Raw genomic sequence first — 57,671 nt, forward strand, 5'->3', positions numbered from 1 at the left:
GATTGGGTACAGGTTCAACAGCTTATTATGCCATCTGCCGAATCGGTGAGCGGGTACGCGATGGATTGAACATTCAAGCGGTTGCCACTTCAGAGGCTTCGGACAAACTTGCCCGTGAATGGGGGATTCCCATCGTACCATTTGACCAGATTGGGCGTCTGGATCTGACCATTGATGGCGCTGATGAAGTAGATCCCGAATTTAACCTGATTAAAGGGGGGGGCGGGGCTCTTTTGCGTGAGAAAATCGTGGCAGCCAATAGTGACAAATTGATTATTGTGGCGGATGGCAGCAAAGCTGTGCAAAAGTTGGGGAAATTCCCGCTTCCAGTTGAGGTGGTTCCATTTGCTTCTGAGTGGACCTTCCAGGCGCTCGAAAAATTGGGGTGTCAACCACAGTGGCGGATGGATGGACAGCAACGTTATCTGACAGACAACGGAAACCTGATAGCAGATTGCCACTTGGAGGCGATTGATCACGCTGCGGATCTTAATGTTCAATTGAACATGTTACCAGGTGTTGTTGATAACGGACTATTTGTGGATATGGCTAGTACAGTCATTCTTGCCAATGCGGACGGAAGTATCGAAGAGCTTCATCGTTCTTAATATGGAAGAGGGTGCTTTTCATCGTATGAAAGAACTGCCAATCGTTGATGGTGAACTTGTACTCAGGTGTGTGGAGAAACAGGATCTGAAAGAACTCTATGAATTGATCTACAGTGATGACGTACCTGAATGGAAGCAATGGGATGCACCCTATTACCCACTTAAACACGAAAGTTATGAAAGTTTTGAACAAGGTATGCTCAAACGTATGGACGTAGATCCAGGCGATTCCAAACCCGTATCAATCCGTATCATTGAATCCGACAGACAAATTGTGGGTACAATCAGCTATTACATAGAAGATGAGTTATCCATGTGGCTGGAAATGGGGATTGTAATATACAGATCTGTTCAGTGGGGACGTGGGGTTGGCACACGTTCACTTGTCATGTGGTCAAGTCATTTGTTCGAACAGCTGCCTTTGGTTCGGGTTGGATTGACTACTTGGTCTGGTAATGAACGAATGATGCGTGCGGCTGTGAAAGCCGGATTTCAGGTGGAGGGGCGAATGCGGAAGTGTCGTATCGTTCGTGGGCAGTACTATGATTCAATTCGTATGGGGATGCTCCGTGAGGAGTGGGAGCAGAAGCTGGCCCCCCATACGAGCCGAAATGTAAACAACTGATGGAGGATTATTGAAATGCTGAACACGGAGGACAACCGGGAACTGTCTTTACAATTATTCGTGGTTCTTGTTCGGGCCTACAATTCTGTGACCTCACGTTCCAATCGGGACATCCAGAGTCACGGACTGAATACGACAGAATTTGGTGTGCTTGATTTGTTATATCATAAGGGACCGCAGGCATTGCAAAAGATTGGTGAAAAGGTCTTGATGTCCAGTGGTAATATTACGTACGTTGTAGATAAGTTGCAAAATAAAAATCTGCTGTTTCGTCGACCATCCAAGGAAGATCGGCGTGTCATTTACGCTGAGTTAACCGAGGAAGGAAGAGAATTGTTCACACAGATATTTCCTCAACATCATCAGGTCATCATTGATGCTTTGGAAGGACTTGATCCTTCTGAGAAAGTGGATGCGATTAAGATGTTGAAGAAGCTGGGACTGGCTGCAGAAGGGAAAACTGACTTGCGTTCATAACGCAGGTCAGTTTTTTTGTGGAACTCGAAAAGTACAGGCATATACTGGCTGACTGACTTGCAAGGCTCTCCATAATATAGGAAGATTGTTCTATACATCCATCGTGTGTAAAAAATGATTATCGAAAGTTCATGTATAATGGAACAGAACAATTAAGAGCGGAATGGATGGATTGGAATAAGTAGAAGAACCTATCCCGATTGCAAGTTAGCTAACATTGATCTCATTCTGGATTAGCCACGAATGAAGATTGAGTGTGATGCGGGTATGAGGAGGGGGGCATCTATGAGTCATCAAGAAGCAGGAGAACGATTGCTCCAAGAATCTGCAAACTTAGCTGATAAAATAACGGAGAAACAGTATCTCAGACAGCCTGATTTACTTGAGCGATTTGGCGAGAATGGAAAAATGCGAACCAAACAGGATTCGGAGTATAGCTTGAACTATTTGGCAGAAAGTGCGCTCGTACAGAGTCCAGGTCTGTTTACTCATTATATTGCCTGGCTGAAAGTTCTACTTGAGGGTTATAAGGTATCACCAGAAGACCTTATTATTAATCTCAATCTGATCAAAGAGACATTGGAAGAAGAATTTGACCATCCGTCAAAGGCACTTCTGCTCGAGTATCTGGAGATGGGAATATATAGAGCAACACACATGGAGTCACAGGCGGGTTACATCAACGAATCCATGCCATATGCAGATGCCGCGCAATCGTACTTACAGTGTTTGCTGGAGAATAAACGGACAGAAGCCTTCGAGATCATTGAAGCCCAGTTAGAAGCTGGGGTGACGATTCGTGATATTTATCGATATATCTTTCAGCCCACCCAATATGAAATTGGACGATTGTGGCAATGCCATCGTATCAGTGTGGGGCAAGAACACTTTTGTACGGCAGCGACCCAGTCATTCATTTCACGTCTTTATTCCCGCTGGTTGATTCATACAGGTCAGGATAAAAAACTAGTGGCTACCTGTGTAGGCAGTGAACAACATGAGATCGGACTGCGTATGCTCACAGATGTGTTCGAGATGGAAGGTTGGGATACGCACTATCTGGGAGCCAATGTTCCCAATGGAAGTGTAATAGAGGCTATAGTGCGGCATCAGGGCGATGTTGTTGCGATTTCAGTTACGATGACGTATCACCTTCATCTGGCCAAAGAGTTGATTCATCTGATCCGTCATCATCCGGCAACGGCACATGTGAAGATTATGGTTGGGGGATATCCCTTCAATATTGATCAGGAGTTGTGGAAAACGATAGGAGCTGACGGTTATGCTCCAGGAGCCGATGAAGCGGTAGCGGTTGCAGAACAATTACTGGCTCAGCCAGCTGCATGTAATCATCTTGATATGGTTAGGGATTAGGAGAGGGATGATGTGATGTCTAATGAGAGCGGAGAGATACAGAGGCTACGCAGAACGATTGAGCAGTTATCGGATCAGATGATCAGGAGTAAAGAGCAAGAGGAACGGACACTCTCGGAATTCTCGGATATGAATAATGAACTGGTGACACTCCAGCGTCTGCTTGCGAAGAACAATAAAAGTCTTGAAGCTGCACGTCAGCAAGCAGTAGATGCGGGTGATTCAAAAAACGCATTTATTGCAGGCATCAGTCATGATTTTCGCACGCCATTAAATGGAATATTGGGGATGGCTGAGATGCTTAAGTTGTCCCCCTTGTCTGAAGAACAGGAGAATTCCGTTTCCGTTATACAGGATGCTGCCAAACTGCTGCTTAAGCTAATTCAGGATCTTCTGGATCTGTCCAAACTTGAGGCGGGTCAGATGCGACTTGAACTGGGAGAAGTGGATCTGCAAGAGACGATAAACTATATTATTCGTTTGCTCGAACCCCAAGTCAGAAAGAACGGAAATCAGTTATCGATAGACTGTGACCCCAGAATCTCTACTCTTCTTGTAGGGGATTCAACGAGAATCACACAGATACTGATCAATCTAATTCAGAATGCGAACAAATTCACATCAGAAGGTACGGTGCGGATAAGAGTCACCCTTATGAAAGATGATGAGATTACACAAATGATTCGCTTTGAAGTCGAAGATACGGGGATTGGTATCTCGGAAGAAGATCAGAACCAGTTATTTCAACCCTACATGCAGACTGAACGAGGACGCTCAAGTGAATATGGAGGAACGGGCCTTGGATTATCGATCTGCAGGTCGCTCGTTACACTGATGGAAGGTCAGATTGGAGTAGACAGTCAGGAGGGTGAAGGATCAACATTTTGGTTCGAACTTACACTTGGTAAGAAAGACGGTAACCAGTCCACTAACCCGTCCGTTGCTTCCACTCAAGAGCATCAGGGGCAGAATATGGATGATGAAGCTCCTTCTGTATCTGTATTGCTGGCCGATGATAATGTCATCAACCGGCAGCTTGTTATATTGCAGCTCAAAAAACTGGGAATAACCCAAGTGGACGCTGTAGTGAATGGGGAAGAGGCAATAGCTGCTTTTCTCAGCAAAAAATACAGTTTGATTCTCATGGACTATATGATGCCATTAATGGACGGTTTGGAGGCAACACGCAAAATTCGCTCTATAGAAATGGATGAAATGCGCCATACCACACCCATTATTGCAATGACAGGTAATGTGATGCAGGAAGAGAAAGACAAGTGTATGGAAGTCGGGATGAATGACTTTATTGGCAAACCCTTCACGCTGGAAATTCTGAGTAAGATGATCCAGAAGTGGCAGCAATCCTCCGAACCAACCGAGGTACTAAATATGAGCATCGTACATGAGATTGCGGAATTAAACACCGATGGCGATCGTACACTCCTCGGTATATTGTTGGACATGTATCGTACCGAAACACCCGGAAAGATTGAGGTGCTGCGTAGACATATTGTGTCGGGCGACCATGTTGCTGCAACCGAGGTAGCCCATGATTTGAAATCAGGGAGTCTGAGTCTGGGGATTCGTTATTTATCAACTTTGTTTGCCCGGGTAGAGCAGTTCGCGAAGGAAGGTCAATCACGGAAAGCAGAACCTTTGCTGGATGCTTTGTTACCCGCCTATCAAGCAGCATGTGCATCACTGCAACAAATAAGTAAAGATTGAACATATCTTAATGAGGAAAGAGGGTAGGACTCGTTCATGTTATTCTACGTACTTGCAGCACTGGTACTGATCGTTCTTGCTCTTCTGTGGACAGGTGGGCTTTATTTTTTCAAAACGGCCATTCGCCGTACGCCAAAAACATTTTTGGTGGATAATCCGAATCTGATGCCTGAACCGGACAATGAAATCATTAGCAGTGCTTCTGACCTGAAGTGGCTGGATGCTCAGCCTACAGAAGAGATATCTCTTCAATCACATGATGGATTAAAACTGTATGGTACATGGCTCGGTTCCAATAAAGGGTCGGATCAGACGGTTATTCTGGCACATGGTTATTCGGGGAGAGGCAGAGAAATGGCTGGGTTTGCCCGGTTTTATGCGGAAAAGCACGGTTATAACGTACTCATGCCAGATGATCGGGGTCATGGCCGGAGCGAAGGTGATATCATCGGTTTTGGTTGGTTAGATCGGAAGGATTATGTCAAGTGGACCAACTGGGTGCTTGAAAAAGTGGGTACACAAGGGGAAATCCTATTGCACGGCATATCCATGGGAGGAGCAACCGTACTGATGACAGGTGGTGAAGCCCTGCCGACTCAGGTTAAAGCGATTATCTCTGATTGTGCGTATACATCCGTAGAAGAAGAACTGACGTTCCAGTTAAAGCAATTATACAAGCTTCCTGCATTTCCGTTTATACCTGTCACAAGTCTAATCTCCCGATGGAAAGCAGGGTATTCCTTTAGAGAGGCTTCGGCTCTCAAGCAGCTTGCCAAAGTTAACGTTCCCGTGTTATTCATCCACGGTGAGGCTGATACGTTTGTACCAACGGAAATGGTGTACAGGTTGTATGAAGCTTGCCCAACCGAAAAGGAATTGCTGACCGTCCCCCGTGCGGGCCATGGCACAGCGTTTCAAGTCGATCGCACTGGATATGAGGCGGCACTGGAATCCTTTATGAAGAAAAATCTGTCGCCTGCTTTTAATTGATTTTTTTGTGACAATCTGGGTATTAAGTAGAAGATGCAAATCATTTTCTAAACGATGGGGGTATCTTGATGGGAAACGAACAATTTGAGACTGCGCGAAAAGCAGAGGCAGGTTATCATTCCAACTTCTATCAGAATAATGAATTATTCGCCTCCGGTACCTGGATGTCGAGGCCCATGCCTATGGTGATGGATATGCTGGAACGTCTACTTGCTCACAAGGAGGAATTGCGTGTCCTCGATCTGGGATGCGGAGTGGGGAGGCATACGATACCGATTGCACAGCGTCTTGCTAAAACGAACAGTGAAGTCATCGGTGTGGATTTGCTGGATGAGGCAGTAGACGGACTTCGCAAGTATGCGAAAGAATATCAGGTTGATCATATCGTGCAGGCAGTGAAAGCAGATGTTGAACATTATGCTGTGGAACCAAACTATTTTGATTATATCGCTGCTTGTTCTTGTCTGGAGCATGTCTCCAATAAGCAAGCCTTCATGGAAGCGATAGACCGGTTACAGGCCGGAACTCGCACAGGTGGTATTCATTGTATTACCATGAGTACCAATGTGGAGGAAAAAGAAATCAATACAGGCAAGGAGATTGAACCATTAATTGAACTGAACTTGTCGACAGTTGAAGCGATCGCATTGCTGGAGGATGTCTACAAAGGATGGAATATTCTGCTTCAGGAACATGTTACACAGACGATTGAAGAGGAAAAGTATGATGAACCGACACAATTTCGTTGTGAACTGCTTCGTTTTGCTGTACAAAAGCAATGAATTCTCTGCCGGGACCTGACCATGGACCCGGCACTCTTAATGTGTGGTTTGAAGGGAGATCGTTAAGGATGAATACATATGTAATAGGGATCGATGGAGGAGGGAGCCACACGCGTGTGGCTGTCGCAGATCAGAACGGGAAGATTGTATCCTATGTGCAAAAGAATGGTTGCAACCGTTATCACGATACCAATGCTGAGCAAAATGTGCTGGAGGGTATCGCTGAAGCCATAACTCAGGCTGGACTCCAATCAGATCAGATCGCTGCCATTCAGGCCGGAATGGCAGGTCTGAATCGACCTGAAGATACAGTTTGGGCGGAGGCATTACTCGCTCGTACGGGGATTACAGGCAGGATCAGTGCGGTAAACGATACGCACATCGCACATACAGCGGCCTTCGACGGTGAGCCAGGTATTGTCGCTATTGGAGGAACAGGATCTCTGATCCTTGGCAGAACCGAACAGGGAGCTTGGCTCCGCAATGATCAGTTCGGTCATTATGCGCCGACAGCAGCACGTTTTCTGGCTTACGACACGGTTCATTCCATACTGGCTGGACGTTATGAGTTGCAGGATCAAGAATGGGTTGAGCAGGTTTTAACGTATTGGAATGTTGCCTCAATTCGAGAGCTCGCTGCGCTGGGGATAGCCGGTTTTGCCGAAAATAAACAGGCGACCAACCGAAAATTTGGTCAGATGGCGTCTATGGTGACTGAAGCTGCTACTCGCAATATTCCCCTCGCAGTTAGGGTGTGCGACTCGGCTGCCGATACGGCTGTTGTGGGAATCCTCATGCTGGCATCCTGTTTCGATCAGCCCACAGTGTCCATGACGCTTACCGGAAGCTGTCTGCGTTCACCATATATGGTGGAGGCTGTTCAGAAAGGACTGGATGCTGCCTATAGGCCCGAAGGGAAAAGAATTCAATACATAACCAGTAACTTGCTGGCAGTTGGGGGTGCGCTGCTGGATGCCTATCATTTGGCGCAGATCAACGTATCGGATAACATCTCAACTGTGCTTCAATCGGAGCTGAATCGGCACACGACTTGAACTTTTAGAGGCTAACGACTACAATACGATAACGGAAACAAGCAAGGTATAGGAGGAATCAAGGTGTTAATTAATCTGAAATCACGCATACAGGAACCGGAAGTACAGGAGCTGTTGTCCTACTCGGTCTTTCCTGATCCGGATCACTTGAACCGTGCGTTGCAACAATATGTAGAGAGAGACGAACTGCAAATGGCCGGTTACGAAGATGAGGGACAATTGATCGGTCTGATTGGATATGAGAAAACAGGAACAAGTGAGGTTACCATTCATCATATCTCGGTTTTACCTGAAAACCGCTTTAAAAATTATGGACGTGGTATGATCTCACAGCTGTTGGCAACATACAATCCAGATAGACTGATTGCGGAGACCGAGCTGGAAGCCGTCGAGTTTTATCGGAATACGGGGTTTGTGGTATATAGTCTGGGTGAATTATACCCAGGTGTGGAGCGATTCCGTTGTGTGCTCGAAAAAGAGGAAGATACAGACGAAGAGTAGCACAGAGGCCTTTTATTACTTTAGGAATATATGGATTATAATCATTACAGGATGTTGGATTTGGCAATGAGCTGAGTCGGACGTCCTGTTTTTTTGTCGTTTTCATCAAAAAAGCAGGAAAAAAGTATTGCTTTGTGAGATTGTTTCATTATAGAATAGTTTCACAGAAGAATAGTTCGTTAAGTGAACTATATAGATTCGGGAAAGGAGAATGAAGAATGACTACACCGGATGCAAAAAGTTTGGTGAACCGCTATTTGGATGCTTCCTTTATGGTCAATAAGCGGTTTGATACGCGGATACGCGAACAAGTGGGGCAGACCATAACGACCGATCAGTTCTGCGCACTTCGTCTGATTGAAGAGAAACCTTTCTGCACACCCTCTGATCTGGCAGAGCTTCTGTGCATAGGCAAGAGCAGCATTACTGCTTTGGTCAATAAGCTGGTGGATCGCGATTTGGTCCATCGGGCCGGGGATGAACGCGACCGCCGCGTTGTATATCTGACACTGACGGATACCGGACGACAGGTATACAGGGAAACAGAACAGGAAATACAGCAGATTCTGGAGCCGTATCTGGTTCATTTTAAACCGGAAGAGGTTCGGATTTTCATTGAATCTTTTGAGAAGCTTGCAGCTTTGCTAACGCATGAAGGAGGACAGGAGAACGAATGAGAACGATACTAAAAGCAAGATGGTGGTTAATGGGGCTATGGGTTGTTGTAGCTGCCGTGCTGATGTTTACCGCCCCTAACATGAGTGAACTGATTCGGGAAAAGGGACAGTTTTCGGTTCCGGAAGGGTACTCTTCCACCCAGGCAGCGGCGATTCTGAATGAAGCTGCAGCACAAAAGGGAGAGCAGCAAGGCAGCCAGATCGCCCTTGTATTCTATAATCCCGATGGGCTGGGTACCACGGGGAAACAAGAGGCAGAGAAGGCCGTTAAAAACTTGGAGGCCGACAAGGAGAAGTTGGGCATTCTGTCCATTCTGGAACCTTTCTCTCAGCCTGAATTGTCAGAGAAGATGATCTCAGCTGATGGCAAAACGATTCTAACATCGCTATCCATTGATCAGGGAGATCGTACGGTCAAGGAAATGCGGGAAGACCTGAATGAAGCATTGAAGTCCGTCAATGTGGAGCACTACATAACCGGTAAAGGTCTGATTGATGAGGACACCATTGAAAGTTCCCAAGAGGGACTTAAGAAATCGGAATATATTACAGTTGTCTTTATTTTACTCATTCTGTTCCTGGTCTTCCGTTCGTTTGTAGCTCCGTTTGTCCCGCTGCTGACGGTAGGGATCAGTTACATTGTATCGCAACAGATTGTTGCATTCCTGGTGGATGGGCTCGACTTCCCGATATCCACATTTACACAGATCTTTATGGTCGCCGTCATGTTCGGGATTGGTACGGATTACTGCATCCTGCTGATCAGTCGGTTCAAGGAAGAACTGGCTCATCATGAGAATACGTGGGATGCCATCATTGCTACCTATCGTACTGCCGGTAAAACGGTACTCTTCTCAGCACTAGCTGTGCTGGTTGGATTCATTGCGATTGGCTTTGCCCAGTTTATGTTGTACCGTTCTGCGGTTGCCGTAGCTGTAGGTATTGCTGTGATGATGCTTGCCTTGGTGACCATCGTGCCATTCTTCATGGCGGTGCTGGGCAAGAAGTTATTCTGGCCGTCGAAGGGTTCACTTGAACATGCCGAGAGCAAGATCTATGGTGCAGCTGGTCGCTTTTCACTTAAACGTCCATGGGCTGCGCTGCTCATCGTTGCAGCTGTCTGTGTGCCTCTTCTGGCAACCTACGATGGCAAACTGTCGTTCAACAGTCTCGATGAGATTGGTGAGAAATATGATTCCGTAAAAGCATTTAACATTATCTCTGACAGCTTTGGTCCGGGTGAATCGCTGCCAGGTCAGATCGTTATTCAGAACGATGAAGCGATGGATAATGCGAAGTATATGGCTGTTGCCGAGAAAATTAGCCGGGAAGTAGAGAAAGTAGCCGGAGTCGCTGGTGTCCGCAGTATGACACGACCTACGGGGGATGAGATTAAAGATTTTGAAGTTACACAGCAAGTGGGAACATTATCGGATGGACTGGGTGAAGGCAAGACGGGTCTGGACAAAATCCGTGATGGTCTGAGTGAGGCCAGCAGTCAGCTAAGTAAAAATGAACCACAGTTAAAAGAAGCTGCTGATGGAGCAGGTGAACTCACCAAAGGAACCTCCCAGTTGCAATCGGGTATCACGCAACTCAGTCAGGGACTTGGGCAGATTGAAAAAGGCATTCGAGATGGTTCGGCAGGTGCAGGGGATCTGAAAGCAGGGCTCCAGCAAGCCAAAACAAGTGCAGATCAACTTGCACAGGCGAACAATCAGTTGCTTGAAGCCTATCGTCAGGCGGGAGCAGGAGTCGCTGCACTGGGGGATGGAACCCGCGAACTGGAACAACAGCTGAACGGGGTTTCATCAGCTCTAACCAGTCTGTCCGAATCCTTCACAGCACTTGAAGAGCGTTATCCTGAATTGCAGCAAGATGCTGATTACCAGCGTATCAAAGGTACGATTGGTGAAACAGGTTCTGGCACAGCGCAGCTTGCTCAAGGTCTGGGTCAGATTAAGACCAAACTTGGGGAAGCCGCTGCTGGAATTAATCAGGCCAATGAAGGGTTTGCCTCCGCCGCAGCCGGACAAAAGGCGCTTGCCGATGGCCTGGGCCAGATTGTAACGGGAATCAGTCAGTTGCAATCCGGTCTCAAACAGGCTGCAGATGGTCAAGGCAAAGTGATTAGCGAAATTCCTTCCATCCAGGATGGACTTGGCCAGCTTCAGGGTGGTCAGGAGAAAATTCAGCAAGGTTTCTCGGATCTGAGTGGTCAGCTAACACAACTGACAGATGGACTGAACCAGAGTGTCGATGGTATTAAACAGGTATCCGGGGGACTGGATTCAGCGCAGGATTATCTGACACAACTGCAAAATTCACCAGATTCCGATCTGGCAGGCTGGTACGTTCCTGATGAAGCACTGAACAGCAAAGACTTCACACAGGTATTTGATACGTATCTGTCTGAAGATCGGAAAACGATGACGATTGATGTTATTTTCGCCGAAAATCCATATGGAACAGAAGCCATTGATCGTGTTCCTGACATTGAGGCAGCAGTACATCGCGCGGTACAGGGCAGTACGCTTGAAAAAGCAGACATCGCCATAGGTGGCGTTACCAGTACGTTTGCAGATCTACAGGAGATCTCGAATAACGACTATACACGTACTGTAATGTTGATGCTGGCAGGCACATTTATTATTCTGGTTGTGCTGCTTCGCTCGGTCATTATGCCATTGTATCTGATCGTTTCCTTATTACTGGCTTATTTCACATCGATGGCGTTAACCGAAGTGATCTTTGTTAATATCCTCGGGTTCGCAGGCATCAGCTGGGTTACTCCGTTCTTCGGATTTGTTATGCTGATTGCATTAGGTGTGGATTATAGCATCTTCCTGATGGACCGTTTCAATGAGAACAAAGGCATGAAAGTACAGGATGCCATGTTGTACGCGATGAAAAACATGGGAACCGTTATTCTATCTGCCGCGGTCATTCTGAGCGGTACATTTGCTGCCATGTATCCATCCGGTGTTCTCTCGATGATGCAGATTGCCACAGTAGTCCTTAGCGGATTGATCTTGTACTCTCTGCTGTTCCTGCCATTCTTCGTCCCAGTGATGGTGAAGATGTTTGGCCGGGCCAACTGGTGGCCGTTCCCGAACAAGGAACAATCAGATTCCGTTGATTCGGATCGGACCATAGGCATGTAATGCATTGCAATGAATCTGGCTCTGCCGCGTTATGCGGCAGGGCTTTTTTATTTTTTGCCTCTACAGGAAAGCTGCAACTTGTGCAAAAGAAAGGTGCATGCCTAAGGACACCGTCCCGCGCTTTGTCGTCCCACTCATCATAAGATATAGAGCAGTTCATTATTGTTCAGAGACATCACAGCAGAGAGGGGCGACGGGATGGTATATCGATATGTGGCTATAGGCGATTCATTAACGGTAGGTACAGGAGCGTTGCTGGGCACCGGCTTTGTTCCTTTATATCGGCGAATGGCGGAAATGAATGTTCGTACGTTTGTATCCATGGAAAATATGGGCGTGAATGGACTGACGTCGGGAGAAATGTTACAGATGATCTCTTCGCATCCCCGTGTACGGCAATCGCTCCGTGAAGCGGATATCATTACCATATCCATTGGCGGGAATGATCTGATTCGTACGTTTAAAGCAAGTAATGGCATTCCAAATGCCAGCAAAATGACACAGGTGCTCGGAGAAACCCGCAGTAATGTATCCCAGATCATGCGGCACATTCGGCAGTTAAAGGGCAACCATGAGTATATGGTCCGATCCATCGGATTGTACAACCCGTATCCACAAGCGACGGAAGCTGCGTACTGGGTGCGCCAATATAATTCGTTTTTGAATGGTGTGGGATCAGGCAACTATGCGTGTGCTCAGGTGTATGACAGGTTTGAAGGTCGTGAACGTGAACTGTTGTTCTGGGACAGAGTGCATCCCAATGCAAGAGGGTATCGTGTCATTGCAGAGCAGCTTAATCGGACGGGATATTACCCGTTCTCTTGATCACTTTGGAACAGAACTAGACCGAGCGATGGACTTCCTTTAAGATAAATAGAAGACAGTTCCATTTTGTGAGATAAAGGGGTTAATTTTTGGTGCAAAACATCGATTCCGGTTCCCTCCATCCTTCAGAGCAGCAGCGTATATCCGAAGTGTTGACCTTATATGGCTTTACATCGGATTGGAAAGGCGAGCGTGGAAAGGGTGGGATGAATAATTCTACTTACATGCTCCATGTAGACGGGACTAATTACGTCATGAGACAATATGAAACACATAATGATCCGATGAAAATCGCCTTTGAACACGAGGTGCTGGCAGCCCTCCAACGTTCGAACTTTAAGCTTGATACACCTTCACCTGTAAGGCGGTTATCTGGTGAGGGAGGTACATTCCTTCCTGTAAAAGATACCCTCACAGGTCATACCAAAATCGTGACTCTGTTTCATTATAGGGAAGGCATCAATCCCATCTGGCATACACCAGATCAATTGCTAGGGCTCGGTAAAGCGGCGGGGGCGCTGTCTTCTGTTATGGCTACGTTGGATATACTACTTGAACCTGTGTATCCACCATACTATCGAATTCAGGATGCGTATCCGCTCTGTTCACCAGAACGATTATTACAGCTATGCACATCGCCGCCGGAGCAATTGGCCGCATGTGCGAATGAAGTGAAGCAGTTGAGAGATGAGCTGCCAGATCTTTTTGAAGCTCTGCGTGGTATGGAACAGTTGCCGCATCAATTGGTTCATGGGGACGTGAATGCCTCGAATGTATTGGTAGATCAGCAGGATGGTGAAATCTGTGCCATTTTGGATTTTGAATTTGCGACATGGGATTTGCGGGTAATGGAGCTGGCTGTTCCGATGTCTGACCTCCTTACCATGGACAAGAGTGAAGATTGGATGTGGCAGGCACAGGAGGGACTGATCATGGGATTTCGTGAACAGGTCAGCCTGAAACCGGAAGAGTTGCTGGCCATACCTCGATTGATTTTGCTGCGTAGTCTGGATGTGGTCATGCATTTCATCAGTCGGATGTTTGAGGGTACAGATGAGCCGGAAGTGGCTGTGGAGCAGATTGTGAAACTCAAACAGCGGATTGACTGGATGCGTCTTCATGAAGAACGACTGCATGAGATATTGGTGTATTAAATATCGTTGTTAAGAATAAAGTGCACTGTTTCTGCTCATACGAGGGCAGAGATCAGTGCACTTTTATTGGTTAGAAAAGTGATGTATGAAGATTACAGCGTATAGCGAATGACATTACAATCCACGTTTGCGGAACCAACTGCGGACAGCCCAGCGGCGCTCCTGACGTTTTTTGTATTTGGGTAACGAACGATAAACGTTCAACGATTGCTCGTATGCCTGCTTCGCGTCTGCGTTGCGTCCGAGGGAACGGTGAACCGAGCCGAGCAGATAATAAGCTTCACTGGAAGAGGAATGAATCTCCTGAAACTGATGCACATAATCCAGCGCTTTGTCCTCATGCGTATCTTTGAACGCTCCAGCAAGGGTTAGGTACGGGCGTCCATACTTGACTCTGGGATTGATCTCGAGAGCTTGTAATATATGACGTTCTCCTTTTTCGATGTTACCCAGGTGAAGCTCAGTCGTCCCTAGTGCCTCCCAGTACTCAGCCGATTGTTCGTATGGGCGCTCCAGTTCAAGCAATAAGGCATGTGCCTCACTGTAACGCTTGCGCTCAATTAACAGGCGAGCCAGTTCAAGCTTGGAAGAAACTTCATTAGAACTCATCGCAAGTTGTTGCCGAAGCCGGGAGATGTTACGCATTCGCTTGAGAGGTTTCGTGAAGCTTGGGAACACCCCAACGTAACGACGATCCAGGAAATACAGTATAACGAGTAAAATGAGGATGGCAATGAACGGATTACCTACAATCCGCCATAGAAGTCCAAAGATAAGAAATTTAATAAGCACAGGTTCAACTCCATTTATGATGTAATCGCGTTTCGTACACTTAAAATATACTTCGACTGATCCAGCGGGTTAACTCCTCTGCGTTTGCGAGCATGATTCACATCCGCAGGACAATCCTGGTATCCGGCAAACGAAGTCGTAAGCACCCCGCGGCCGCTTGTCTCGGAACGCAGTTTCACCGGATAATCCATTGAGGTGGCAAGAGGCATAACTCCTTCAATAATACAACGTCCACTACCAATGACGGGGGCTTCGAAGGTTGCCCGCATATGTACCAGATCGCTAAGGGCCTTACCGCCGTATTCCTCCGGGACCGTCAGCCGGAACTGAAGAAGGGGTTCCAGCAACGTGGTACCTGTTCTCGACAATCCATCCATGATTCCCATAGGCGTGGCTACAACAAAATCCAGCGGATGTGTATGCCAGACATGATGTTCCCCTTCCACCAGCGTGATGCGCAGATCGGTTACTTCCCAACCGAGCATACCTTGAGACAAGGCTTCCGGAATTCGTCGTTCAACTTCATTCTGATAACGTAACAGCAGATCATCTGTCCTTACGGTTGAGGCATAGATCAGACCGCTTCCGCGAGGCAAAGGTTCAATCTTGAAGCGGAGGATGGCCCAGCAGGGCTTAGGCATCGTATAGGCGATGTAACCTTCTCCGGCTGTACGTGGTGTCTCCTTATAGATGACGGATGGTGGATCAAACACGACATCCAATCCGAAACGACTTAGCAACAGGCTGGATAAAATCTCAAGCTGAATGGTTCCCATGACCTTGAGATGCAGTTCACGTTCCTCCGGCAACCATTGCAGGTCGAGTAAGGGGTCTTCATCCGTCAACTCTTGCAATGCTGCAACAAGATCGGGGTAACGTGCCGGGTCCTTGCCATGTACTTGTACGGTCAGCAAAGGTACAGCCATCTGTGGCAGAGGAGGTACACCCTCAGGATTGCCGATAATGTCACCCACATGTGTGTCACTCAGTCCGTACAGCGCAGCAATCTGCCCCGCGTGAACGGCACCGGTATCCGCCCATTTCCGTCCATCCATGCGGCGAATCTGCGTCACTTTCTCTTCAAGCTCCCGCGTCGAATTATGGATGGTATCCCGATTGTGTAAGCTGCCAGCATACATACGGACGTAAGCCGTGCGACCCATCGTACGGTTACGTTCAATCTTGAATACAACACCCGATACGGGAGAATCCACTGGTTGTGCAGGTGGGGGCAGGAATGCAAGGACCATGTCCAGCAATGCCGTGACACCAATTCCTTTGCCGGAAGCGCCATAACACACAGGGAACATCTCACCCTGATGCACATACCGCAGGAATGCTTCATTCAGATCCCTTTGCGATAACGGAGTCTCCTGGATGTAGGCTTCCATGACCTCTTCGTCCAGCTCGGCAAGGATCTCGACCAGACCTGGAATGGAAGGTGTGCCATCTGACAGAGAATCTTGATTCGGGTTCCATAGGGAGTCGATGCCATGAAATGAATCTTCCTGGAGCCGATACGTTTGGATTTCGCATGCGAAAGGGGACAGGCTGGAACGAATCTGCTCCATTACCGCTGGGGCAGATGCGCCAACCCGATCCATTTTATTAATATAAATGATGGTTGGGATGCGAAGTGAACGAAGGGCATGCCAGATGGCTTCACTCTGGGACTGAATGCCTTCTACTGCCGACAGAATGAGAATAGCGCCATCCATTACCCGTAGCGTTCGCTCTACTTCGGAGCTGAAATCGATGTGACCAGGCGTATCAATGAGGTCAATGATGGTGTTCTTCCAGATCAGAGAGGTCATGGCTGCCTGAACGGATATGCCACGTTCTTTCTCAATGTCCAGGGAGTCTGTGGCTGTTGTTCCGTCATCTACACGTCCCGGACTACGGACGACACCACTCTCAAATAACATATGCTCGGTGGTGGTTGTTTTCCCCGCATCAACATGAGCGAAGATGCCAATATTCCTGCGATTTAATTCGTTTAACATGGAATGCTAAGCTCCTCTGACAACGGAATGCAATGTTTCCGACAAGTAATAATCCAGATTATCATACCACATCTTCCATATGGAAGAATATGTGGATATATATGATTAGACCCAGGAACCTACGTCCAGTCTGGTTCTATTTTAACGAGAACTGTTCATGGTTCTGCGGTAAGCTGCGGGCGTTGTACCGGTTAATTTTTTGAATTGACGGTAAAAATGAGGCAGGCTGTCGAACCCGCAAGCATCGGCAACGGCTGCCATCGTCTCATCACTTTGCACCAGATGCTCTTTCGCCATAATGACCCTTCGTGCTAATGCGTAATCCGTTAGAGTCATACCTGTGTATCGTTTGAAGGCACGACTGAAATGGGCAGGGGATACAGAGGCGTACTGCGCCAGTTCAGGGAGGGAAAGGCCATTCCGAAGGTTATCGTCAATATGAGAGATCGTAGAAGAGAGCCATGAGGGACCCGGAGCGGATTTACCCGGATTCGCAGGTCCCGCAGCTTCCAGACGTTCCAGAAAAATGAGCAACAGTTGCAACCTTAACAGGGCCGCATGTGCGCTTAGATGATGACCGAGCTGGATTTCGGTCTGAATATCATCAATGAGGGCGGCTACCTGTGATTGCTCCTTTGTGTTCAGATGCCTCTTATACACACGTTGTTTACGACAACGTTCAAACAGGCTTAGCAAAGAAGAAGCAGCACCTCCGGCGGTGGATGCCAGCAAGCCCGGGCTGAAGAACAATGCGGAAGATGTGACAGGATTTCCTGCATCCGGCAAGGCTCGGTGAACCGTGCTGCCCGGTATAATGAACAGATCTCCTTCTTGCATATTCTCAAGTCCAGTATCAATAAAGATGCTTCCCTGCCCCCGATATACATAGATAATTTCATGCCAGTCGTGAAGGTGATCTGGCAATTCGTTCTGAGGGGATTTGGTGTCGCTGTACACCAGGCGGAACGGAATACCGGATTCTGCTTGAATAGTCGTACGAACAGGTGAACGTTCCATAAAGACTCCTTTCCAGACGATCGTCTTCAACGAGATGTTATACCTGGTCATGAGAGAGTATATTTACCGCAATATAAGCAATTTAATTTCCTTTTATTGATGATACAATGAATTTAAAGCGTTTACAATAAAAGGGTGCAGAGCCTTTGAGCTGCATTCCGACAGTACAAATAATCGATGAGGTGAGTGTCCATGTCGGCGAGCACGAAACGGCCAAGGTTGAAGCTGAATTTACTGGGGAGCGATGGTCAGCGCAAGTGCAAGGAGATTATGGAGCGTCCCGTGAAGGTTTTGCAGATCGGAGAAGGTAATTTCTTGCGGGGATTTGCAGACTGGATGCTTCATGAGAGTGCCAGACAAGGCAAATTCCATGGAAGTGTAGCTGTTACCCAACCACGACCGGGAGGCAAGGCCAAGCTGGAGCAGATTCGCGATCAGGATGGGTTATATACAATGATTACGCGTGGTCTGTCCCAAGGAAAGCCGGTTGAGCGGACAGAGTTGATCTCTATTTTCTCACAGTGTATCAATCCGTATGAGGAATGGGATGCCTTTCTGAACTTGGCGGAACTGCCTTCACTTGAGTTCGTTATTTCCAATACAACCGAATCAGGATTGAAATATACGTATGCGGACTATATCGAGGGTGAACCGGTCCAATCATTTCCGGGGAAATTAACGGTTTTCCTGCATCAGCGATATTTGAAATTTGATGGTGATCCATCCAGAGGTTTGATTCATCTGCCATGCGAGCTGCTTGAAGGCAATGGTGATGTGCTGCGCAGTTGTGTCCTCCGTCATAGTGAGGATTATGGGTATTCGGATGGCTTCCGTTCATGGATCGAGAACCATAATCACTTCTTGAACAATCTGGTAGACCGAATTGTCACAGGTGCGCCGACCCAGGAGGAAGCCGATTCCCTGACAAATCGTTGGGGGTATGAGGACCAGTTGATTAATACGGCAGAGCCATATCATTTCTGGGCCATTCAGGGTGATGAATCCTTGGACAAAAAACTTCCTCTCAAGCAGGCAGGTCTTAATGTACATTGGGTGAAAGATCTGAAGCCTTTCCAGGTACGAAAGGTTCGTATTTTGAATGGGGCACATACCTTAATGTCATCCCTCGGCATTCTGCAAGGCAAGCAGCATGTGAGAGAAACGATGGAAGATCCACATTTTGGCACATGGATCAGGGAAGCTGTGCATCAGGAGATCGTGCCTGCTCTGGATATGCCCGATCATCAGCTGGACCAGTATGCAGAAGAAGTGTTCGAACGGTTCCTTAACCCGTATATTAATCACAAATTGCAAGATATTGCTTTGAATACGATCGGAAAATTCAAGGTGCGTGTGCTGCCAACACTTTTGTCTTACGAGCAAAATCAGGGAAGTTGGCCAGAACGTTTAATTCAAGGGTTTGCTGGATTATTGTGTCTCTATCGTCCGGTAAATACGCCAGAAGGTTACAAGGTACAACGACTGAATGGGGAGGATATTCTGCTGCGGGATGACCCGGATGTCCTGATTGCTTTGGCTTCACACTGGGACGGTTATGACACGCTGAACAGGGATCAGAACCAATTGGATGACCGGGTAGCGGCTGTGTTGTCAGATACCCTGATCTGGGGAGAAAATCTGGATGCAAGAGAAGGGCTGCGTGCAGCACTTGTTCGTGAAATCGGATTATTGGAAGGTGAAGGGAAATGAACACAACAAGTACAATCAATGACTGGATTGCCATTCAACCACAGGATGATGTCATTATAGCGCTTCGGGATTATGCCAAAGGAGAATGTATTACATTGCCAGACGGTGTTTCCTTTACATTGCTCGATGACGTGCCGAAGGGGCATAAGATTGCTGTGCATACCCTGGCACCGGGTGATGATGTGATGAAGTATGGTTTCTCCATCGGGATTGCCCAAGAGCAGATTGAGCAGGGAAGCTGGATTCATAGTCATAACCTGAAGACGGGTCTGCACGGATTGCTTGAATATGAGTATCAGCCGGGCGCGCAGGTTCAGACGGACATGCCTCCGGAACATCTGCGCTCATTTGATGGATATTTGCGCCCCAATGGTGACGCAGGTATTCGTAATGAGATCTGGATTGTGAATACGGTTGGATGTATCAATAAAGTGTGTGAAGCTTTGGCACGTATGGGTCAGTCCCAGTTTGGAAGCCGGGTAGATGGTGTATTTCACTTTCCGCATCCATTCGGGTGTTCACAGCTTGGTGATGATCTGAAGTATACACAACAGTTGCTGGCCTCCTTGGTGGAGCATCCGAATGCAGGAGGCGTGCTCGTCATCGGTCTGGGCTGTGAGAACAATCAGGTCGATGAATTCCGTGAGTGTATTGCTCCGGAATACCGAGGCAAAGTACGGTTTCTCAAAGCACAGGAAACGGATGACGAGCTTGAGGAAGGGCTTCGACTGATGGAAGAACTTGTGGAGATCGCTGAACATGAACAACGGCAGCCGCTTCCGCTCAGCAAACTCAAAATTGGTTTGAAGTGTGGTGGTTCCGATGGTTTATCTGGCATTACAGCCAATCCGCTGGTCGGTGCGGTTGCTGATATGCTGGTTGCTGCCGGGGGTACGGCTATTCTGACGGAAGTTCCGGAGATGTTTGGTGCGGAGACGATCTTAATGAACCGGGCTGCCAATGAACAGGTATTTCACGATTTGGTAGACCTTGTGAACGGATTCAAGCAATATTTTGTAAACCATGGCCAGAACATCTATGAGAATCCTTCACCTGGGAATAAGGCTGGTGGCATCACAACGCTAGAGGAAAAGTCACTTGGATGTACGCAAAAGGGAGGACGTTCTTCCGTAGTCGATGTGCTGCGCTATGGCAAACGTGTAACTCAAACCGGTCTGAACATTGTAGAAGCACCGGGTAATGACCTGGTATCTGTAACGGCACTGTCTGCGGCGGGTGCACATATTGTGCTCTTCACAACAGGGCGGGGGACTCCCTTCGGAGGTCCGGTACCTACCGTCAAGATTGCGACCCAATCTGATCTGGCGAATCGCAAAAAACACTGGATTGATTTCAACGCAGGCCAGCTGTTGGAGGGGCGCACGATGGATGAGGTGAAAGTGCAGCTGTTCAGCCAGCTGATTGACATTGCTTCAGGACGGTCACACACACTCAGTGAGCAGCATGGATTCCGGGAGATTGCCATATTCAAGGATGGCGTAATTCTCTAAATCCATTGTCGATGGGGGCTGTTGATCGTCTGGGTTGCATTATATGATGAACCACAGCCAATTCCGGTTGAAATTTGCACTACAACCGGGATTGGCTTTATTTAGATTCCACGGATGCCAAGCGCTTTGGAGATGCTTGATAATGCGGCAGGTGAAGCATGTTGTTGTAGTTGCACAATCAATAGTTCACGTGCCTCTTCTATGCTGCCTTCAAATGGCTTAATGCCGTGACGTTCCATCCAGTGACCAGCAGTCTCGTATGCGGAGCTGTTCCAGGCGACTTTGCCTTCTGCGAGCCCTTCTTTTTCTTTGGTGCCACTGATCACAATGGCTGCACAGCCCTGAAGGTCCAGAAGTCCACGGTCAAATGTTTTTTTGTCCTCTTTTGCCCCGAAACCGGCTTGTGATCGCAAGGCACGTCCATCGATGCCTTCTTGTTCTGCAACTAACGCATGGAGTTTGAACGCTTCACGGGAGAGTAGACCCGCTTCATACTGTTCCTTGATGGTTCTGGAGTCGGCAAGCAGTCGGTGTACCCAAGGGAAGTATTCCGATGAGACAAGAAGCGCTTTCTTTTTGACAAATTTTCCATAGGCAGCAATGCCCTCCTCAGCCAGGCGTGAACGCCATAACCAGGGATCGAATTCATCATCCTTGTGCCAATGTTCTTTGGGGGTTAGCGATGACAGAGAAGGATATTCGGCAAATAGTGGTGCCAGAGGCAGCAGCCCTATAGACTGGATACGCTGTACTGCTTCTTCGTACGTTATAACGGCTTCATATGTCATGATATCAGTAGGCTCCTTTTTGTGTGTAGTCCAGGCTACGACTTGGTTGAAGCAAGGTATCTCCGGCTCACTTCCTCGGCATGCTGACGAATCTCACTGCGAAGTTGGAGGGGTTCGATCACTTCAGCTTCACGTCCCAATCGGTAAAAGAATCGTACGGCCCAGTCCCATTCCCCTGGTGGACAAAGGAATGATAATTCCCAGAGATCCGGGGCAATTTCAATCATCTTTTCACCAATATGCTCGTCCTGTTCAGCTTCAATCATTCCCCGATAACTCAGTTGTGCCTTAACCAGGGTTGGCTGCTGTTCTGGAGGGATCGGCTTGCTCTGCTGTTGCTCGGCCTGTTCGTGAAGCACCTGTGCATCCTGTGGTTCGATCGCTTTGACATCGGTAATTCGGTCAACCCGGAACAGACGCTGTTCACCATGTTCGAGGGAATATGCTTCACAGTACCAAAAGCCGGAGGAAGCATATACCCGTGAGGGACAGATATGCAACCATCGCTGACGCGATACGGAGCGATACAGCACACTGAGCCACTCGTGTTCGGGTATGCATGCCAGCAGTGCGTCCAGATGAGGAAGAATGTAATTGCGGTCTGGAATATGATGATACAGCTGTTGGAGCATAGGATCAATTCGCGACATAATATCATCCGGAATGATGGCCTTAACTTTGTTCATCAGGGTCCAGCGTTTCTCATGAAAGGGTGTGTCGGCGTAGCGACTTAGACCTTCAAGAGCGAATAGGAGCGTCGCTGCTTCTACCGGGTCCAGCTGTAGTGGGGGTAATACGTAACCCTCCATAAGTCTGAAACCGCCTCCCGGACCGGAAATGGCAATAATGGGCACATTCATCTCGGAGAGGGACTGAATATCCCGGAGAATTGTGCGACGGGAAACCTCAAATTTCTCGCCTAATGAGTGTGCCGTTTCGTGACCATGCTGTAATGCCATTACAATGGCAGCAAGCCGATTTGTTCTGTTCATGTCAGCCACTCCGTTTCGATCTGCGCCGCCGGAAAGTGATGTCGTAGTTATATTTCTATTGTAACAACGAATAAGTGACATCATGAGTGTCACCAATATATCTCAACTGTTCATTATTTTATAATGGATCAGCATCAGGATTCACAAGTATGTTCCGGCAGGCTTTGTTAAAATGTGTTTCTCGTCCAATTCGCTTTGCATACTGATATTTCCTTCTATCAAAAAGACCAAAGATCATGCCAAAAACCCGTATCCGGTGTAGACGGATACGGGAAGTAGCAGCTTTTGGCTTACAGAAGACGATAAAGGTCTGAAATCTATACCAATATCCTCGCTGAAGACAATAACAAGTATAAAAGGAACGAATATGTGACACTTTGTATCACGGGTGTTTTATCACATTATATTATTCCAAATGATTCGAATTAAGCGAAATCGCTTATTTCATTTCGAGTAATTGCACCCCACGGGCTTCAATCTCAACACTTCCCGAAAGCTCACGATTGGTGAGCAGATCATGTGCCTTAGCTGTTCCCAGATCATAGGATTGCGTGGTTGCGTTATGGTTCATGACGAACAGGTAGGGTTTGCCGTCTTTGGTTCGTGCACTTACTTCAACACCTTCTGGAGTCTCAAGCAAGGACTCTACGTTCTTGGCTGCTGCAAGCTGTCCCAGCAAACCATCCAGGAAACGTTCATCCGGGTCGGATGCAACGTACCAGGCTTCACCTTGACCAAAGGTGTTACGTGTCACAACAGGCATGCCTTTATAAAAGTCGTCTCCATATTCTGCGATGACTTCGGCTCCTTCACTGTGCAGCAGGTCACACAGCATGCCGCAGCCATACTCTCCTTGAAGATCGCCGTAGGTTTCTCTGAGGACAATGCGGTTCTTTTGCTCCGGCAGCAGGGCATCAATCTCTTCCACCCAGATCCCGAGCAGTTTACGGAGTTCTCCCGGATATCCACCTGTGGTCACGAGATCGTTCTCGTTGACAATGCCACTGAAGAAGGTCGTCAGGAATGTTCCACCTGCTGCAACATACTTCTCCAGTTTGGCGGCAAATCCTGGTTTAACCATGTAAAGAACAGGGGCGAGGACAATGTCGTATTTGCTCATATCCGTATCCACACTGACGATATCTACCTGTATGTTGCGGCGGAAGAAGGCTGCGTAGTATTTATGGATCTGATCCACATAGTTCAGGGCAACCGTAGGTCCGCTTGATTTTTCGATGGCCCACCAGTTATCCCAGTCGAACACAATCGCTACTTTGGATTCAACAGATGCATCCAGCGTGGTATCTCCAAGGAGCTGCAATTCCTTGCCCAGCTCAGCGACTTCGCGGAATACACGTGTATTCTCATGTCCAGCATGCTCAATAACTGCACCATGATACTTCTCACAGGCACCGATGGAGCGGCGAAGCTGGAAGAACATGATGGTATCGGCCCCGTGCGCAACAGATTGATAACTCCACAGACGCATGACACCTGGACGTTTCAGTGAGTTATATGGCTGCCAGTTCTGCTGACTTGGTGTTTGTTCCATCAGCATGAACGGTTGGCCATCCTTCAGTCCGCGCATGAGGTCATGAGCCATTGCCGTGAAGCTGACAGGAGTGGCGAGACCAGGATAACTGTCCCAGGAGACGATATCCATGTATTTTGCCCATTTGAAATAGTCCAGTTGCTTGAAGAATCCCATCAGATTGGTTGTAACGACAGAGTCCGGAATATGTTTTTTGATCGCATCGTATTCCAGGCGGTAACAATCCAGCATGCTGTCGGAGTTGAATCGGGAGTAGTCCAGCGAGATTCCCTGGAATGTTGAATTATTGTTACCCCAATGTTCGCTCAGGTTGCTTGGTAATACAATCTCGTCCCAATCGTAGAAGGTATGCCCCCAGAAATTCGTGTTCCATGCTTTGTTGACCTGTTCCAGAGTCTGATAGCGTTCTTTCAGATACACGCGGAACGCTTTCTCACAGTTGTCACAGTAGCACTCACCGCCATACTCGTTGGAGATGTGCCATACGAGAACCGCGGGGTGATCCTTGTATCGTTCGGCCAGTTTATCCGCAATCTTCTCAGCGTATTTGCGATAGGTCGGGCTGTTGGGACAGGAATTATGGCGCCCCCCAAATTTGCGTTTGCGTCCATCGGCATCTACACGAAGCACGTCTGGATATTTCTTTGCCATCCAAGCCGGATGTGCAGCCGTGCTTGTTGCAAGGCATATATAGACACCATTTTCATATAAACGATTAATCAGTTGGTCGAGTTCTTCAAAACGGTAAGTAACTTCATCAGGCTGAATTAGTGCCCATGAAAATACGTTGATTGTGGCAATATCAATACCTGCCAATTGGAACATGCGCAGGTCTTCAAGGTGGGTTTCGTGATCCCACTGTTCCGGGTTGTAATCGCCCCCGTAGAACATTTTGGGCAGTTTGTTACTAATCAATGTGTTCACCTCTTGTATAAGAATAATCCTATATTATATGATATATATGACTTTTAAAATATAATAAAAGTAATGGCTGATATAAGAATACGGAAGTGTATTTCAGCTTATAACCAAGGAGGCATCCTATGTTTATTTCCCCCCGACATCAACGATATTTCATGACATCACGTGATCAGCCCTTGCCCCTTTATATTGAGAGCCTGGGTTATAACGGCAATCAGGAGAAGGTGTCCAGACCTGTGGGGTATCCCTGTTACCATTGGCTTCAGACAGTAAAGGGAGCCGGAGAATTCAAGTTTGCCGGGTCCACGGTCGTACTGGGGGAAGCATCCGGTATTTTGCTGCCGCCGAATGAACCGCATGAGTATGTGCGCGCCCAAGGAGAGTGGGAGACACTTTACATAACATTTGGTGGTTCCCAGTGTCCGGCAATCTTGGAGTCACTTAGTCTGGGTGAAGCGGCGTTCTATCAGTGGGAGCAGAGCAGTCCGTTCAATGATTACGGCCAGGAAGTGCTGGATTCGATCAGAAGTGATCAGGATTTGTCGGGACTCGAGGCGTCAGCGGATATATACCGATTTCTGATTTTGCTCAAAAAACATGGCATGACGGGCAATCGTTCTTCCATCTCACATTCTGTGGAGAGACTTGCTCCGCTCATTGCATTCATGGAACAGCATTATGCGAATCCCGAGATTGGGCTCGAACATATGGCTGACCTCACAGGGATCTCATCCAGACATCTGAACACCTTGTTCAAGCAGTCCTTTGGCATGACAGCCTACAGTTATTTTATTTTGCTGCGCATTCGCAAAGCCAAGGAAATCATGACCGCAGACTATAGACCCACGATTAGGGAAACTGCAGTTAGGGTAGGGTTTCGCGATGCAAGCCATTTTGTAGCAACCTTTCGCAGGATTGAGGGGGTGACTCCTGAACAGTTCCGTAATTTGTACTAACATGTACCCAAATAAACAAAAAGTGATGCCAGGAAGGTATTGATGCGTTAGGGTCATTACCGTTATGATGGTATCGATTCCTGAGATTCGAAAACGTTTAAACGGACCCATGTATCCGTTCTACTTGGAGAGGATGATTGAAGATGACAACAACTATACTCTTATGGGATCATGCTGCACCTTATGCAGCCCAGGGCCATGAAGACGAAATGCCACATTTGATTCCATTTATTCAGCCCGGTTCCGAGAGCGCTGTCATTGTATGTCCAGGTGGCGGCTATGGATTTTTGGCTGATCATGAGGGTGCTCCAATAGCCGAATTGTTGAACCGTGCAGGTATAAGTGCATTTGTCCTGAAATATCGGGTGGCGCCTCACCAGCATCCTGCACCTATAACAGATGGTCAGCGTGCCATACGTTATGTTCGTGCTCATGCTGAGCAGTATGGCATCAACCCTGCCAAGATTGCAGTGCTTGGTTTCTCCGCAGGCGGACATCTCACAGCAACACTGGGAACGCTGTATGACGAGGGACAACCGGATCATGAGGACCTTATTGAACGCCAAAGTTCACGCCCGGATCGAGTTATTCTCTGTTATCCGGTCATTACGATGGAGTCCTATGGACATGCTGGGTCCCGTGAGAATTTGCTTGGGCCTGATGCGTCAGCCGAGCAGATCAAGGCTTTCAGTGCGGAACAACAGGTGAGAGCGGATGCTCCAGAAGCATTCATCTGGCATACCAGCGATGACCAGGCAGTACCTGTGGAGAATAGCTTGCGTTATGCACTTGCTTTGGGCGAGCATGGCATTCCCTATGACTTGCACGTTTTTGAGAAAGGTTCACATGGTCTGGGATTGGCTGAGGATAACCACGCGATTCGGGTATGGTCGGATCTGTGTCTCACATGGCTCAAGAATCAGGGCTGGTAATTTTATTGGCTGATAGCAAGTGAACGGTCCTAACCAATCGAGTAATCCGTATATTAACGCCTTAGAGCGAAGGAGAAAATAACGATGAAATTGCAGAAAAATGACAAGCTTCTGTTTATCGGGGATTCGATTACAGATTGTGGTCGGGAACATCCTGTAGGCGAAGGCAGTTCAGGTCTGGGCCATGGTTACGTAGCGCAAGTCTATGCCCTCTTGCGGTCCATCTATCCGGAATTGATGTTGCGTGTCCAGAATGTGGGTAATGGTGGAAATACGATTCGTGATCTGAAACAGCGCTGGGATCGTGATGTGCTGGACCTTAAACCGGACTGGCTGACGATCATGATCGGCATTAATGATGTATGGCGTCAGTTCGACAACCCATTATCAACAGACTCACATGTGTTTCTTGAAGAATACGAATCCACATTGCGTGAACTGGTGGCTTCGGTTCGTCCCAACCTGAAAGGTCTGGTACTAATGACGCCTTATTATCTTGAAGCCAACCCGGAAGATCCGATGCGGGCAACGATGGATATCTACGGAGAAGCAGTTCGCAGGGTAGCGAGTGAGTATGATGCAGTGTATGTGGATACACAGGCTGCATTTGCTCCATTTTGGGATCATTTCTATACGTCTGTGCTGACTTATGACCGGGTACATCCGGATGCAACGGGCCATATGGTTCTGTCCAAAGCATTCTTGGATGCCATCGGATTCGAATGGTCAGGCGGCGTCAAATCTGAATAAGGACGTGAGGGCATGAGCGACGTAACTGTAGCAGTACAAACCCAGGCATTACTGGGGGAAGGTCCAAGCTGGGATGCGGAGAACAATCGATTGTTATGGGTAGATATTGAAAGCTTCAAGGTGCATGTGTATGATCCGGTTACAGGGCAGGATCAGTCTTATGATGTCGGTGAACATGTCGGGGCTGTTGTTCCCTATCGTGGTGACGAAGTTGTGGTTGCTTTACGCAGTGGATTCCATACGTATCACTTGCTTACGGGTGAGCTGCATGCCATTGAGGACCCTGAACAAGATAAGGATACGAATCGTTTTAATGATGGAAAATGTGATGCGAAGGGCCGCTTCTGGGCAGGCACAATGAGCATGAATAATGAGAGCAAAGCCGGATCATTGTATTGTTTGGAGCAAGGGCAACCCGTTCGCACAATGGTACAAGGTGTGTCTACATCCAACGGTTTGGGCTGGAGTCCGGATCGGCAGACCATGTATTACATTGATACCCCGACACGTTCTATTGACCGGTTTGGTTTTGATCTGACGGCAGGTACCATACAAAATCGGACAAGTATCATTCAAATACCGGAGGAATTCGGTTTTCCGGATGGGATGACGGTTGATGGTGAGGGCATGCTGTGGGTTGCGCACTGGGGCGGAGGAAGAGTCACTCGTTGGAACCCGCATACATCAGAATTGTTGCAACAGATCGAGGTGCCGGCAGATCAGGTAACATCCTGCTGTTTTGGTGGACCGGATCTCGAAGAGTTATACATTACAACTGCACGGATAGGGATTAAGGAAGAACGTCTGAAAGAGACACCGGATGCGGGCTCACTTTTTGTCATCAGACCGGGAGTTAAAGGGCAGGAGACTCACACTTATGGTAGCCAGCAATAAACAGGTGCCAATTATGTAGTGAACCTCAGTGAACCTTTGCCTGGTTTGCCAGGAAAGAAACGATTCCTTTTTTTTACTCTTATATAAAATGTCGAAAGGTGCTGTTCTAACAGCATCTTTTTTTTGTTGTATAAACAAGTTTAAACACTGAAAATATTTTACAAAAATCGGAATTTCGACAGAGGGGTTTGGAGATTACCAGCGAATGTTATTTATTGAAAGTATTATCCAGATAACCGCGAATTAAGAACAATCATGTAAGCGCTTAACATGATGACTGGAAGGGGGTGAGGCTCCTTGTATCAAGGGATGCATTGATTCGTCTGGCACGCCATCGTCAGCACGATGAGACAGCGGGGATAGACCGAAATGCAGTAACGAAGTAGAAGAGGAGGATAAGTTGATATGAGAACGTTTATGGGGAAATTGCGAATGATGAGCCTGACGGTTGCCGTAGTAACCGCCTCGCTGGGAGGACTTGCTGGAACCACAGCGGCGGCACCAAGTGAAGCCTATGAGTGGAAAAATGTGGTGACTGGTGCAGGTGGCGGGTTTGTGCCGGGCATTATTTTCAACGAGTCGGAAAAGGATCTGATCTATGCCCGTACGGATATCGGGGGAGCCTATCGCTGGAATGCGGCTGACGAGAGGTGGATACCCTTAACGGATTTTGTCGGCTGGGATGACTGGAACAAGAATGGTGTGGACGCACTGGCTACGGACCCGGTTGATCCCGATCGGGTGTATATGGCAGTTGGAACGTATACGAATTCGTGGGACCAAAATAATGGCTCCATCTTGCGCTCTACGGACCGGGGAGATACATGGCAGACCACAACACTTCCGTTCAAAGTGGGCGGCAACATGCCGGGACGTTCGATGGGAGAACGCCTGACCGTGGACCCGAATGATAACAGTATCCTGTATTTCGGTGCACGAAGTGGTAATGGGTTATGGAAAAGTACCGATTACGGTGTGACCTGGAACGAAGTCACAAGCTTCCCGAATCCGGGAAATTATGTACAAGACCCTTCGAATGAATACACAAGTGACATCGTAGGTCTGGCATGGATTACATTTGACAAAACAAGCGGTTCGGCAGGGCAGGCAACCCAGACGATCTATGTAGGCGTTGCGGATAAAGATCAAAGCGTATATCGCAGCACAAATGGCGGCCTGACCTGGTCAGCTGTTGCTGGTCAACCTACAGGTTATATTCCGCATCATGGCGTGTTTGATTCAGACGGAAGCCTCTATATTACGTACAGCGATGGTGTTGGACCGTATGATGGGGAAAAAGGTGACGTGTGGAAACTAGCCACATCGACAGGTGTCTGGACCAACATTAGCCCTGTTCCAAGCAGCAGCACGGATAATTATTTTGGATATGGCGGATTGGCTGTTGATGCACAGAATCCCGGTACATTGATGGTTGCGACATTGAATTCCTGGTGGCCGGATGCCACTTTGTTCCGCAGTACAGATGGCGGAGCGACGTGGACACGCATATGGGAATTTGAAGGATATCCGAACCGGAAGTTACGTTATACACAGGATATTTCGGCAGCGCCATGGCTCACATTTGGCACCAATCCTGCCCCACCCGAAACAAGCCCAAAATTGGGCTGGATGATCGGTGATCTGGAGATTGATCCGTTTGATTCGGATCGCATGATGTATGGAACAGGTGCTACGATCTATGGAACGAAGAACCTGACAGACTGGGATGATGACGAAAAAATCAATATTTCAGTGATGGCGAAGGGGGTTGAGGAGATTGCCGTACTGGATCTGATCAGCCCGCCAAGTGGTGCACATTTGATAAGCGGAGTGGGGGATGTCTCCGGATTCCGTCATAACAATCTGGATCAGGCACCAGACACCATATTTACGAGCCCAAACTATTCTTCCACAGAAAGTCTGGATTTTGCAGAGTTAAGTCCCAATACGATGGTTCGCGTAGGTAAAGCAGATTATGCTGCTGATCCAAATGCAAAATCCATTGGTTTGTCCAGTGACGGAGGTACTACGTGGTATAAGGCCAATGCAGAACCTGCTGGCACAACCGGAGGGGGAACCGTAGCGATCTCTGCGAATGGTAACCGACTCGTATGGAGCACGTCAGATAAAGGCGTACATTATTCGACTGGCGGCAATTCATGGACGGCAAGTACGGGGATACCTGCACAGGCGAAAGTGATTTCGGATCGTGTCAATCCAAACAAATTCTATGGATTTGCAGCGGGTAAAATCTATGTAAGTGTGAATGGTGGTGCTACCTTCACGGCATCACCTGCGACCGGACTCCCGATGGAAGGAAATGCCGATCTGGATGCCGTTCCAGGTGTTGAGGGCGAACTCTGGTTTGCAGGTGGCAGTGAGGAAGAAGGTCCTTACGGATTATGGCATTCCACGGATTCAGGAGCAACATTCACAAAGCTTGCCAATGTAGAGGAAGCAGACAGTATCGGATTTGGTAAAGCCGCCCCTGGGCAGAACGTTGTTGCGTTATACACGGTTGCACAGATCGATGGAACACGTGGATTCTTCCGCTCCGATGACGGTGGTGCCAATTGGGTTCGTATCAATGATGATCAGCACCAGTATGCTCGTGTAACTACAATTACGGGTGATCCGCGTTTGTATGGAAGAGTATATCTTGGAACAAATGGCCGCGGAATTTTGTATGCTGACCGTGTTGGAGGTAACAATGGCGGAGGAGACGGCGGGGGTACACCAGTGACCAACTCTGTGATTACACCGGTTACAGCCGAATTTGATCGCAAAGCAGACAATCAGGTTAATATTCCAGTCACGTTAACACTTAACGGCAATACACTTGCATCCATTCGCAACGGGAATGCAACGCTGGTTTCAGGTACAGATTACACGTTGACAGGCAATGAGGTCGTATTAAGTAAAAACTACCTAGCTTCACTGCCAAATGGCGCAGCGACGCTAACCTTTCAATTCAGCGCAGGCGCTCCTGCGACCTTGAATCTGCTCATTAAAGACACGACAGCTGCACCTGTTGGAACCATACGCATTGAGATGTTTAACAGCAACACTTCAGCAACGGGCAGCTCGATTAGTCCCAAATTCAAACTGACAAATACGAGTACTACAGCCTTGAATCTGTCTGATGTGAAAATCAGATACTATTACACGATAAACGGTGAACAGCCTCAGAACTTCTTCGCTGACTGGGCGACGGCTGGCAGTGTGAATGTAACAGGCACGTTCAGTGCACTCAATCCAGTACGGACGGGTGCTGATCACGTGCTTGAGATCGGATTCACAGCTTCGGCTGGAACACTGAATGCAGGACAAAGTACGGAAATCCATACGCGCATCTCCAAGAACAATTGGACCAACTATACCCAAACAGATGATTATTCTTTTGCAGGTAGTCAGACTTCCTATACGGACTGGTCCAAAGTCACCGGTTATATCGCGGGAAGTCTCCAATGGGGAATTGAACCATAAGTGAGTGATTTAACGAAATAAAGGATTGAAATAGGGGTCCTGATTCGCCAGATGATCAAATGGCGAGTCGGGGCTTCTTATTTTGTCGAAATATAGTGTAAACTATAGATAGTTACCATTGCTTAAAGGATCGTTTTAGGATATAAAAAGATGTACAATCAATTTAAAATTAATGTAACCGCTAACACTGGAAAGTGTTTATAACCGATATATAATAGTTGGTATAGCCTGTACAGATATAGAGGAAAGATTAGACAAGGGGGTCGCGATCATGAACCGGTTGTGCAAGGTGCTGATTGTTGACGATGAGTTCTTGGTAAGGCAGGGCATAAAGCACCATATGAACTGGGAAGCGGAAGGATTTAACATTGTGGGTGAAGCTTCCAACGGTGAAGAAGGATTACAGCAGGTGAACCTGTTAAAACCGGATATTGTGATCACCGATATTGTCATGCCTGTCATGGATGGAGAAACGTTTGTCCGTACACTAAAAGCCAGTAATCCGCAGATTGAAGTTATTGTACTTAGCAGCTTCAGTGAATTCGAGTATGTACGTTCTACGCTTCAGCATGGGGCAGCCGATTATATACTGAAACCAAAGCTGGATACAAATGAATTATTGGAGGTCCTTCAACGCACAGCGGGTAAAATTCCGGAGTTACAGTTCGAGCCGTCGCATGATGGTTGGAGACTTGGGCAACTGATGGAGAAGATGCTGTCCGGATTCACACTGGATGAAGATAGCGAAATGCCGATCATTCGAGATACCTTTCCGTATGAATCCTTTCGCTTGCTGGTGTATAAACCCGTGGGTGCTGGAGGGAATCCACTGAAGATGGATCAGGAACAGATTGAATCCAAGCTCCGCAGTGATCTGCCTGAAGTAGAATGTGCAATGGTTCCCGCAGAGGGTACATTACCTGTGATGCTTCTTAATGTCGATCCTGCGAGAGATGAATGGATGCTTGAACGGATCAGACAGTTGGCCAGTGAAAATGCAGCAGGAGAAGGCAGTCCTGGTTGGGTGCTTAGTGAAAGCTTTACTTCATTTGAAAAGATGGGTGTTGTTTACCGGGAACGCCTGATTAAGCTGATTGAATATCGCTTCTATTATAAGGATCGACCAATCCTGGTGTATGGTGAACTGCCTCCAATGCATCCCGCAGGTTACCAGTTTAATGTAAATATGTTTTTGCAGCATGTGAAGCGTAACCGGGTCGAAGCGGCAAGGGAGTATTTACAGGATCATGCAAAAACACTTGGACGGGATTATATTGCCGATGTGTTTGAGATCAAATCATTTCTCGGTAACTTGATCTTTAACGTGACCATTACCCTCGCGGATATGGATGTCCAGTCTGCGGGGCTGGAAGAGAGCAAATATACGTATTTTAAAAATGTGGATGGTGCTTCGAGTCTGGACGAAGTGATGACTGTGCTTGACCAATTCATGACGGAAGTTCAGGAGTGCACCGTTGGTGCGGGTGCAAAACGAAGTGATCCCAACATGAAGATGCTGCTGGATTACATGCATGAGCACTTTGATCAGCCGCTCGGGCTGGCTGAAGTAGCCAAGCATTTTCATTTTAATCCATCGTATTTATCCAGTTATTTCTCATCTCACAAAAAAGAAGGATTTAATGAATACTTAAATAAAATTCGGATTGAAAAAGCCGAGGAACTGCTACGATCCGATGATGTAACGATCTCTGAGATTAGCAGTATGGTAGGTTATTCCGATCATAGTTACTTTTGCAAAGTGTTCAAAAAATTCACCGGATTATCACCAAGCCGATACCGGCGCAAATTCTGGGCATAAAGTCAGAAGGATAAGATCATGAAGAAATGGATGAACCAATTATCACGTCTCGGATTGTTTCCCAAGTTGTTTCTGGTTATGGTGGTCAGTATTGTCCTCGTTTCTGTACTCATCTTATGGACGACCATTCACATGTCAACCAATCTGTTTACTGAGACGTTCAGTATCACAAACTCCAAGGTGCTTAATCAGATCAAAACAAATTTTGAATCTTTTAATGAGGCCATTGCTGCCGTATCGAATAATGTGACGCAGAGTGGGGCGATTCGAGGGTTCCTGTCCGAAGGTGATGCCGATTCCCTCACGATGGCCAAGTCCTTCTATAATATGAGGGAAACGATGGACCGCGTTCAATCGATAACGGAATCGTATGAAGTAGGGATAACGATTATCGGGATCAACGGGCGGAGTTATTCCACCAATCGTGCTCACCTTGAGATGTCAGTGGATGAATTGAAAGAGGAACCGATCACAGTGGAAGCCGCTGAGACACCGAGTCGTCTTATCTTTGATGATTACCAAAACGATGCAACGGTCGGAAGTCAGCAGATGATCTCTGCCACGAAAGCACTGACAGATCGAACCCGCAGCCGAATATACGGTACGCTTTATGTCACGATGAGAGAAGAGGCGTTCCGTCAGTTCTATGCCAGCTTTACTAGTCGAGGCAATGACGTGGTCATTATGAACGAAAAAGGTGAGATTGTATCTTCAAATCGTGAAGACTGGATTGGGACAACTCAGCTGGATTTGCTGTCCTATGCCCGAGAAATGAACAAAACGTCTCCGAGGAGCATCAATGCTCGTGTGATGGATCAGGATAGCGTTGTTCTATCGGAGTATTTACCGTTCTATCGGTTTTACATTGTCAATGTCGTGGATAAGGATCTGGCGATGGGTCAACTCATCGACATGAAGACGGTTGCCCTAATCTGTGCAGCAATTGTTGTAGGGGCTCTTATTCTCGTATTTCTCATCACCAGCCAGATTACCAAATCCCTGCGCAGACTTGTGAAGCAGATGTCCAATATTACGAAAAGTGATCTGGACAACTATATTCCAGTGAGCGGAAGCTACGAGAGCAGGCAGCTGGGCCATGCTTATAATTACATGCTTGATGAGCTGCATGATTATGTGGATCAATTAGTGCAGACCCAGCATGAACAACGTAACGCAGAACTTGCAGCTTTACAGAGTCAGATTAATCCGCACTTCTTGTACAACACACTTGCTTCTGTCAAAGTTCTGGTGCAACAAGGTAACAAGGACAGGGCAGCGGAGACCATTAATGCGCTGATCGGATTGCTACAGAATACGATTAGTGATGTGAGTCAGACTGTTACAGTGGAACAAGAAGTCGAGAATTTGAAAAATTATGTCTTCATTAATCACGTCAGATATGGAGGCCGGATTAAAGCAGCTTTCTACGTCGCTCCGGATTGTACACATTACCATGTACCGAAGCTGGTCATACAGCCGTTTATCGAGAATGCATTTTTCCATGGATTCATCAAGAAAGAAACGGGTACGATTCATGTCATGGTTTCTAGAGCTGGAGAATCACTCATCTGTGAGATTATGGACAATGGTGATGGAATTGAAGGGCTTGTCATGGGAGAAACGCTGCCCAATCCAAAGAACAATCGTCAACTATTCAGTGGTATCGGTATTCGCAACGTACATGACCGTATTGAGTTATTATATGGTTCACCTTATGGCGTCACCATTATGAGTACGGTTGGGGAAGGAACGAGAGTCACCGTTACACTGCCTTTAATCACAAGTTGAATGGAAACCCGATTCGATTGAATACACTAAAATCGAGATCCCTCGCTTCTGTTTTTTACAGAGGCGGGGGATTTTCGCGTGTCAGAGGTAAAGCAAAATACATATTTGTACTATTTTAAGATCAAGAAATTACAAAATCAAAAGAAATTACAAAAAGCCAAATTTAATGCAAACGGTTTCTGTAAAGGTTTTCATTGTGGCAATAAGATGACAAATCCGTACAAAATTATTACTAACGAATGAAGATATGGGAATGATAAGATGAATACATCGAAAGCAACCGCTTTCAGAAAACGTAAACAAATTACACACAAAGAGGTCGAAGGGGAGTTGAATGTTTTGAAAAAAATGTGGGTATTGATGCTCGTTACAGTACTGCTGTTGTCCGCATGTTCATCCGGTGGCGGAGGTAATTCTGCTAGTGGTGGTGACGAAAAAACAAACGAAATTACAGTCTGGGCTTGGGACAAAGCTTTTAACGTAGCTGCAATGGAAACAGCAAAAGAAGCATATCAAAAAGCAAATCCTGATGTGAAAATCAACATCATTGAATACGCTCAAGCTGATATCATCCAGAAACTGAACACGGGGCTTAACTCCGGAACTGCCAGCGGTCTTCCAAACGTAGTTCTGATTGAAGACTATCGTTCACAAAGCTTCTTGAATGCATATCCGGATGCGTTCAAAGATCTGTCTTCCAACATCACGGCTTCCGACTTTGCAGATTACAAACTCGGACCAACAGCTTTTGATGGCAAACAATATGGAGTACCATTTGACTCCGGCGTTGCTGGTTTGTACTACAGAACAGATCTGCTGGAGCAAGCTGGCTACAAAGCAGCTGATCTGCAAGACATCACTTGGGATGACTACATCCAAATTGGTAAAGACGTAAAAGCTAAAACAGGTAAAGAGCTTCTTTCTCTTGACCCGAATGACCTTGGTTTGATTCGTATGATGATCCAAACTGCAGGTAAATGGTATTCCGCAGAAGATGGTAAAACACCTGACATTGCAACTAATGCCGCTCTGAAAGAAGCGTTTATTACTTACAAAGCAATGATGGATGCCAACATTGTTAAATTGCACTCTGACTGGAGTCAATTCGTTGCCAACGCCAATAACGGTAGCGTAGCAACAATTCCTACAGGTAACTGGTTCTCACCATCTGTACGTCAAGAAGCTTCCCAATCCGGTAAATGGGCTGTAGCTCCAATACCGAAAATGGCTGGTCAAGCAAACTCTGTTCACGCATCCAACTTGGGTGGTAGCTCTTGGTATGTTATGAACAACGTTCCTGGTGCAGATCAAGCAGCTGATTTTGTAGCTAAAACATTTGGTTCTGACAAACAATTGTATCAAGATCTGTTGAACAACATCGGCGCAATTGGTACGTACAAACCAGCAGTTGATGGTGACGCGTATGCCAAAGCAGACGAGTACTTCGGCGGACAAAAAATCTTCACAGACTTTGCGAATTGGACGAAAGAAATTCCAAGCGTAAACTATGGTATCAACACTTATGCCATTGAAGATATTCTGGTTGTAGAAATGCAAGCATTCCTGAACGGTAAATCAATCGATGACGTTCTGGCTGATGCACAAAAACAAGCTGAAGCACAATTAAACTAAGATACCCAAGGTAACTTATAGAACCCTAGGAAACATCGGAGCCGTCTCCCACGTCCGGCGCAAGTCGAACCGGATATGGCGAGAGGCTCCGTGGGTTCTACCCATGTTCCATGGAGAGAGAGGAGCCATACTGTGAAAGCCATGAATACAGGAGACAGTCTCCAAAAGAAAAATAATTTGACTGGATGGGCTTTTGTTTTGCTGGCTGTTGTCGGGATTGTTGCATTTTACTTCTACCCGATGATTCAAGCGCTGCTCTTATCGTTCAAGTCTGGTGTAGGAGCCAATCTTGAATTTTCGGGCCTTTCTAACTACAAAAGATTGTTAGTTGATACAACATTCCGTACAGCATTATCGAATACATTTATCTACTTGATTATTCAAGTGCCTGTAATGATTATTCTTGGTTTGTTTATTTCCGTATTGCTGAATGACAGCACACTACGTTTTCGGAGCTTCTTCCGTACAGCGATTTTCTTGCCTTGTGTAACTTCATTGGTAGCGTACTCTGTTGTATTCAAATATCTGTTCGCACCAGATGGAATGGTAAATCAATTCCTGATGGGCTTGCACATTATTGGGGATCCAATTCAATGGATCACAGACCCGTTCTGGGCTAAAATTACGATCATAATCGCCGTTACTTGGCGTTGGACCGGATATAACATGATTTTCTATCTGTCATCCCTGCAAAACATCGATCAATCGATCTATGAAGCTGCAAGAATTGACGGAGCGAATGCTTTTACACAATTCTTCAAAATCACAGTACCTTTGCTTAAACCGATTATCCTCTTCACGTCCATCACATCAACGATTGGTACATTGCAAATCTTTGATGAGATCATGAATATTACCAAAGGTGGTCCAGGTAATGCGACCATGTCGATTTCACAATACATCTACAACCTTTCGTTCAAATATTCACCGGACTTCGGTTATGCAGCAACAGTGTCGTATTCCATCGTAATCTTGATTATTGTATTGTCCATCATCCAGTTTAAAGTGGCAGGTGATAATAAAAATGGCTAAAGCTAAAGCAAAACGGATTTTCACGTATGTGTTCCTATCCATCGTCGCCTTTGTATCCATTTTCCCTTTCTTCTGGATGCTGGTCAGTTCAACAAATGCATCTGTCGATGTAACGAAAGGCAGATTGTTACCGGGTTCAGCTTTCATTGATAACTTCAACAAACTGATTGATTCGACGAATCTGGTACAGGCTCTCGGAAACTCGGCGATTATCTCTGTGGTCTCCACTCTCTTGGCACTGTTTATTGGTTCCATGGCAGGTTATGGCTTCGAGGTATATCGCACGAAGTCTCGTGACATTGTGTTTAATATCCTGTTGTTATCCATGATGATCCCGTTTGCAGCGATTATGGTACCCCTGTATCGTATGTTTGCAACAATCTCGGGAGTTGCACCGGTTATCGGTATTAACACCATGGCAGCAGTGATCTTGCCAACCATTGCAACAGCGTTCCTGATCTTTTTCTTCCGTCAGAACACTAAAATGTTCCCGAAAGACTTGCTGGAAGCTGGACGTATTGATGGTTTGAGTGAACTTGGGATCTTCCTGAAAATCTATATGCCAACCATGAAAACAACATATGCAGCGGCAGCAATTATTACCTTCATGAGTAGCTGGAACAACTATCTGTGGCCACTCATTGTATTGCAAACACCTGACCAACAAACGATTCCACTGTTGATCTCGAACCTCGGTGCTGGTTATTCTCCGGATTACGGAGTAATCATGACAGCAATCGTTATTGCAACACTACCTACAGCAATCGTTTTCTTCATCATGCAGAAACATTTTGTTGCAGGTATGGTAGGTTCAGTGAAGTAATGAAAACAGCATAATCCGTGCAAATGACGGGTGCAGGAAAGAAGAGAGGGCGCTGTTATGGCGTACCTCTGTCTTTTTTGTTTATGTAAAGCAAAAAGGAAATTCAGAGTAAACCTTGAATAAGTCAAACTATAACGTTTTAAAGGGAGAGAGAGCCGATGAAAGCAACAAAGGCAGATATCAACTGGTTGGGGGACGTAAGTGTATTTGAGGTGAACCGTCTTCATGCCTATTCCGATCACCGTTATTACCAAACGATGGATGAGGCTGTAGGTTCAGGCGCGATGTCCATGCGTTATGATCTGAATGGTACGTGGAAATTCAACTATGCGATTCGTCCAGACAGCCGTTCTGAGTTTTTCTATACATCCGATTTTTCCAGTGAAGGCTGGGATGATATTGAAGTTCCGGGGCATATCCAACTTCAAGGATACGGTCAGATTCAATATGTAAATACACAATATCCTTGGGATGGTTTGAACGACATTCGTCCACCGGCATTACCACAGGATAAAAACCCGGTTGGAAGTTACATTCGCACATTCCACCTGCCGACAGGTTGGGAGTCGAATCCGGTATATATTTCTTTCCAAGGTGTAGAGTCTGCATTTTATGTATGGCTTAACGGACAATTCGTAGGATACGGGGAAGACAGCTTCACGCCATCTGATTTTGACCTGACGCCATTCCTCCAGGATGGAGAGAACAAACTCGCGGTTGAGGTGTATCAACGCAGCACAGGCAGCTGGCTGGAAGATCAGGATTTCTGGCGTTTCTCCGGTATTTTCAGAGATGTGTATCTGTATACCGTCCCAACTGCACACGTTCGTGATGTTCATGTTCGCACAGATCTGGACAAGTCTTACACTAACGGTACGTTGCAAGTGGATCTGAAGCTGGAAGGAAATGCGGTTGCAGGAGCGCGCGTAGAGGCTGAACTTCGTGATCGTGAAGGCAATACCGTTAAAACGTTTGAATCCAAAGTTAACGATGGACAAGTAAGTCTTCGTGAAGATATCGGCATAGTGAACCTGTGGAGCGCAGAGATTCCATACTTGTACCGTCTCTATATTCGTGTATATGATGCTGCGGGTACACTGGTTGAGGTTGTTCCTCAAGCCGTTGGTTTCCGTACATTTGAAATGATTGATAAAGTGATGCACATCAACGGTAAACGTATCGTATTCAAAGGTGTGAATCGCCATGAGTTCAACCCGCGTCGTGGACGTGCGGTTACGAAGGAAGATATGCTGTGGGATGTTCGTACGATTAAACAAAACAATATGAATGCCGTACGTACGTCACACTATCCAAACCAAAGTCTCTGGTATGAGCTGTGTGATGAATACGGACTCTATGTTATTGACGAGATGAACCTGGAGACACACGGATCTTGGCAGAAGCTTGGCGCCGTTGAGCCTTCATGGGTTATTCCAGGGGACAAACCGGAATGGCATGATATCGTTATGGATCGCGCTGTATCCATGGTGGAGCGTGACAAAAACCATCCGTCCATTCTGATCTGGTCATGTGGTAATGAATCACATGGTGGTGAAGTCATCTACAAAGTATCCCAATATTTCAAATCAGCTGATCCAACACGTCTGGTACATTACGAAGGTGTATTCCATGATCGCCGTTTCGATGAGACCAGTGATATGGAGTCTCGCATGTATGCCAAACCGGCAGACATTGAGGAATTCCTGAATGCAAACCCGACCAAGCCGTATATCAGCTGTGAGTACATGCATGCCATGGGTAACTCCATTGGTGGTATGCACAAATATACGGAGTTGGAAGACAAATATCCAATGTATCAAGGTGGATTCATCTGGGATTACATCGATCAATCGATTTACAAAAAAGATCGTTACGGCAAAGAATTCCTCGCTTATGGCGGAGATTTTGGTGATCGTCCATCAGACTATTCGTTCTGTGGCAACGGTATCGTCCATGCTGACCGTAAAGTAACTGCGAAAATGCAGGAGGTTAAATTCCTGTACCAGAACATCAAGCTGTTCCCGGATCGTGAAGGTGTTAAAATCGTGAACGGTAATCTGTTCGCAGATACATCTGCGCTGGAACTGGTATACAGCCTGGAGCGGGAGGGACATGAAGTGCTGCGTGGAACATTGGAAGTCAACGTGGATGCCCAAAGCGAGACGGTAGTGAAACTTCCGCTTGGTGCAGAAGCTCTGGTAGGCGGCGAGTACGCTGTGAACACTGCATTTGTGTTAAAAGAAGCTACACTGTGGGCTGACAAAGGCGAAGAAGTGGCATTTGGACAGTTTATTTTCACCCAGGATCAGGTAAATGATGCAGTTGAAGTCGACTTGAACCTTGTAAGTGATGTACAAGTTATCGAAGGTGACGTTAACATCGGTGTTCGTGCCGGCAAGACACATGTGCTGTTCTCCAAACAGTTTGGGACACTGGTTTCCCTGAAATTGTCTGGTCGCGAGACGATTGCTGTACCACCTGCACCACTCTTCTGGCGTGCAATGACGGATAATGACAAAGGTATGGCGATGGGCTTTGAACTGGGCGCCTGGTATGCAGCGAGCCTGATGCCACGTTCTGTAGAGTGGAAAGCGGAACAGAAACCGGATCAATACCGGATCGAGTTCACGTACAAGCTCAACATCTCGGAGGATGTACAAGTAAAAGTGGTATATACCGTTCATGCAGATGGAAGTGTACGTGTTCATAATACGTACAAAGGTACAGCCGGATTGCCAAATCTGCCAATTCATGCATTGTCCTTCAGAACATCACCTGACTTCGAAAACGTGGAATGGCTTGCGATGGGACCCGAAGAAAACTATGCAGACCGCGCATTTGGCGCACGTCTCGGTATCCACGGCAGCAAGGTAGCTGATACCATGGCTCCATATCTGGTACCACAGGAATCAGGCAACCGTACGGGCGTACGTTGGGCCAAATTGACAGACAACGTGGGACGTGGCTTCAAAATTGAAGCATCCGGAACTCCGGTTGAGCTGAATGTTTCACCATATACGGCATTTGAGCTGGAGAACGCACAACATGCGTACGAATTGCCTCCTGTGCACTATACGGTCGTGACTGTAGCAGGTAAACAAATGGGTGTTGGCGGTGATGATAGCTGGGGTGCTCCGGTTCATCCGGAATACCTGATCCCTTCAGACGGCGAACTGACATTTGAATTTGTCATTCGTGCACTGTAAGTAAAAGAATCGTACAGAATAAAGAATGTATTCTATAAAGAACAGTGGTCTTCGCTCATCGGAGGCCTCTGTTTTGTTATGTCAATGAACAGCTTGAGAGGCTTTGTATGAAACCGTTCTCTCTCCAACCTCGTAATGTACGAGACAGGAAACATAAGGGGGGGGTCAAGATGAGTAAAAAAGCAAAGACAGGTATATGGGTGACGGTGTTGGTCTTCTTGGGCATCATAGTTGGATGTTTCATATGGTATTTCAATACCGCTTCAGGTGAACGTGCACTCAAAACGATGAGGTCCAATAACTCGGGTGGCCTGGAGAGGGTTGTTAAAGTGTACAGCAATAACGGTGAATTGATTCAGACCTATGATGGCAAAATTGACGTGGAAGATACGGAATACGGGAATAAAGTATTATTTGATCTCAATGGGAAACGTGTTGTGATCTATAATGCAACGATTGTTGTTGAAGAGAAGTAAACGTAGATTGCCAGCTTGAAGAGACGCTGGTTCGGAATTAGGAATGACACCCTATTGCTTATATGGTAAAATTAAGGAAAAAGATATAAGGGTCGGGTGAGATTTTTATGGTGGATATGTACCTCATAATCCTTGTTGCCATCTTGGGAATGATCCTGTTCTATAGCTTGATCGCATATTTCTTAATTCGTTTCATTTCGAAAAAAGCATTCAAACTGACGTTAACCAAATATGAAATGACGGAGATTATGACTTGGCTCGCCGTGTTGTTTATTACCTTCATGATGATTAAGAATGGTTCAATAAATCTTCTCTTACCGGTTGTTGTACTCATCATTCCATTGATTAATTTGCGACTCTCCAATCGAAAACATCGAGAGCTGAACTCGTAAGGTCTTGCTACGTTGGGATGAGGCACAAGAAGGATGAACATAGGAAAGGTTGACGGAGATTACATCACTAGTCAACCTTTTTCAGTTTCATTATGAATGGTGAAAATGAACAAGGAGGAGTTTAGTGATGATTCTGGGCCAATCAACTGACACTTCAGGTTTAACGCAAGTTGCCAATCTTTCGGATGAGTTGCAGCCTGTTTTTGATAAAGCAGAAAGCAAATATAAAATAGTCGATATTGAACTCTTCTTTGTTTTCAGGTGTCTTCCTGAAGAATATGAGCGGAAGTCGACGGTCAGACATGTGAAGAAGGAGAATGTCATCTATTTTGATCTGGTGGTCAGCGAGGATCGGTATAAGACATTAAGCAAAAGCAAACAACGGTATGTGTTAAGCCATGAGTTTTATGTTTTTTTAAGTGAAAAGATACAGAAATACAAGATTGAACATCTAAACACAAATGAATTTATTGCAGATATGGGCATGTGGCTGAGGGAGATTGGATGGTTGCAGACCGAAGAGGAAGCCGAAATAAGTGAATTTGAAGAAAAGTATAACTAGCAAAATAAATGAAAACATAAACAACAAAAAGAAGCTCTCTTTCGAGAGCTTCTTTTTCATGGGAGAGGAGAAACCGGACGAAGAGCTTATGGGGAAACGTAAGTCTTCTCCGCGGTTGTCTACGACACTTGTGATGTCGATAATTATAGAATCGCCCGATTGTTTCCTTTTTATACATATGCGTCAACAATTCGTCAACAATTTTCCAAGGGAAATGAAGACCGCACATTTTTCAAACTGAACCCGAATGTGGTACGATAGTCGTATCAATAAACTTACATAGAGAAAAGGTGACTCGTCAAGTGAGAGTGGTATCTGGGAGTGCAAAAGGCAGGCCGCTGAAGGCTGTTCCTGGCACGGGTACGCGGCCAACCACCGACAAGGTGAAGGAAGCGTTATTTAGCATGGTTGGTCCTTATTTTGAGGGCGGCACAGCATTGGATCTGTTTGCAGGCAGTGGAGGTCTCGGTATTGAGGCGCTGAGCCGCGGCATGGACAAGGCTGTTTTTGTTGATTTGGAATCAAAAAGTATTGAAGTTATCCGCATGAATCTGAAGGCGACCAAGCTGGAAGACCAGGCGGCCGTATATCGTAATGATGCAGGTCGTGCGTTGAAGGCACTCGCAAAACGAGGCACAACGTTTGATCTGGTGTTTCTCGACCCTCCATATCGCATGAAGAATGGGCACGAGTTAATGCTGACCATGCACGAACTGGAGCTTCTGGAACCCGAAGCAACCATCGTGCTTGAATATGAATCCAAACATGATTACCCTGAGCAATTCGGCCCGTTTGAACAAACGCGCAAGGCTTTGTATGGGGAGACGGCAGTATCCATCTATTATTATGCGCCTGAAGCAGTTGAAGATGGAGAATCCATTACACCGGAAGAGGAGGCTCCTCATGACTGAAATGATACATCGACAGGAACGGATCGCCGTATATCCTGGAAGTTTTGATCCCGTAACGATGGGACATCTGGATATTATCGCCAGAGCGTCGAAGCAATTTGATCGCGTCATTGTGGCTGTGTTGAACAATATGAGCAAAAATCCGCTGTTTACGGTGGAGGAACGCAAAGAACTGATTACGGAAGTAACCCGCCATCTACCCAATGTGGAGGTGGACAGTTTCCGCGATCTGACAGCCAATTACGTCCGGCAAAAGGAAGCTCAGGTCATCGTCCGCGGTATACGCTCGGTAACTGATTTTGAATATGAGTTGCAATTGGCATCGACCAATAGCAAGTTGAACCCAGATGCGGAAACCATATTTATGATGACAAATCCCAAATATTCCTATTTAAGTTCCAGCATCGTCAAAGAAATTGCTCATTATCATGGAGATGTTACAGATCTTGTCTCACCTGAAGTGGAAGCTGCGCTCCGTCAGAAAATCAGCGAGAAAACCGGCGGTTAAACCAGAAGGTAAGACCGGATAGACTAACCATGACTGCAAGAAGTAACGCAAGACCCATGCATGCAACAGGGAAGACACTCCAAATGGTGTTGATCGTGTATGTGTTACCTGGACTATGTATGAATAGCCAACCGAATGGTGTCGTGAGGTTCTGCTCTGCATTCGTCTGTAATGTGGTCCAGACTTCTGTGCTATAACGGCTGAACGGCATCCATAGGAACAGACTGATAAAAAAGGCGATTAAGCCATGAGTCAGGCGAACTCCAGCAAAGTACAACATCGATTTGGTGCCCGGACCAGTTGTTTTCAGGACAGCAGAGACTTGCAGATGGGAACATAAACCACCCCATCCCAGAACGGCTGCAAGTAGAGACATGAGCAGCATGGGTGTAAGTGAAGTCTGGCTCAAATGATAGGTGCCCAGATGAAGCTCAAAGAAAGCTGGCCACAGCGCAGCAGAGGACCCGGGCGTCAGATAAAGGGAGACCAGCCGGATAAACACGGCAAAACCGATCATGTATCCTCCAGTCATCATCAAGGTCTGCACAGCTTGGGATACGGTGTCACCTAACAGTTTGCCAAATCCCCTTCCATCACGACGATGGGCTTCCCTGGCTGCAATCATCATATCGGACCATATACTGCGTCGTTTGAACGTTGCGTGGTTCGGTGCAGATGAGCGACTTGTGGAATTTGCAGGCTGAGAATCAAGAGAGCTGTTATCTGCTTGTACGGCTGTTGAGCCAACCTTGTTTGTCTGGTTACCAGGTGCAGGCAGGAGACGTGTGGCAAGAATGACAGCAATCCAGCCGCTGATCCAGTGGACCACGAGTAGAAAATATCCGGCCGCTGGCTGGTGGAGAAAAGCAGCACCAACGACCAAAATGATCATCATTGGATTGGCAAAATGAGATGCCGCCGCAAGGACAACCGCCTGCTTGGCGGTAATTTGTCTATCCTGAAATAAACGGGATACCGCATCTGCTCCTGCGGGAAATCCGCCGCACATGCCTACGGCAATCGCCAGACCTGCGTTGCCTGGAAGTCTGAACCAGCGTTGCATTAACGGTCCAAGCAAGGCGCCGATCGCGTGGGTGAAGCCAAACGCAGTGAGCATTTGGGATAACATGAGGAACGGGAGCATGGCAGGGAAGATGATTTTCCACCATATATCCAGACCTTGAATAGAGGCATCAAACGCTTCTTTGGGGGAAGCAACTACCGCAATGACCAACATTAAAGCGCCAGTACTTAGGATTATCGTTCGCAACGGGCCAGAATCTCTAACCTCGCTCTGTAATGTCATCGTTTCACCTCATATCAGATAACGCCGATTCGGCATCTTAATCATTATGGACGGCCGAATAACGCCCGAAGGGCGGTTCGGCCTTGACCGGACAGGATTTTGTATACAGCGGCCTATCCGGCCTGTACCATTGTATGCACAAGGACCAGAGTGTTAGACTTGAAAAAAATGATTAAACAGGATGGAATTACGATCGCTTATTATAGAGATACAAAGAACGGAGGCTCATGCGATGAATCGGATTCGGAAATCTGGCGGATTCAGAGCTTCGATCTTTGTGATCGTGGTGGCTCTGGTCGTCTATGTTGCCGTGTACATGCCAACGCCGTATATCATATATATGCCTGGCAGTGCAGATGAAGTAAAACCAATGGTAACCGTTAAGGGTGGAGACCAGGAAGAACGCGGTGTGTTCATGATGACAACCGTGTCGGCAACATATGCCAATGTGTTTTTGCTAGGAACCTCTCTGTTCAATAAAAATGCTCAAGTGGATAAAAAGGAAGACCGACTGCGCGGCAAAAGCGAAGCGGAATACTCTGCCGAACAGGTGTGGTTCATGAGTGACTCACAATCCTCCGCAATGGAGGCTGCATATGAGCAGGCTGGTGTGACGTACTCTATTGTACCTGAACATATCTTTGTATTTGGATTGTCCGAAGACCCAAAACCGGAAGGAGATATTGCTCCGGGCGATATTATTCTGGGAGTGAATGGAACAGCTACGCCGGATAATACGGTGCTTTCTGCCCAGTTAAAAGATAAAAAAGTCGGAGATACGGTCGAAATGCAACTGGAACGTGGTGGGGAGACCATTAGCCGGGACGTGAAACTGATTCAGGTAAAAGACAGTAAAACGGGTGAAGCCCGCTCGGGACTCGGAGTAATGATCGGTGCGGTTCAGAAGGTGAAAGCTGAAGACCCGAACAAACAGATCTCTTTCACAGATACTCAGGTTGGTGGTCCGTCTGCCGGCTTGATGTTTACGCTGGAGATCTATAACCAGTTAACACCTGGAGATCTGACCAAGGGGCATCGAATTGCGGGTACAGGTACCATTACCAAGGATGGTGTGGTGGGTGCCATTGGCGGTGTAGTGCACAAGATTGTAGCCGCTGACCGAAAAGAAGCCGAGATTTTCTTTGTGCCGAAGGATAACTATAAGGAAGCAGCAGCCAAGGCTGAACAGATTGGCACCAAAATGAAACTTGTGCCTGTGAGCACGGTGGAAGATGCGCTGGCTTACCTGAAAACCTTGTCCGTGAAATCATAGGTTATAATCGGGCGGGAAGAGATCGAGCCAACGTTGAACCGGATGGATAAAGTACGGATGAATTCGAATAATTGATTACAGTGGAATGAAGTGTAATCAAGGGATTGAGAAGATCAATAGAAGTTAATAAGGAAATCCCCTTGTTGCGAGGTGCCTGAGTGGCGTGCAGCAAGGGGATTTTTTGAAATTGTATAGTTGAGTGTCGAATAGTGGATATCACTGATCTGTTTGATGATGGAATAAAAAGCTCCATAGAGATGAAGCCTTATGGTCAAAAGCGGTTTACAGTCTCACAGGCGACTCATAGTAGTCACTGAACATCCTCCGTGTGTCCCTATGCTCGCAAGCGAGCCCATACGCAACCTGAGCTTGTATATCCAGTTCAAGTTGATTGTGTGTGAACGTCGACGGTTTCAGCACAACAGGAAGCGATGCAGTCTTCTTCATTCGTTTAAGCAGGCTCTGTCCTTGAGTATTAAATCCGAGGACTCGGAGATATCCGGGTCCGGCAGCCAATTGCTCTGGTGAACACTCGGCTTTGGTGTGATTCAGGAGCAGGTGTGCGAGCATACGCTGGAGTTTGGTGCGTGTGTAACGTTTGGTCTTCAGTGCATTCAGGAGTGTTTCGACTGAAGGCTCCGGGAGCTGAGCGAGTGCACGGCTCAGCCGGTGTTCCAGGCCTTCTGTGACTTCGGTGATGCGTTCCAGCTCAGAGGCACGGCGGGTGGCCGCAAGGTGCAACAGCGGCTGTGCAAAGCGCTCCCAGTGTATGGGGGCGCGCCCTTCTTGCCATTCGCGATGCAGAATGGCAAGGGTTGTCGCCGGCACGTATGGTGCGGCGGCATCGGGTCCGTCCGCCATCAGCAGGCGGCGGACGGCTGTAGCACTGGCGATCGCCCCCGGCCCGGGCGTCGCCTCATGATACGCGGCACCGGTACGCGCCGCCGTAAAGGGCTGGATCGCGCTGCCAAGTCGTTGCAGCGCGATCAGGTAGTGCAGCCCAAGCGAATTGTTGGGCTGCTCCAGCAGTGCAGCGGCGTCGTGAGCATCGACGCCGCCGGGCGCCAGCGCCGCCGCCGCGCCTGCGTACGCGGCGGGGTAGCTGGCGCCTTCCCGCAGGCGGCGCGCGATGTCCTCGCGCATCCCTGCGGGCTCCACAGCCAGCACGCGCGCAATGCGCTGCAGGCTGTCCAGGTCGCCGGACTCGCTGCCAAAGCAGAGCGAGTCCACAATGCCGGTGCGGTGCAGCAGCGAGACCGCACCGAAGGCAAACCACTCGGCCGGTTGGACCGCGTAGGCAACCGGCAGTTCAAGCACGAGATCGGCGCCTGCGTGCAGCGCCATCTCGGTGCGTGCCCTTTTACCTACGATGGCGGGTTCGCCACGCTGGAGAAAAGGGCCGCTCATGACCGCAACAACGGCGTCTGCGCCGCTTAGCCGCCGAGCTTCCTGCAAATGATAAACATGCCCATTGTGCAAGGGGTTATATTCAACAATGACGCCTACGGCTTTCATGATTAGACGTCCTCCTTTCGATTGGATAACCGAGTATGTATAACATCCATTCCATCATAGGGGATGTCATGTATTAGATCAAATCATGCACCAATTCAGACAAGAAAAAGGCACAAATCCAACATCAACGGATGTCAGACTGTGTGCCTGCAAATCTATTGTATAGTACACATTTTTGATAATCGACGAACGTCCTCTTCACCTTGATAAATCAGCAGGATAGGACACGTACCTATACACTTATACATTAGGAGCTAATCACATTTCACAACGTTTAGACACTTTCCGGTGCGGGAGAAAGACTTGCTTTGGGCCCGAAAAATTCATAATGAATGTTGTCCGCTGCAACACCAAGCGCCTGAAGCTCCGTATACACTGCCCGCATGAACGAAACGGGTCCGCACAGATAATAAGTGGAATCCAGTTCATCGATCACTTGACGAAGCCAGGCCGCATCCATATAACCTTCCTTATGAAAGTGATTGTTCGTACGATCAGAACCCTCAGGTTGAGTATAACAATAATAAGCTTTAACGCCCTGATTACGTTCGGCCAGACTGTTCACATGATCACGGAAGGCGTGAGATTGACCATTCGGACTTGCATGTAAAAATGTAATTGCACGGTTATCGTTCAAGTTAACCAGCGTATTTAACATGCTGATCATGGGCGTTAGACCGACACCACCACTCAGGAGAACAACAGGTCGTTGATCGTCTGCATTTAGCGTGAAGTCGCCAGCAGGAGCGGATATCTCCACCTGACTGCCTTCTTCAATGTGATCGTGTAGATACGTCGAGATAACTCCGTCAGGGCGCTCTAACACACCTCGTTCACGCTTAACGGAAATGCGATAGTGGGGTTTACCCGGGGCATCTGAAAGGCTATACTGACGAATCTGGGTAAATGACTGTGCCTCTGGCTGGATTTTGATGCTGATGTATTGTCCCGGTTCATAACTGGCAATGGACTGACCATCGGCTGGAACGAGATAAAAGGACGTGATGACTTCGCTTTCCTGAACTTTCTTGGCAACTTTGAATGTCCGGAATCCTTCCCAGCCACCTGTCTGGTTTTTCGCTTCTGTATACATATCCTGTTCGATCCCGATAAAGGCGCCTGCAATGACATTATAGGCTTCGCCCCACGCCGTGATAATTTCATCCGTTGCCGCATCTCCAAGCACATCTTTGATGGCTTGAAGCAGATAGGTGCCGACAATCGCATATTGCTCGGGAACGATACCCAGGCTGCGATGTTTATGTGCAACTTGCCGGACGGCAGGCAAGATGGAGGACAGATTATCGATATGAAGGGCGGCGGTGTACACCATATTGGCGAGGGCGGCTTGCTGCCGCCCCTGTTTCTGATTTGTATGATTGAAAATATTCAGCAGTTCCGGATGAGCTGTGAACATCGTTTCGTAGAAGTGGCGTGTGATCGCTTCGCCGTGGACTTCAAGTACGGGGACTGTAGATTTAATGATTCTAATTGTGTGCTCATTTAACATATATTTTCCCTCCCGATATGATATGAAATAGTTGGATAATAAATCGGTCATGGAGCTGATCGTGCCTCGGTTTATAGCAAGTATAGATAGGGAGCAAGTAGGTCTGTGTGATATAGATCACACTAAACGTTAACGAAATGTGACCGATGTTTGCAAGGAACTACAACTAAAATGACGACTTGTAGTTTATCTTGAAGTGAGTCTATAATAGACCAGATGGAGTAAACGGTTCTGAGCCATTGGTTTTAAAAAGGGTGTAAAGTTAAAAGTGTTGACAAACGTCTTGAAAAATCGGTATAATGATTTTTGTTTGTTAAGTCAATTTCATAATACTTTTAACGATGAAGCGTCAGAATACATACAGTCAGGATTTACTGCTTTACAAAAGAAGGCTTGACCTGTATAACTGTCGTGATACGTTTGATACGAATTATGAAATTGGTTTCGTTTGGAGTGATGGAAATGTTAATGCCATTTCGCAAAGTGGCTACCAGTGATGGCCCGCTGAAGTTTAACGAACAGTGGGATATCAAGGAACTGGTTTCTAACCGACAAGATATCACAGCCGTTACCCCGCTGACTGCGGATTTATCTGCAGAATTCAGAGAAGGTGACGTTGTGGATGTTCATGGCAAGCTGACCATAGGAGTGGACATGTTGTGCTCCCGTTGTCTCAAGCCGATCAATGAACATTTTCATATTGATTTTCATGAGCAATTCAAGCAGGGAAAACAGCCAGAGGGATTACACGAAGACGATGATACGCTCTATGTGGATGGAGATAGCGTTGATCTGAAGGGTTATGCTGAGGAAGCTTTTCTGCTGGATCTTCCGTTTATACCGCTATGCAGCGATACATGCAAAGGGTTATGCCCCAAGTGTGGCCATGAGCTGAACGAAGGTGACTGCGGTTGTGATAACCAGGTTATCGATCCGCGGCTTGCAGGGCTCAAGGATTTTTTTAAATGAGCATGATTGAAAATCGAACATTGTAACAACTACCTGCAAAGGTTGATTTTGATAAGGAGGTGGGAATAATGGCAGTACCTCAACGGAGAACGTCCAAGACGCGTCGCGACAAACGTCGCACTCACTTTAAATTGGCTGTACCGGGCATGGTGAAATGTGAACAATGTGGCGAACTTAAACTTAGTCACCACGTGTGCAAAGTGTGCGGAACGTACAAAGCAAGAGAGATCATCTCTCAATAATAGTTGGACATTAAGTAGCACTTCATTTCGATGAGGTGCTACTTTTTTTGGATTAGAGGGTGGCTATAGAGGGAGTTGGCAGGCATGAAATCCGTGCTTCACAGGGGTGTATTGTTTTTGTTAGGCCAGTCTTTCTTTTTGATACGGGATGAGATATACTATAGTTTAGTACCAGGTTCTAAGATTTGACGTTACATATAGATGAACCATAATCCGTTTGAGAACGACCCTGGTGACCAGGGATGCAACTATAGAAGCAACACGAAAGAATGGTTGAACTGGCCGGACGGGACGGTTCCGTAAACGATACAGCGGGGGGTGTCAGGCATCGAACGTGTACCGAAGAGACAGAGGCAACAGCAGTTAACCAAAATGATAGAAGAGAACCCGTTTGTGACGGATCAGGAACTTACACGCCAATTGAAGGTGAGTATTCAGACGATTCGTCTTGACAGGCTGGAACTTGGAATACCTGAACTTCGGGAACGCATGAAACTGATGGCAGAGCTCTCGTATGATCAGGTACGCTCGTTGCCCTTGCATGAGATTATCGGTGATATTGTGGATCTACAGCTGGATAAAAGCGGGATTTCCCTGTTTGAGATTAAGGAAGAACACGTGTTTTCCAGAACAGGCATTGCACGTGGACACTATGTCTTTGCACAGGCTAACTCCTTGGCTGTAGCGATTATTAATGACGAGATCGCGTTGACTGCATCAGCAGACATTCGCTTTGTCCGTTCGGTTCATTTGGGAGAGAAATGTATTGCAAAGGCTTATGTGAGATCGATTCCGGGTCAAAAGGGCAAAGCCAAAGTGGAAGTATTCACTTATGTAGGTGAAGAAATGGTGTTTCAAGGCAACTTTGTAATCTACCATTCAGGTGGAGAAGACAGCGGAGAAGGAGGTCATTTGGAATGAAAATCGTCATTGATGCCATGGGAGGCGACAATGCACCTGCATCAACGGTAGAAGGTGCGATTGCCGCAGCCACGGAATGGGCGGATACACAGATCGTCCTGATCGGCGATGAAGCCAAGCTGGAACCTCTTTTGAGTCAGTCAGGTGTTAGACCTGCCAATCTTACGGTCCGGCATGCTTCCGAAGTTATTGGTTCGGATGATGAACCCGTCAAAGCAGTGCGTCGCAAAAAGGATGCCTCCATGGTGGTCGCAGGCCGTATGCTGAAAGAGGGCGAAGCGGACGCGATGATCTCGGCGGGCAATACTGGAGCGCTCATGACAGCGGGTTTGCTTGTTGTAGGTCGCATGGCAGGCATTGAACGTCCGGCGCTTGCGCCTATGATTCCAACGATTGATGATGTAGGTGTGCTTGCGCTGGATCTAGGAGCGAATATGGATGCCAAACCGGAGCACCTTGCACAATATGGCCTGATGGGCAGTTTGTATCGGCAAAAAGTACAGGGCATTGAGTCCCCACGAGTGGGCTTGCTCAATGTAGGAACAGAGCCAGGCAAGGGAAATGAGTTAACCAAACATGCATACCCTTTACTGGAACAACTCCCAATTCGGTTTGTCGGTAATGTTGAGGCACGTGATGTGCTGACTGGTGCTTGTGATGTGCTTGTATGTGACGGTTTTGCAGGGAATATCCTGCTGAAATCGCTAGAGGGCACAGCAGGTGCCATTTTCGCCTTGCTTAAGGAACAATTCTCATCTTCTCTCAAAAGTAAACTGGCTGCAGCTGTACTAATGCCTGAGCTGCGTGGGTTGAAACGTAAGCTGGATTATACGGAGCATGGCGGAGCGCCACTCCTTGGTTTGAGTAGACTGGTTGTGAAAAGTCATGGATCTGCTGATGGCAATGCCATCAAAAATGCTGTGCGTCAAGCTCGGATTGCAGTGCAGAATCAGCTGGTAGAGAGCATATCTAAGGAAATTAGCGGGAAGTGAGTGACGATATGAATAATTTGCGCCCAGTAGGGGTTATTGGTACAGGGAAATATGTGCCTGAGAAAATTTTGACAAATAGCGATCTGGAGAAAATGGTCGATACCAATGACGAGTGGATCGTCAGTCGTACTGGAATCAAAGAGCGTCACATCGCTGCACCCGATCAGGCAACTTCTGATCTGGCATACGAAGCGGCTATTAAAGCCCTTGAATCTGCAGGCATGACAGGCAGTGATCTTGATCTGATTATTGTTGCAACCATTACCCCGGATTCTTCGTTCCCATCGACAGCTTGCATCTTGCAGGACAAATTGGGTGCAAAAGGTGCCGCGGCATTTGATCTGTCGGCTGCTTGTTCCGGATTTGTATACGGTTTGGCTAGTGCTACGAGCTTCATCCAAAGCGGTATGTACAACAATGCACTTGTTATTGGTGCAGACTGCTTGTCTCGCATTACGGATTATACAGACCGCAACACATGTGTCCTTTTTGGTGATGGAGCAGGCGCGGTAGTCGTTGGTGAAGTTCCGGAAGGTCGCGGCTTCAAAGCATTCGATCTCGGTGCCGAAGGTGCTGGCGGTAGTCTTCTTCAGATGGAAGGCGGCGGTTCCCGTCTGCCTGCTTCCGCAGAGACCGTTGAAAATAAAAAACATTACATCTACATGAACGGTCGTGAAGTGTTCAAGTTTGCGGTACGTGTCATGGGGACGGCTACCATTGAGGTATTACGCAAGGCTGGCATGGAGCGTACGGATGTGGATCTGTTTGTTCCTCACCAAGCGAATATTCGGATTATCCAATCTGCGATGCAACGACTTGAACTTCCTGAAGAAAAGGTTGTAGTCAACGTGGATAAGTATGCAAACACATCGGCAGCTTCCATCCCGCTTGCTCTGGTAGAAGCTGCGGAGGAAGGTCGCATGAAAGCCGGAGATACCGTTCTGATGGTTGGATTCGGTGGCGGTTTGACATGGGGTGCATCGGTACTCGTTTGGTAAAATAGACATCTGGGAGATGAATGAGATGGGTAAAATAGCATTTGTATTTCCCGGACAGGGATCACAGGCTGTAGGCATGGCCAAGGACGCGTATGAGTCCGTGCCTGCGGCAACTGAAATTTTTCGCACAGCAGATGAAACATTGGGTTTCTCGCTGAGCAACCTTGTATTTGAAGGACCGGAGACCGAGTTGAAACAGACATCAAATACACAACCGGCTCTGTTGACAGCAAGTATTGCCTTGCTTGAAGCTTTCAAAGAAAAAGGAATTCAGCCTGACTATACGGCTGGACACAGTCTGGGAGAATACAGTGCACTGGTGGCAGCGGGCGTTCTTTCGTTTGCTGACGCAGTGAGCACTGTACGGGCACGTGGTCAGTATATGGAACAGGCAGTACCAGGTGGACAAGGAGCGATGGCTGCTGTGTTGGGTGCGGATCGGGAAGCGCTGGGGGTGCTTTGCCGTGACGTATCTGAAAGTGGTCATGCGGTTGAACTTGCCAATATTAATTGTCCGGGACAAATCGTCATTTCTGGTGTGAAGGAGGGCGTAGCTGCTGTCGCGGGACGAGTGAAAGAAGCAGGCGGTAAACGCGCCATTGCATTGGAAGTAAGCGGTCCGTTCCACTCTTCATTGATGAAGGGTGCAGCTGAGAAGCTGGCAGAGAAACTGAAAACCGTTACGTTCTCACCGGCAGCGGTCCCTGTAGTCGCTAATGTGACTGCAAGACCTGCAGAGGATGGACAGGTTCAGGATTTGTTGACAGCTCAGGTCTATTCTCCTGTATTATGGGAAGACAGTGTGACATGGCTTATTGAGCAAGGCGTGGATACGTTCATCGAGATTGGATCTGGCAGTGTATTGACCGGTTTGATTAAAAAAACAGATAAAACCGTAAAATTGTACAATGTGAACAGTATTGAAACGCTCGAAGCAACGGCAAGTGAATTAGAAGGAGTTATATGAGTTAAACTAAACTTTTTACATGAGAACGGAGAGGACAGAAAAAATCTGGGGATAACAGCGATCGGAAGGTTATTCTGTCATCGGAGTGGCAAGTGTAAACATTCTTTGGTTGAACTGATATAGATTTGGGGAAAGGAGGAATGATTATGTCTAAACCATTAGAAGGTAAAAATGCACTCGTTACCGGGGCATCCCGGGGCATTGGGCGCAGTATTGCACTGGCACTTGCTGAAGCTGGAGCGAACGTAGCCGTGAATTATGCGGGTAGTCAAGCGGCAGCTGAGGAAGTGGCGGAAGCGATTCGTGCCAAAGGAGTCAAAGCGATTACACTTCAAGCCAATGTTGGCCTGATGGATGAAGCTGAACAAATGGTCAAAGCTACACTCGAAGCATGGGGAAACGTTGATATTCTGGTGAACAATGCCGGTATTACCCGTGATAATCTGATCATGCGTATGAAAGAGGAAGAATTCGATCAGGTTATTGAAACCAATCTTAAAGGTGTGTTTAACTGCCTTAAGGCGGTTACACGTCCAATGATGAAACAACGGTCGGGAAGAATTATCAATATCTCCTCGGTTGTAGGTGTGCTCGGTAATGCTGGACAAGCAAACTATGTTGCTGCCAAAGCAGGAGTCATTGGGCTGACAAAGGCATCTGCTCGTGAACTGGCTTCTCGTGGAATCACAGTTAACTGTGTTGCACCAGGTTTCATTGAGACAGATATGACAAAAGAGTTGTCCCAGGAGCTGGTGGACGGTATGCTAAGTGGTATTCCGTTGTCCCGTTTGGGTCAGCCGGATGAAATCGCCGGTGTAGTCACTTTCCTGGCTTCACAGGCTTCATCTTATATGACAGGGCAGACGCTGCATGTCGATGGTGGCATGTACATGTAATTCTTCCCGGACTTGAACAATAGTCGGGGAACAGGCGCTGGACGATCCGAAATGCCGGAAAAAGGCCGGGTTCCCCGGCCGGGAGCCGCATATGTCTTCTATGGCATTTTGCCTGCGATTCTCGTATAATACCAAAGAAGGAGGTGAACCGGATGTCCGATGTATTGGAGCGTGTAAAACGCATCGTCGTCGACCGCTTGGGCGCAGACGAAGCTGAAGTTACACTTGAAGCATCTTTCAAAGAAGATTTGGGTGCTGATTCTTTGGATGTAGTGGAATTGGTCATGGAATTGGAAGATGAATTTGATTTGGAAATCTCTGATGAAGATGCAGAAAAAATCACGACCGTAGGTGAAGTTGTAAACTACATACAATCTCATACCTAAAGTCATTTTTAGTCCCGCACATGTTTTCGAACAGGCGGGACTTCTCATCATTCATTGGTTTTTCTCATTCCGCAAGCAGCTCTACTCAAACAGGCCTATCTTGGTTGAATAGATGCCTGTTTGCGGATATTCCCACAAAATACTTGCGTAATGCAGTCGATATAGAGGTGACTCGGTTTGAAACAAAGAGTAGTAATTACCGGAATGGGCGTAATGACATCGCTCGGAAAAGATTTGGAAACGTTCTGGGGCAGTTTAATGGCAGGAAAGTCCGGAATTTCTCAGA

Annotated in this window: 50 protein-coding genes (2 of these 50 running past the window's edge); 41 read left to right on the top strand and 9 right to left on the bottom strand. The window is 47.2% G+C overall.

Annotated features, from left to right (window positions below):
• The 13 genes from rpiA to NST33_RS10575 all read left to right on the top strand — a co-directional run.
• Nucleotides 1-608 carry the 3' portion of a ribose-5-phosphate isomerase RpiA gene (rpiA, locus tag NST33_RS10515; RefSeq protein WP_047842431.1) on the top strand. 64 nt of this gene lie to the left of the window's left edge, so only the last 608 of its 672 coding nucleotides appear in the window; its start codon lies beyond the left edge, outside the window; the stop codon is at nt 606-608.
• Nucleotides 571-1,233, top strand: coding sequence for a GNAT family protein (locus tag NST33_RS10520; RefSeq protein WP_339307853.1), 663 nt, complete (start codon nt 571-573; stop codon nt 1,231-1,233). The genes rpiA and NST33_RS10520 overlap by 38 nt, the downstream gene beginning before the upstream one ends.
• Before the next feature lie 15 nt (nt 1,234-1,248).
• The gene (locus tag NST33_RS10525) at nt 1,249-1,710 is read left to right on the top strand and encodes a MarR family transcriptional regulator (RefSeq protein ID WP_017689273.1); all 462 of its coding nucleotides are present in this window, start codon (nt 1,249-1,251) and stop codon (nt 1,708-1,710) included.
• Between the two features lie 285 nt (nt 1,711-1,995).
• Entirely contained in the window at nt 1,996-3,084 is a 1,089-nt protein-coding gene (locus NST33_RS10530; RefSeq protein WP_339307855.1) for a cobalamin-dependent protein, read from the top strand.
• A 15-nt stretch (nt 3,085-3,099) separates the two neighbouring features.
• On the top strand, nt 3,100-4,809 hold the full coding sequence (locus NST33_RS10535; protein WP_339308667.1) for an ATP-binding protein: 1,710 nt from the start codon (nt 3,100-3,102) through the stop codon (nt 4,807-4,809).
• 36 nt (nt 4,810-4,845) lie between these two features.
• The gene (locus NST33_RS10540) at nt 4,846-5,799 is read left to right on the top strand and encodes an alpha/beta hydrolase (RefSeq protein WP_339307857.1); all 954 of its coding nucleotides are present in this window, start codon (nt 4,846-4,848) and stop codon (nt 5,797-5,799) included.
• Nucleotides 5,800-5,867: 68 nt separating this feature from the next.
• Entirely contained in the window at nt 5,868-6,581 is a 714-nt protein-coding gene (locus tag NST33_RS10545; protein ID WP_339307859.1) for a class I SAM-dependent methyltransferase, read from the top strand.
• Nucleotides 6,582-6,649: 68 nt separating this feature from the next.
• Nucleotides 6,650-7,636 carry a BadF/BadG/BcrA/BcrD ATPase family protein gene (locus NST33_RS10550; RefSeq protein WP_339307861.1) on the top strand — a complete coding sequence of 329 codons (987 nt, stop codon included), beginning with the start codon at nt 6,650-6,652 and terminating at the stop codon, nt 7,634-7,636.
• Nucleotides 7,637-7,699: 63 nt separating this feature from the next.
• The gene (locus NST33_RS10555; protein WP_339307863.1) at nt 7,700-8,137 is read left to right on the top strand and encodes a GNAT family N-acetyltransferase; all 438 of its coding nucleotides are present in this window, start codon (nt 7,700-7,702) and stop codon (nt 8,135-8,137) included.
• Nucleotides 8,138-8,355: 218 nt separating this feature from the next.
• Entirely contained in the window at nt 8,356-8,814 is a 459-nt protein-coding gene (locus tag NST33_RS10560) for a MarR family transcriptional regulator (RefSeq protein WP_221824248.1), read from the top strand.
• Entirely contained in the window at nt 8,811-11,978 is a 3,168-nt protein-coding gene (locus tag NST33_RS10565) for an MMPL family transporter (protein ID WP_339307865.1), read from the top strand. Before NST33_RS10560 ends, NST33_RS10565 begins: the two co-directional genes overlap by 4 nt.
• Nucleotides 11,979-12,176: 198 nt before the next feature.
• Nucleotides 12,177-12,803 (top strand): GDSL-type esterase/lipase family protein, encoded by a 627-nt coding sequence (locus tag NST33_RS10570; RefSeq protein ID WP_221824244.1) that lies wholly within the window; start codon nt 12,177-12,179, stop codon nt 12,801-12,803.
• Nucleotides 12,804-12,895: 92 nt separating this feature from the next.
• Nucleotides 12,896-13,957, top strand: a complete 1,062-nt coding sequence (locus NST33_RS10575; protein ID WP_221824242.1) for a phosphotransferase — start codon at nt 12,896-12,898, stop codon at nt 13,955-13,957.
• Nucleotides 13,958-14,071: 114 nt separating this feature from the next.
• Here the strand turns inward: NST33_RS10575 and NST33_RS10580 are convergent, their stop codons facing one another.
• From NST33_RS10580 to NST33_RS10590, 3 genes are all read right to left on the bottom strand, one after another.
• Nucleotides 14,072-14,749 carry a tetratricopeptide repeat protein gene (locus tag NST33_RS10580; RefSeq protein ID WP_221824240.1) on the bottom strand — a complete coding sequence of 226 codons (678 nt, stop codon included), beginning with the start codon at nt 14,747-14,749 and terminating at the stop codon, nt 14,072-14,074.
• A 14-nt stretch (nt 14,750-14,763) separates the two neighbouring features.
• A complete protein-coding gene (locus NST33_RS10585) occupies nt 14,764-16,752 on the bottom strand; it encodes a translation factor GTPase family protein (protein ID WP_339307868.1) in 1,989 nt (662 codons plus the stop codon).
• Nucleotides 16,753-16,893: 141 nt separating this feature from the next.
• A complete protein-coding gene (locus NST33_RS10590) occupies nt 16,894-17,820 on the bottom strand; it encodes an AraC family transcriptional regulator (RefSeq protein ID WP_339307870.1) in 927 nt (308 codons plus the stop codon).
• Nucleotides 17,821-17,961: 141 nt separating this feature from the next.
• Here NST33_RS10590 and NST33_RS10595 point away from each other — a divergent pair, with 141 nt between their 5' ends.
• Both NST33_RS10595 and NST33_RS10600 read left to right on the top strand, forming a co-directional pair.
• Nucleotides 17,962-19,479: a tagaturonate reductase gene (locus NST33_RS10595; protein WP_339307872.1), complete on the top strand. Its 1,518-nt coding sequence runs from the start codon at nt 17,962-17,964 to the stop codon at nt 19,477-19,479.
• Entirely contained in the window at nt 19,476-20,990 is a 1,515-nt protein-coding gene (locus NST33_RS10600; protein ID WP_339183985.1) for an altronate dehydratase family protein, read from the top strand. Before NST33_RS10595 ends, NST33_RS10600 begins: the two co-directional genes overlap by 4 nt.
• Before the next feature lie 101 nt (nt 20,991-21,091).
• On the opposite strand, the gene NST33_RS10605 is transcribed toward NST33_RS10600, so the two are convergent.
• The 3 genes from NST33_RS10605 to NST33_RS10615 form a co-directional block, all read right to left on the bottom strand.
• Entirely contained in the window at nt 21,092-21,778 is a 687-nt protein-coding gene (locus NST33_RS10605) for a hypothetical protein (RefSeq protein ID WP_339183987.1), read from the bottom strand.
• A 35-nt stretch (nt 21,779-21,813) separates the two neighbouring features.
• Nucleotides 21,814-22,770, bottom strand: coding sequence for a YafY family protein (locus NST33_RS10610; protein WP_339183989.1), 957 nt, complete (start codon nt 22,768-22,770; stop codon nt 21,814-21,816).
• Nucleotides 22,771-23,209: 439 nt separating this feature from the next.
• Nucleotides 23,210-25,237, bottom strand: coding sequence for a beta-galactosidase (locus NST33_RS10615; RefSeq protein ID WP_339183992.1), 2,028 nt, complete (start codon nt 25,235-25,237; stop codon nt 23,210-23,212).
• A gap of 128 nt (nt 25,238-25,365) precedes the next feature.
• Here NST33_RS10615 and NST33_RS10620 point away from each other — a divergent pair, with 128 nt between their 5' ends.
• From NST33_RS10620 to coaD, 16 genes are all read left to right on the top strand, one after another.
• Nucleotides 25,366-26,199, top strand: a complete 834-nt coding sequence (locus NST33_RS10620) for an AraC family transcriptional regulator (protein WP_339183994.1) — start codon at nt 25,366-25,368, stop codon at nt 26,197-26,199.
• A gap of 143 nt (nt 26,200-26,342) precedes the next feature.
• Nucleotides 26,343-27,131, top strand: a complete 789-nt coding sequence (locus NST33_RS10625) for an alpha/beta hydrolase (protein ID WP_339183996.1) — start codon at nt 26,343-26,345, stop codon at nt 27,129-27,131.
• A gap of 84 nt (nt 27,132-27,215) precedes the next feature.
• On the top strand, nt 27,216-27,881 hold the full coding sequence (locus NST33_RS10630; protein ID WP_047842445.1) for an SGNH/GDSL hydrolase family protein: 666 nt from the start codon (nt 27,216-27,218) through the stop codon (nt 27,879-27,881).
• Nucleotides 27,882-27,893: 12 nt separating this feature from the next.
• The gene (locus NST33_RS10635) at nt 27,894-28,775 is read left to right on the top strand and encodes an SMP-30/gluconolactonase/LRE family protein (RefSeq protein WP_339307875.1); all 882 of its coding nucleotides are present in this window, start codon (nt 27,894-27,896) and stop codon (nt 28,773-28,775) included.
• Nucleotides 28,776-29,210: 435 nt separating this feature from the next.
• Nucleotides 29,211-32,261: a X2-like carbohydrate binding domain-containing protein gene (locus NST33_RS10640; protein ID WP_339308669.1), complete on the top strand. Its 3,051-nt coding sequence runs from the start codon at nt 29,211-29,213 to the stop codon at nt 32,259-32,261.
• A 271-nt stretch (nt 32,262-32,532) separates the two neighbouring features.
• Nucleotides 32,533-34,080: a response regulator transcription factor gene (locus NST33_RS10645; protein WP_221824214.1), complete on the top strand. Its 1,548-nt coding sequence runs from the start codon at nt 32,533-32,535 to the stop codon at nt 34,078-34,080.
• 18 nt (nt 34,081-34,098) lie between these two features.
• Complete coding sequence (locus tag NST33_RS10650; protein ID WP_221824212.1) at nt 34,099-35,868, top strand: sensor histidine kinase; 1,770 nt, start codon at nt 34,099-34,101, stop codon at nt 35,866-35,868.
• A 339-nt stretch (nt 35,869-36,207) separates the two neighbouring features.
• Complete coding sequence (locus tag NST33_RS10655; protein ID WP_221824211.1) at nt 36,208-37,500, top strand: extracellular solute-binding protein; 1,293 nt, start codon at nt 36,208-36,210, stop codon at nt 37,498-37,500.
• A 141-nt stretch (nt 37,501-37,641) separates the two neighbouring features.
• Nucleotides 37,642-38,532, top strand: coding sequence for a sugar ABC transporter permease (locus NST33_RS10660; RefSeq protein WP_036610887.1), 891 nt, complete (start codon nt 37,642-37,644; stop codon nt 38,530-38,532).
• On the top strand, nt 38,525-39,355 hold the full coding sequence (locus NST33_RS10665) for a carbohydrate ABC transporter permease (RefSeq protein ID WP_036609483.1): 831 nt from the start codon (nt 38,525-38,527) through the stop codon (nt 39,353-39,355). Before NST33_RS10660 ends, NST33_RS10665 begins: the two co-directional genes overlap by 8 nt.
• 158 nt (nt 39,356-39,513) lie before the next feature.
• Nucleotides 39,514-42,561 (top strand): glycoside hydrolase family 2 TIM barrel-domain containing protein, encoded by a 3,048-nt coding sequence (locus NST33_RS10670; RefSeq protein WP_221824210.1) that lies wholly within the window; start codon nt 39,514-39,516, stop codon nt 42,559-42,561.
• Between the two features lie 170 nt (nt 42,562-42,731).
• Complete coding sequence (locus tag NST33_RS10675; RefSeq protein ID WP_017689244.1) at nt 42,732-43,037, top strand: hypothetical protein; 306 nt, start codon at nt 42,732-42,734, stop codon at nt 43,035-43,037.
• Between the two features lie 116 nt (nt 43,038-43,153).
• On the top strand, nt 43,154-43,429 hold the full coding sequence (locus tag NST33_RS10680) for a hypothetical protein (protein ID WP_339307878.1): 276 nt from the start codon (nt 43,154-43,156) through the stop codon (nt 43,427-43,429).
• A gap of 127 nt (nt 43,430-43,556) precedes the next feature.
• Nucleotides 43,557-43,991 carry a hypothetical protein gene (locus tag NST33_RS10685; RefSeq protein ID WP_221824208.1) on the top strand — a complete coding sequence of 145 codons (435 nt, stop codon included), beginning with the start codon at nt 43,557-43,559 and terminating at the stop codon, nt 43,989-43,991.
• 302 nt (nt 43,992-44,293) lie between these two features.
• A complete protein-coding gene (rsmD, locus tag NST33_RS10690) occupies nt 44,294-44,902 on the top strand; it encodes a 16S rRNA (guanine(966)-N(2))-methyltransferase RsmD (RefSeq protein WP_036609474.1) in 609 nt (202 codons plus the stop codon).
• A gap of 1 nt (nt 44,903) precedes the next feature.
• Nucleotides 44,904-45,410 (top strand): pantetheine-phosphate adenylyltransferase, encoded by a 507-nt coding sequence (gene coaD, locus NST33_RS10695; protein ID WP_085981453.1) that lies wholly within the window; start codon nt 44,904-44,906, stop codon nt 45,408-45,410.
• Here the strand turns inward: coaD and NST33_RS10700 are convergent.
• Nucleotides 45,388-46,716: a nucleoside recognition domain-containing protein gene (locus tag NST33_RS10700; RefSeq protein ID WP_221824207.1), complete on the bottom strand. Its 1,329-nt coding sequence runs from the start codon at nt 46,714-46,716 to the stop codon at nt 45,388-45,390. The genes coaD and NST33_RS10700 overlap by 23 nt on opposite strands.
• Before the next feature lie 232 nt (nt 46,717-46,948).
• Here NST33_RS10700 and NST33_RS10705 point away from each other — a divergent pair, with 232 nt between their 5' ends.
• Complete coding sequence (locus NST33_RS10705; protein WP_221824206.1) at nt 46,949-47,989, top strand: SepM family pheromone-processing serine protease; 1,041 nt, start codon at nt 46,949-46,951, stop codon at nt 47,987-47,989.
• Nucleotides 47,990-48,271: 282 nt separating this feature from the next.
• Here NST33_RS10705 and NST33_RS10710 read toward each other — a convergent pair whose 3' ends face one another.
• Both NST33_RS10710 and hmpA read right to left on the bottom strand, forming a co-directional pair.
• The gene (locus NST33_RS10710; protein ID WP_339184014.1) at nt 48,272-49,504 is read right to left on the bottom strand and encodes a nucleotidyltransferase; all 1,233 of its coding nucleotides are present in this window, start codon (nt 49,502-49,504) and stop codon (nt 48,272-48,274) included.
• A 274-nt stretch (nt 49,505-49,778) separates the two neighbouring features.
• Complete coding sequence (hmpA, locus tag NST33_RS10715; RefSeq protein WP_221824204.1) at nt 49,779-51,014, bottom strand: NO-inducible flavohemoprotein; 1,236 nt, start codon at nt 51,012-51,014, stop codon at nt 49,779-49,781.
• Nucleotides 51,015-51,476: 462 nt separating this feature from the next.
• Here hmpA and NST33_RS10720 point away from each other — a divergent pair, with 462 nt between their 5' ends.
• The 9 genes from NST33_RS10720 to fabF form a co-directional block, all read left to right on the top strand.
• Nucleotides 51,477-51,983: a DUF177 domain-containing protein gene (locus NST33_RS10720; protein WP_221824203.1), complete on the top strand. Its 507-nt coding sequence runs from the start codon at nt 51,477-51,479 to the stop codon at nt 51,981-51,983.
• Between the two features lie 68 nt (nt 51,984-52,051).
• Nucleotides 52,052-52,225, top strand: coding sequence for a 50S ribosomal protein L32 (rpmF, locus tag NST33_RS10725; RefSeq protein WP_017689233.1), 174 nt, complete (start codon nt 52,052-52,054; stop codon nt 52,223-52,225).
• Between the two features lie 372 nt (nt 52,226-52,597).
• Nucleotides 52,598-53,146: a transcription factor FapR gene (fapR, locus tag NST33_RS10730; protein WP_047842457.1), complete on the top strand. Its 549-nt coding sequence runs from the start codon at nt 52,598-52,600 to the stop codon at nt 53,144-53,146.
• Complete coding sequence (gene plsX / locus NST33_RS10735) at nt 53,143-54,138, top strand: phosphate acyltransferase PlsX (protein ID WP_047842458.1); 996 nt, start codon at nt 53,143-53,145, stop codon at nt 54,136-54,138. The genes fapR and plsX overlap by 4 nt, the downstream gene beginning before the upstream one ends.
• 8 nt (nt 54,139-54,146) lie before the next feature.
• Nucleotides 54,147-55,136, top strand: coding sequence for a beta-ketoacyl-ACP synthase III (locus NST33_RS10740; protein WP_091034990.1), 990 nt, complete (start codon nt 54,147-54,149; stop codon nt 55,134-55,136).
• Nucleotides 55,137-55,161: 25 nt separating this feature from the next.
• Nucleotides 55,162-56,103: an ACP S-malonyltransferase gene (gene fabD, locus NST33_RS10745; RefSeq protein WP_221824202.1), complete on the top strand. Its 942-nt coding sequence runs from the start codon at nt 55,162-55,164 to the stop codon at nt 56,101-56,103.
• Between the two features lie 146 nt (nt 56,104-56,249).
• Complete coding sequence (gene fabG / locus NST33_RS10750) at nt 56,250-56,999, top strand: 3-oxoacyl-[acyl-carrier-protein] reductase (protein ID WP_017689228.1); 750 nt, start codon at nt 56,250-56,252, stop codon at nt 56,997-56,999.
• 152 nt (nt 57,000-57,151) lie between these two features.
• Nucleotides 57,152-57,385, top strand: a complete 234-nt coding sequence (gene acpP / locus NST33_RS10755; RefSeq protein WP_024630176.1) for an acyl carrier protein — start codon at nt 57,152-57,154, stop codon at nt 57,383-57,385.
• Between the two features lie 177 nt (nt 57,386-57,562).
• Nucleotides 57,563-57,671, top strand: partial view of a beta-ketoacyl-ACP synthase II gene (fabF, locus tag NST33_RS10760; protein WP_062833763.1) — the beginning only. The gene runs 1,130 nt beyond the window's last position; the window shows 109 of its 1,239 coding nt (coding positions 1-109); the start codon lies at nt 57,563-57,565; its stop codon lies off the right edge, out of view.

Source organism: Paenibacillus sp. FSL L8-0435, assembly GCF_037965655.1.
Lineage (GTDB): Bacteria > Bacillota > Bacilli > Paenibacillales > Paenibacillaceae > Paenibacillus.

Coding starts and splice junctions, on each gene's coding strand:
- NST33_RS10565 (WP_339307865.1), top strand. CDS start 8,811: ATGAGAACGATACTAAAAGCAAGATGGTGGTTAATGGGGCTATGGGTT.
- NST33_RS10545 (WP_339307859.1), top strand. CDS start 5,868: ATGGGAAACGAACAATTTGAGACTGCGCGAAAAGCAGAGGCAGGTTAT.
- NST33_RS10720 (WP_221824203.1), top strand. CDS start 51,477: ATGTTAATGCCATTTCGCAAAGTGGCTACCAGTGATGGCCCGCTGAAG.
- fabD (WP_221824202.1), top strand. CDS start 55,162: ATGGGTAAAATAGCATTTGTATTTCCCGGACAGGGATCACAGGCTGTA.
- NST33_RS10680 (WP_339307878.1), top strand. CDS start 43,154: ATGTACCTCATAATCCTTGTTGCCATCTTGGGAATGATCCTGTTCTAT.
- NST33_RS10605 (WP_339183987.1), bottom strand. CDS start 21,778: ATGACATATGAAGCCGTTATAACGTACGAAGAAGCAGTACAGCGTATC.
- NST33_RS10590 (WP_339307870.1), bottom strand. CDS start 17,820: ATGACCAGGTATAACATCTCGTTGAAGACGATCGTCTGGAAAGGAGTC.
- NST33_RS10585 (WP_339307868.1), bottom strand. CDS start 16,752: ATGTTAAACGAATTAAATCGCAGGAATATTGGCATCTTCGCTCATGTT.
- NST33_RS10625 (WP_339183996.1), top strand. CDS start 26,343: ATGACAACAACTATACTCTTATGGGATCATGCTGCACCTTATGCAGCC.
- NST33_RS10550 (WP_339307861.1), top strand. CDS start 6,650: ATGAATACATATGTAATAGGGATCGATGGAGGAGGGAGCCACACGCGT.
- NST33_RS10525 (WP_017689273.1), top strand. CDS start 1,249: ATGCTGAACACGGAGGACAACCGGGAACTGTCTTTACAATTATTCGTG.
- NST33_RS10650 (WP_221824212.1), top strand. CDS start 34,099: ATGAAGAAATGGATGAACCAATTATCACGTCTCGGATTGTTTCCCAAG.
- NST33_RS10610 (WP_339183989.1), bottom strand. CDS start 22,770: ATGAACAGAACAAATCGGCTTGCTGCCATTGTAATGGCATTACAGCAT.
- coaD (WP_085981453.1), top strand. CDS start 44,904: ATGATACATCGACAGGAACGGATCGCCGTATATCCTGGAAGTTTTGAT.
- acpP (WP_024630176.1), top strand. CDS start 57,152: ATGTCCGATGTATTGGAGCGTGTAAAACGCATCGTCGTCGACCGCTTG.
- plsX (WP_047842458.1), top strand. CDS start 53,143: ATGAAAATCGTCATTGATGCCATGGGAGGCGACAATGCACCTGCATCA.
- NST33_RS10560 (WP_221824248.1), top strand. CDS start 8,356: ATGACTACACCGGATGCAAAAAGTTTGGTGAACCGCTATTTGGATGCT.
- NST33_RS10620 (WP_339183994.1), top strand. CDS start 25,366: ATGTTTATTTCCCCCCGACATCAACGATATTTCATGACATCACGTGAT.
- NST33_RS10540 (WP_339307857.1), top strand. CDS start 4,846: ATGTTATTCTACGTACTTGCAGCACTGGTACTGATCGTTCTTGCTCTT.
- NST33_RS10640 (WP_339308669.1), top strand. CDS start 29,211: ATGAGCCTGACGGTTGCCGTAGTAACCGCCTCGCTGGGAGGACTTGCT.
- NST33_RS10700 (WP_221824207.1), bottom strand. CDS start 46,716: ATGACATTACAGAGCGAGGTTAGAGATTCTGGCCCGTTGCGAACGATA.
- hmpA (WP_221824204.1), bottom strand. CDS start 51,014: ATGTTAAATGAGCACACAATTAGAATCATTAAATCTACAGTCCCCGTA.
- NST33_RS10675 (WP_017689244.1), top strand. CDS start 42,732: ATGAGTAAAAAAGCAAAGACAGGTATATGGGTGACGGTGTTGGTCTTC.
- NST33_RS10635 (WP_339307875.1), top strand. CDS start 27,894: ATGAGCGACGTAACTGTAGCAGTACAAACCCAGGCATTACTGGGGGAA.
- NST33_RS10645 (WP_221824214.1), top strand. CDS start 32,533: ATGAACCGGTTGTGCAAGGTGCTGATTGTTGACGATGAGTTCTTGGTA.
- fapR (WP_047842457.1), top strand. CDS start 52,598: ATGATAGAAGAGAACCCGTTTGTGACGGATCAGGAACTTACACGCCAA.
- NST33_RS10665 (WP_036609483.1), top strand. CDS start 38,525: ATGGCTAAAGCTAAAGCAAAACGGATTTTCACGTATGTGTTCCTATCC.
- NST33_RS10685 (WP_221824208.1), top strand. CDS start 43,557: ATGATTCTGGGCCAATCAACTGACACTTCAGGTTTAACGCAAGTTGCC.
- NST33_RS10710 (WP_339184014.1), bottom strand. CDS start 49,504: ATGAAAGCCGTAGGCGTCATTGTTGAATATAACCCCTTGCACAATGGG.
- NST33_RS10670 (WP_221824210.1), top strand. CDS start 39,514: ATGAAAGCAACAAAGGCAGATATCAACTGGTTGGGGGACGTAAGTGTA.
- NST33_RS10535 (WP_339308667.1), top strand. CDS start 3,100: ATGTCTAATGAGAGCGGAGAGATACAGAGGCTACGCAGAACGATTGAG.
- fabG (WP_017689228.1), top strand. CDS start 56,250: ATGTCTAAACCATTAGAAGGTAAAAATGCACTCGTTACCGGGGCATCC.
- NST33_RS10600 (WP_339183985.1), top strand. CDS start 19,476: ATGAACACAACAAGTACAATCAATGACTGGATTGCCATTCAACCACAG.
- NST33_RS10660 (WP_036610887.1), top strand. CDS start 37,642: ATGAATACAGGAGACAGTCTCCAAAAGAAAAATAATTTGACTGGATGG.
- NST33_RS10740 (WP_091034990.1), top strand. CDS start 54,147: ATGAATAATTTGCGCCCAGTAGGGGTTATTGGTACAGGGAAATATGTG.
- NST33_RS10520 (WP_339307853.1), top strand. CDS start 571: ATGCGGACGGAAGTATCGAAGAGCTTCATCGTTCTTAATATGGAAGAG.
- NST33_RS10595 (WP_339307872.1), top strand. CDS start 17,962: ATGTCGGCGAGCACGAAACGGCCAAGGTTGAAGCTGAATTTACTGGGG.
- NST33_RS10570 (WP_221824244.1), top strand. CDS start 12,177: ATGGTATATCGATATGTGGCTATAGGCGATTCATTAACGGTAGGTACA.
- NST33_RS10705 (WP_221824206.1), top strand. CDS start 46,949: ATGAATCGGATTCGGAAATCTGGCGGATTCAGAGCTTCGATCTTTGTG.
- NST33_RS10530 (WP_339307855.1), top strand. CDS start 1,996: ATGAGTCATCAAGAAGCAGGAGAACGATTGCTCCAAGAATCTGCAAAC.
- NST33_RS10630 (WP_047842445.1), top strand. CDS start 27,216: ATGAAATTGCAGAAAAATGACAAGCTTCTGTTTATCGGGGATTCGATT.
- rpmF (WP_017689233.1), top strand. CDS start 52,052: ATGGCAGTACCTCAACGGAGAACGTCCAAGACGCGTCGCGACAAACGT.